This window comes from Sulfurimonas sp. RIFOXYD2_FULL_34_21, from assembly GCF_001830805.1.
In the GTDB taxonomy this organism is placed as follows: domain Bacteria; phylum Campylobacterota; class Campylobacteria; order Campylobacterales; family Sulfurimonadaceae; genus Sulfurimonas.
In genome coordinates, this window is the sequence record NZ_MICH01000002.1 from 1 (window position 1) to 57,671 (window position 57,671).

Annotated in this window: 61 protein-coding genes (1 of these 61 running past the window's edge); 29 read left to right on the forward strand and 32 right to left on the reverse strand. The window is 34.0% G+C overall.

The window, feature by feature from the left end:
- Nucleotides 1–1,116, forward strand: a 1,116-nt coding sequence (locus A2530_RS01300; protein ID WP_294884614.1) for a methyl-accepting chemotaxis protein, incomplete at its 5' end; no start/stop codon positions are given.
- Between the two features lie 20 nt (nucleotides 1,117–1,136).
- On the opposite strand, the gene murI is transcribed toward A2530_RS01300, so the two are convergent.
- The 3 genes from murI to A2530_RS01315 form a co-directional block, all read right to left on the reverse strand.
- Nucleotides 1,137–1,880, reverse strand: coding sequence for a glutamate racemase (gene murI, locus A2530_RS01305; RefSeq protein WP_294884612.1), 744 nt, complete (start codon nucleotides 1,878–1,880; stop codon nucleotides 1,137–1,139).
- Nucleotides 1,881–1,883: 3 nt separating this feature from the next.
- The gene (gene rho, locus A2530_RS01310) at nucleotides 1,884–3,233 is read right to left on the reverse strand and encodes a transcription termination factor Rho (protein ID WP_294884610.1); all 1,350 of its coding nucleotides are present in this window, start codon (nucleotides 3,231–3,233) and stop codon (nucleotides 1,884–1,886) included.
- Between the two features lie 138 nt (nucleotides 3,234–3,371).
- Nucleotides 3,372–4,526: a methyl-accepting chemotaxis protein gene (locus A2530_RS01315; RefSeq protein WP_294884608.1), complete on the reverse strand. Its 1,155-nt coding sequence runs from the start codon at nucleotides 4,524–4,526 to the stop codon at nucleotides 3,372–3,374.
- Between the two features lie 118 nt (nucleotides 4,527–4,644).
- On the opposite strand from A2530_RS01315, the gene A2530_RS01320 reads away from it, so the two are divergent.
- Complete coding sequence (locus A2530_RS01320) at nucleotides 4,645–5,436, forward strand: hypothetical protein (RefSeq protein ID WP_294884606.1); 792 nt, start codon at nucleotides 4,645–4,647, stop codon at nucleotides 5,434–5,436.
- A gap of 20 nt (nucleotides 5,437–5,456) precedes the next feature.
- Here A2530_RS01320 and A2530_RS01325 read toward each other — a convergent pair whose 3' ends face one another.
- Nucleotides 5,457–5,990, reverse strand: a complete 534-nt coding sequence (locus A2530_RS01325; RefSeq protein ID WP_294884605.1) for a hypothetical protein — start codon at nucleotides 5,988–5,990, stop codon at nucleotides 5,457–5,459.
- Between the two features lie 52 nt (nucleotides 5,991–6,042).
- Complete coding sequence (locus A2530_RS01330) at nucleotides 6,043–7,935, reverse strand: glycosyl hydrolase (protein WP_294884604.1); 1,893 nt, start codon at nucleotides 7,933–7,935, stop codon at nucleotides 6,043–6,045.
- Nucleotides 7,936–8,096: 161 nt separating this feature from the next.
- Between A2530_RS01330 and surE the strand changes: the two genes are divergently transcribed.
- From surE to A2530_RS01345, 3 genes are read left to right on the forward strand one after another with little or no spacing between them, the layout of a single operon-like run.
- Entirely contained in the window at nucleotides 8,097–8,891 is a 795-nt protein-coding gene (gene surE, locus A2530_RS01335) for a 5'/3'-nucleotidase SurE (RefSeq protein ID WP_294884602.1), read from the forward strand.
- Entirely contained in the window at nucleotides 8,888–9,526 is a 639-nt protein-coding gene (locus A2530_RS01340) for a ThiF family adenylyltransferase (RefSeq protein WP_294884600.1), read from the forward strand. The genes surE and A2530_RS01340 overlap by 4 nt, the downstream gene beginning before the upstream one ends.
- Nucleotides 9,527–9,535: 9 nt before the next feature.
- Entirely contained in the window at nucleotides 9,536–9,775 is a 240-nt protein-coding gene (locus tag A2530_RS01345; protein WP_294884599.1) for a thiamine biosynthesis protein ThiF, read from the forward strand.
- Nucleotides 9,776–9,781: 6 nt separating this feature from the next.
- Here A2530_RS01345 and A2530_RS01350 read toward each other — a convergent pair whose 3' ends face one another.
- Complete coding sequence (locus tag A2530_RS01350) at nucleotides 9,782–10,303, reverse strand: heme-binding domain-containing protein (protein ID WP_294884598.1); 522 nt, start codon at nucleotides 10,301–10,303, stop codon at nucleotides 9,782–9,784.
- 157 nt (nucleotides 10,304–10,460) lie between these two features.
- Here A2530_RS01350 and greA point away from each other — a divergent pair, with 157 nt between their 5' ends.
- The 11 genes from greA to A2530_RS01405 are packed head-to-tail and all read left to right on the forward strand — an operon-like array spanning nucleotide 10,461 to nucleotide 21,226.
- Entirely contained in the window at nucleotides 10,461–10,958 is a 498-nt protein-coding gene (gene greA / locus A2530_RS01355) for a transcription elongation factor GreA (RefSeq protein ID WP_294884596.1), read from the forward strand.
- Entirely contained in the window at nucleotides 10,945–11,949 is a 1,005-nt protein-coding gene (gene argC, locus A2530_RS01360) for an N-acetyl-gamma-glutamyl-phosphate reductase (RefSeq protein WP_294884594.1), read from the forward strand. Before greA ends, argC begins: the two co-directional genes overlap by 14 nt.
- On the forward strand, nucleotides 11,939–12,676 hold the full coding sequence (locus tag A2530_RS01365; RefSeq protein ID WP_294884592.1) for a metallophosphoesterase: 738 nt from the start codon (nucleotides 11,939–11,941) through the stop codon (nucleotides 12,674–12,676). The genes argC and A2530_RS01365 overlap by 11 nt, the downstream gene beginning before the upstream one ends.
- Before the next feature lie 3 nt (nucleotides 12,677–12,679).
- Nucleotides 12,680–13,621 carry a chemotaxis protein gene (locus tag A2530_RS01370; RefSeq protein ID WP_294884591.1) on the forward strand — a complete coding sequence of 314 codons (942 nt, stop codon included), beginning with the start codon at nucleotides 12,680–12,682 and terminating at the stop codon, nucleotides 13,619–13,621.
- A 10-nt stretch (nucleotides 13,622–13,631) separates the two neighbouring features.
- Nucleotides 13,632–16,004 carry a chemotaxis protein CheW gene (locus A2530_RS01375; RefSeq protein ID WP_294884590.1) on the forward strand — a complete coding sequence of 791 codons (2,373 nt, stop codon included), beginning with the start codon at nucleotides 13,632–13,634 and terminating at the stop codon, nucleotides 16,002–16,004.
- Complete coding sequence (locus A2530_RS01380; RefSeq protein ID WP_294884588.1) at nucleotides 16,001–16,495, forward strand: chemotaxis protein CheW; 495 nt, start codon at nucleotides 16,001–16,003, stop codon at nucleotides 16,493–16,495. Before A2530_RS01375 ends, A2530_RS01380 begins: the two co-directional genes overlap by 4 nt.
- A gap of 12 nt (nucleotides 16,496–16,507) precedes the next feature.
- Nucleotides 16,508–17,632 carry an MlaE family lipid ABC transporter permease subunit gene (locus A2530_RS01385; protein ID WP_294884587.1) on the forward strand — a complete coding sequence of 375 codons (1,125 nt, stop codon included), beginning with the start codon at nucleotides 16,508–16,510 and terminating at the stop codon, nucleotides 17,630–17,632.
- The gene (locus tag A2530_RS01390; protein WP_294884586.1) at nucleotides 17,632–18,369 is read left to right on the forward strand and encodes an ABC transporter ATP-binding protein; all 738 of its coding nucleotides are present in this window, start codon (nucleotides 17,632–17,634) and stop codon (nucleotides 18,367–18,369) included. The genes A2530_RS01385 and A2530_RS01390 overlap by 1 nt, the downstream gene beginning before the upstream one ends.
- A gap of 19 nt (nucleotides 18,370–18,388) precedes the next feature.
- Entirely contained in the window at nucleotides 18,389–19,351 is a 963-nt protein-coding gene (locus tag A2530_RS01395) for an MlaD family protein (protein ID WP_294884584.1), read from the forward strand.
- Nucleotide 19,352: 1 nt separating this feature from the next.
- Nucleotides 19,353–19,946 (forward strand): ABC-type transport auxiliary lipoprotein family protein, encoded by a 594-nt coding sequence (locus tag A2530_RS01400; RefSeq protein WP_294884583.1) that lies wholly within the window; start codon nucleotides 19,353–19,355, stop codon nucleotides 19,944–19,946.
- Entirely contained in the window at nucleotides 19,943–21,226 is a 1,284-nt protein-coding gene (locus A2530_RS01405) for an aminopeptidase P N-terminal domain-containing protein (RefSeq protein ID WP_294884581.1), read from the forward strand. Before A2530_RS01400 ends, A2530_RS01405 begins: the two co-directional genes overlap by 4 nt.
- Here A2530_RS01405 and A2530_RS01410 read toward each other — a convergent pair.
- The 11 genes from A2530_RS01410 to A2530_RS01460 all read right to left on the reverse strand — a co-directional run bounded on the left by A2530_RS01410 (nucleotide 21,223) and on the right by A2530_RS01460 (nucleotide 30,915).
- Entirely contained in the window at nucleotides 21,223–21,654 is a 432-nt protein-coding gene (locus A2530_RS01410; RefSeq protein WP_294884579.1) for a hypothetical protein, read from the reverse strand. The genes A2530_RS01405 and A2530_RS01410 overlap by 4 nt on opposite strands.
- Before the next feature lies 1 nt (nucleotide 21,655).
- Nucleotides 21,656–21,955, reverse strand: a complete 300-nt coding sequence (locus tag A2530_RS01415; RefSeq protein ID WP_294884577.1) for a hypothetical protein — start codon at nucleotides 21,953–21,955, stop codon at nucleotides 21,656–21,658.
- Nucleotides 21,956–21,958: 3 nt separating this feature from the next.
- Complete coding sequence (locus A2530_RS01420) at nucleotides 21,959–22,348, reverse strand: chaperone NapD (RefSeq protein ID WP_294884576.1); 390 nt, start codon at nucleotides 22,346–22,348, stop codon at nucleotides 21,959–21,961.
- A 19-nt stretch (nucleotides 22,349–22,367) separates the two neighbouring features.
- A complete protein-coding gene (locus A2530_RS01425) occupies nucleotides 22,368–23,318 on the reverse strand; it encodes a WD40 repeat domain-containing protein (protein WP_294884574.1) in 951 nt (316 codons plus the stop codon).
- A complete protein-coding gene (locus A2530_RS01430) occupies nucleotides 23,315–23,800 on the reverse strand; it encodes a ferredoxin-type protein NapF (RefSeq protein WP_294884572.1) in 486 nt (161 codons plus the stop codon). The genes A2530_RS01425 and A2530_RS01430 overlap by 4 nt, the downstream gene beginning before the upstream one ends.
- Nucleotides 23,800–24,507 carry a nitrate reductase cytochrome c-type subunit gene (locus tag A2530_RS01435; protein WP_294884571.1) on the reverse strand — a complete coding sequence of 236 codons (708 nt, stop codon included), beginning with the start codon at nucleotides 24,505–24,507 and terminating at the stop codon, nucleotides 23,800–23,802. Before A2530_RS01435 ends, A2530_RS01430 begins: the two co-directional genes overlap by 1 nt.
- 1 nt (nucleotide 24,508) lies before the next feature.
- Nucleotides 24,509–25,336 (reverse strand): quinol dehydrogenase ferredoxin subunit NapH, encoded by an 828-nt coding sequence (gene napH / locus A2530_RS01440; protein ID WP_294884569.1) that lies wholly within the window; start codon nucleotides 25,334–25,336, stop codon nucleotides 24,509–24,511.
- Complete coding sequence (gene napG / locus A2530_RS01445; protein WP_294884568.1) at nucleotides 25,336–26,127, reverse strand: ferredoxin-type protein NapG; 792 nt, start codon at nucleotides 26,125–26,127, stop codon at nucleotides 25,336–25,338. The genes napH and napG overlap by 1 nt, the downstream gene beginning before the upstream one ends.
- Nucleotides 26,128–26,184: 57 nt before the next feature.
- The gene (gene napA / locus A2530_RS01450; protein WP_294884566.1) at nucleotides 26,185–29,004 is read right to left on the reverse strand and encodes a nitrate reductase catalytic subunit NapA; all 2,820 of its coding nucleotides are present in this window, start codon (nucleotides 29,002–29,004) and stop codon (nucleotides 26,185–26,187) included.
- 235 nt (nucleotides 29,005–29,239) lie between these two features.
- The gene (locus tag A2530_RS01455; protein ID WP_294884565.1) at nucleotides 29,240–30,250 is read right to left on the reverse strand and encodes a type IV pili methyl-accepting chemotaxis transducer N-terminal domain-containing protein; all 1,011 of its coding nucleotides are present in this window, start codon (nucleotides 30,248–30,250) and stop codon (nucleotides 29,240–29,242) included.
- Complete coding sequence (locus A2530_RS01460; RefSeq protein ID WP_294884564.1) at nucleotides 30,247–30,915, reverse strand: Crp/Fnr family transcriptional regulator; 669 nt, start codon at nucleotides 30,913–30,915, stop codon at nucleotides 30,247–30,249. The genes A2530_RS01455 and A2530_RS01460 overlap by 4 nt, the downstream gene beginning before the upstream one ends.
- Before the next feature lie 151 nt (nucleotides 30,916–31,066).
- Here A2530_RS01460 and A2530_RS01465 point away from each other — a divergent pair, with 151 nt between their 5' ends.
- Nucleotides 31,067–32,320: a diguanylate cyclase gene (locus A2530_RS01465; protein WP_294884562.1), complete on the forward strand. Its 1,254-nt coding sequence runs from the start codon at nucleotides 31,067–31,069 to the stop codon at nucleotides 32,318–32,320.
- A 46-nt stretch (nucleotides 32,321–32,366) separates the two neighbouring features.
- On the opposite strand, the gene gdhA is transcribed toward A2530_RS01465, so the two are convergent.
- Nucleotides 32,367–33,719 (reverse strand): NADP-specific glutamate dehydrogenase, encoded by a 1,353-nt coding sequence (gene gdhA / locus A2530_RS01470; protein WP_294884561.1) that lies wholly within the window; start codon nucleotides 33,717–33,719, stop codon nucleotides 32,367–32,369.
- Between the two features lie 176 nt (nucleotides 33,720–33,895).
- On the opposite strand from gdhA, the gene A2530_RS01475 reads away from it, so the two are divergent.
- From A2530_RS01475 to dmeF, 7 genes are all read left to right on the forward strand, one after another.
- Nucleotides 33,896–37,360: a bifunctional proline dehydrogenase/L-glutamate gamma-semialdehyde dehydrogenase gene (locus tag A2530_RS01475; RefSeq protein ID WP_294884560.1), complete on the forward strand. Its 3,465-nt coding sequence runs from the start codon at nucleotides 33,896–33,898 to the stop codon at nucleotides 37,358–37,360.
- An 82-nt stretch (nucleotides 37,361–37,442) separates the two neighbouring features.
- Complete coding sequence (locus A2530_RS01480) at nucleotides 37,443–38,036, forward strand: DUF2202 domain-containing protein (protein WP_294884559.1); 594 nt, start codon at nucleotides 37,443–37,445, stop codon at nucleotides 38,034–38,036.
- 36 nt (nucleotides 38,037–38,072) lie between these two features.
- Complete coding sequence (locus tag A2530_RS01485) at nucleotides 38,073–38,705, forward strand: response regulator transcription factor (RefSeq protein WP_294884557.1); 633 nt, start codon at nucleotides 38,073–38,075, stop codon at nucleotides 38,703–38,705.
- Nucleotides 38,692–39,753 (forward strand): HAMP domain-containing sensor histidine kinase, encoded by a 1,062-nt coding sequence (locus A2530_RS01490; RefSeq protein ID WP_294884555.1) that lies wholly within the window; start codon nucleotides 38,692–38,694, stop codon nucleotides 39,751–39,753. The genes A2530_RS01485 and A2530_RS01490 overlap by 14 nt, the downstream gene beginning before the upstream one ends.
- An 11-nt stretch (nucleotides 39,754–39,764) precedes the next feature.
- Entirely contained in the window at nucleotides 39,765–40,097 is a 333-nt protein-coding gene (locus A2530_RS01495; protein ID WP_294884553.1) for a hypothetical protein, read from the forward strand.
- Entirely contained in the window at nucleotides 40,097–40,906 is an 810-nt protein-coding gene (locus A2530_RS01500) for a hypothetical protein (RefSeq protein WP_294884552.1), read from the forward strand. The genes A2530_RS01495 and A2530_RS01500 overlap by 1 nt, the downstream gene beginning before the upstream one ends.
- 79 nt (nucleotides 40,907–40,985) lie before the next feature.
- Nucleotides 40,986–41,915: a CDF family Co(II)/Ni(II) efflux transporter DmeF gene (gene dmeF, locus A2530_RS01505; RefSeq protein ID WP_294884550.1), complete on the forward strand. Its 930-nt coding sequence runs from the start codon at nucleotides 40,986–40,988 to the stop codon at nucleotides 41,913–41,915.
- Nucleotides 41,916–42,242: 327 nt separating this feature from the next.
- Here the strand turns inward: dmeF and A2530_RS01510 are convergent, their stop codons facing one another.
- The 3 genes from A2530_RS01510 to A2530_RS01520 form a co-directional block, all read right to left on the reverse strand.
- Nucleotides 42,243–42,476, reverse strand: coding sequence for a hypothetical protein (locus tag A2530_RS01510; RefSeq protein ID WP_294884548.1), 234 nt, complete (start codon nucleotides 42,474–42,476; stop codon nucleotides 42,243–42,245).
- Nucleotides 42,477–42,538: 62 nt separating this feature from the next.
- On the reverse strand, nucleotides 42,539–42,892 hold the full coding sequence (locus tag A2530_RS01515; RefSeq protein ID WP_294884546.1) for a DsrE/DsrF/TusD sulfur relay family protein: 354 nt from the start codon (nucleotides 42,890–42,892) through the stop codon (nucleotides 42,539–42,541).
- Nucleotides 42,889–43,359: a rhodanese-like domain-containing protein gene (locus A2530_RS01520; RefSeq protein WP_294884544.1), complete on the reverse strand. Its 471-nt coding sequence runs from the start codon at nucleotides 43,357–43,359 to the stop codon at nucleotides 42,889–42,891. Before A2530_RS01520 ends, A2530_RS01515 begins: the two co-directional genes overlap by 4 nt.
- 94 nt (nucleotides 43,360–43,453) lie before the next feature.
- On the opposite strand from A2530_RS01520, the gene A2530_RS01525 reads away from it, so the two are divergent.
- Nucleotides 43,454–43,819, forward strand: coding sequence for a helix-turn-helix transcriptional regulator (locus A2530_RS01525; protein WP_294884543.1), 366 nt, complete (start codon nucleotides 43,454–43,456; stop codon nucleotides 43,817–43,819).
- On the opposite strand, the gene A2530_RS01530 is transcribed toward A2530_RS01525, so the two are convergent.
- The 4 genes from A2530_RS01530 to A2530_RS01545 all read right to left on the reverse strand — a co-directional run bounded on the left by A2530_RS01530 (nucleotide 43,806) and on the right by A2530_RS01545 (nucleotide 48,183).
- Nucleotides 43,806–44,147, reverse strand: coding sequence for a translation initiation factor (locus tag A2530_RS01530; RefSeq protein ID WP_294884542.1), 342 nt, complete (start codon nucleotides 44,145–44,147; stop codon nucleotides 43,806–43,808). The genes A2530_RS01525 and A2530_RS01530 overlap by 14 nt on opposite strands.
- Complete coding sequence (locus tag A2530_RS01535; RefSeq protein WP_294884541.1) at nucleotides 44,144–44,983, reverse strand: DUF5718 family protein; 840 nt, start codon at nucleotides 44,981–44,983, stop codon at nucleotides 44,144–44,146. The genes A2530_RS01530 and A2530_RS01535 overlap by 4 nt, the downstream gene beginning before the upstream one ends.
- A complete protein-coding gene (locus tag A2530_RS01540; RefSeq protein WP_294884628.1) occupies nucleotides 44,970–46,574 on the reverse strand; it encodes an ABC-F family ATP-binding cassette domain-containing protein in 1,605 nt (534 codons plus the stop codon). The genes A2530_RS01535 and A2530_RS01540 overlap by 14 nt, the downstream gene beginning before the upstream one ends.
- 112 nt (nucleotides 46,575–46,686) lie before the next feature.
- Complete coding sequence (locus A2530_RS01545; RefSeq protein ID WP_294884540.1) at nucleotides 46,687–48,183, reverse strand: FAD-dependent oxidoreductase; 1,497 nt, start codon at nucleotides 48,181–48,183, stop codon at nucleotides 46,687–46,689.
- A gap of 85 nt (nucleotides 48,184–48,268) precedes the next feature.
- Here A2530_RS01545 and A2530_RS01550 point away from each other — a divergent pair, with 85 nt between their 5' ends.
- A complete protein-coding gene (locus tag A2530_RS01550; RefSeq protein WP_294884538.1) occupies nucleotides 48,269–48,685 on the forward strand; it encodes a GNAT family N-acetyltransferase in 417 nt (138 codons plus the stop codon).
- A gap of 49 nt (nucleotides 48,686–48,734) precedes the next feature.
- Here the strand turns inward: A2530_RS01550 and A2530_RS01555 are convergent, their stop codons facing one another.
- Nucleotides 48,735–48,953, reverse strand: coding sequence for a cold-shock protein (locus A2530_RS01555; protein WP_294878387.1), 219 nt, complete (start codon nucleotides 48,951–48,953; stop codon nucleotides 48,735–48,737).
- A gap of 223 nt (nucleotides 48,954–49,176) precedes the next feature.
- Here A2530_RS01555 and A2530_RS01560 point away from each other — a divergent pair, with 223 nt between their 5' ends.
- Nucleotides 49,177–49,719, forward strand: a complete 543-nt coding sequence (locus A2530_RS01560; protein ID WP_294884536.1) for a hypothetical protein — start codon at nucleotides 49,177–49,179, stop codon at nucleotides 49,717–49,719.
- Nucleotides 49,720–49,748: 29 nt separating this feature from the next.
- Here A2530_RS01560 and A2530_RS01565 read toward each other — a convergent pair whose 3' ends face one another.
- From A2530_RS01565 to A2530_RS01585, 5 genes are all read right to left on the reverse strand, one after another.
- On the reverse strand, nucleotides 49,749–50,372 hold the full coding sequence (locus A2530_RS01565; protein ID WP_294884534.1) for a hypothetical protein: 624 nt from the start codon (nucleotides 50,370–50,372) through the stop codon (nucleotides 49,749–49,751).
- Nucleotides 50,373–50,473: 101 nt separating this feature from the next.
- Nucleotides 50,474–51,478, reverse strand: a complete 1,005-nt coding sequence (locus A2530_RS01570) for an endonuclease/exonuclease/phosphatase family protein (RefSeq protein ID WP_294884532.1) — start codon at nucleotides 51,476–51,478, stop codon at nucleotides 50,474–50,476.
- Nucleotides 51,478–53,427, reverse strand: coding sequence for a M3 family metallopeptidase (locus A2530_RS01575; protein WP_294884530.1), 1,950 nt, complete (start codon nucleotides 53,425–53,427; stop codon nucleotides 51,478–51,480). The genes A2530_RS01570 and A2530_RS01575 overlap by 1 nt, the downstream gene beginning before the upstream one ends.
- 17 nt (nucleotides 53,428–53,444) lie before the next feature.
- Nucleotides 53,445–54,533 carry a trypsin-like peptidase domain-containing protein gene (locus tag A2530_RS01580; protein ID WP_294884528.1) on the reverse strand — a complete coding sequence of 363 codons (1,089 nt, stop codon included), beginning with the start codon at nucleotides 54,531–54,533 and terminating at the stop codon, nucleotides 53,445–53,447.
- A 2-nt stretch (nucleotides 54,534–54,535) separates the two neighbouring features.
- Nucleotides 54,536–55,849, reverse strand: coding sequence for a hypothetical protein (locus A2530_RS01585; RefSeq protein ID WP_294884526.1), 1,314 nt, complete (start codon nucleotides 55,847–55,849; stop codon nucleotides 54,536–54,538).
- Between the two features lie 198 nt (nucleotides 55,850–56,047).
- On the opposite strand from A2530_RS01585, the gene A2530_RS01590 reads away from it, so the two are divergent.
- Both A2530_RS01590 and A2530_RS01595 read left to right on the forward strand, forming a co-directional pair.
- A complete protein-coding gene (locus tag A2530_RS01590) occupies nucleotides 56,048–57,400 on the forward strand; it encodes a GGDEF domain-containing protein (protein WP_294884524.1) in 1,353 nt (450 codons plus the stop codon).
- Between the two features lie 44 nt (nucleotides 57,401–57,444).
- Complete coding sequence (locus A2530_RS01595; protein ID WP_294884627.1) at nucleotides 57,445–57,624, forward strand: GGDEF domain-containing protein; 180 nt, start codon at nucleotides 57,445–57,447, stop codon at nucleotides 57,622–57,624.
- Here A2530_RS01595 and A2530_RS01600 read toward each other — a convergent pair.
- On the reverse strand, nucleotides 57,570–57,671 hold the 3' end of the coding sequence (locus tag A2530_RS01600; RefSeq protein ID WP_294884522.1) for an ABC transporter ATP-binding protein. 753 nt of this gene lie beyond the right edge of the window; 102 of the gene's 855 nt are visible here — the last part of the coding sequence; the start codon falls outside the window, past its right edge — the gene reads right to left on this strand; it ends in the stop codon at nucleotides 57,570–57,572. The two genes, A2530_RS01595 and A2530_RS01600, sit on opposite strands and share 55 nt — an antisense overlap.

Here is a 57,671-nt window from a genome sequence, read left to right on the forward strand (position 1 = left end):
AAATCTTTAAATAGTAATATAGAATCCTTCGCAGACAAACTTTCAAAATATGAGTATCAGATAATATTTACTACGGGAATTACTTTTGTATTGTTAATAATAGTAAGTATGTTTTTAGTTGCAAATATTCACAACTCTATAAAAAAACTGCAACAGAGTTTAGAAAATATTGATAAAAATAGAGATTTTACTTTTAAGCAACAATCTTTGGGTAAAGATGAAATTTCAAATATTTTTTATAGTTTAAACAATCTTATATCATCTACAAGAGAAGCCATTGATGATTCAAAAAGTAGTGCGGAAGAGAATAAAAATATAGTACAGAAAATTGATAAATATTTTTTAGATATGTTACAAAATTTAGATGAAACATCAAATATAGTTATAGACACAACTAGTTTTGGTGAAAAAACTATGGATATGATTAGAGATACAATGAGTAGAACAGATACTTTAAAAAGTTCTATGTCTAAAGTAGAAGATGTATTGGATACGGCAACAAAAAATATAATAAGTATGATTGATGATGTACAAAAAAGTGCTGAAGTTGAGATGGAGATTGTCGAAGACTTGTCAAGACTAAGTAAAGAAGCCGTTCAAATAAAAGAAGTCTTAAATGTTATAAGCGAGATAGCGGAACAGACAAACCTTTTAGCTTTAAATGCAGCTATAGAAGCCGCACGTGCAGGAGAACACGGACGAGGTTTTGCAGTAGTTGCAGATGAAGTACGTAAACTTGCCGAGAGAACCCAAAATAGTCTTAGTGAGATTAATGCAACGATTAGTATTATTGTTCAATCTATTAATGATGTTAGTCAAAAAATGAATAATAATGCTGATAATATTCAAAACTTGACAAATGTTTCTTCAAATGCAAAAGAACAAATAGAGTTAACTGTTGAGACAATGAGTGAAACAACAAAAGCTATGAATACATCTCTTGGGGCACTCTATAAAACAGGAGAAGATACTAGCTATATTATAAGCAAGATTAATCAAATTAATCAAGAAGTAAAAAAGAATGTAGATAACAGTAATGCTATATCTTACGAAATGAAAGTATTAGAGAGTAATGCATCAGGTTTAAGTGAAAAACTTTCACGATTTAGAACGTAAAAATGATTAGTTAGTTAAGCTTATACCTGTAACCATTTTTTCCCTACTGCTTTTAATGCTTCTGGATTCTCCGAAGCAAAAAATTCAAGTTTTGTCTTATTGTATTTTATACTAAAATCAAAGCTTTTTTGCAAATGTTCTACTATCGCATCACCGGAGTGGATAAGAATTGTATCACTTGAGAAGTAGTTTTGGATTGCATCAGATATTAAAGGAAAGTGTGTACAGCCCAAAATAATTGCATTTGGATTTTTTATCTCTTTAAAGTAGTGTTTGAGCGTTGCTTCTAAAATTTCACCGTTGTAAATCTCCTCTTCGACCAGAGGAACAAATAGACCGGTTGCTTTTGCTTGCAAATTATGAAAACCTTCTTCATTTAAGCCAATTTCATAAGCTTTTGAGCTAATAGTAGCTTTTGTTCCTAGAATCAGTATATTTAAAGTTTTGTCTTTTAATGCATTTGCAGTTGCCAAAATTCCTGCCTCAACAACACCTATAACAGGGCATGTTGAAGCTTCTCTCATTTCAGTTAGTGCATGAGCGCTTACGGTATTACATGCAACTATAATGAGGTCTAGTTCAAAGTTTTTGAAAAATTCAACTGCTTCGATTGCATAGCGTATAATTGTTGTTTTATCTTTGATACCGTATGGAACGCGCGCAGTATCTCCAAAGTAGATAATCTCTTCAAATAGTTTATGTTCTAAAAGTGATTTAACAACAGTTAAACCGCCGATTCCGCTGTCAAATACTCCTACTTTCATAGTTTACTGATTTGTATTCATGCTTTCTAAAAATTCTGCATTTGTCGGTTTTTTACCCATTGTCGTATAGACAAATTTAAGAGCTTCAACTTCATCATCTTGCTTATGAATCATTTGACGCAGAATAAATACTTTTTGCAGTACTTCAGGCGGGATAAGAAGTTCATCTTTTCTGGTTCCTGATTTTAGAATGTCAATTGCCGGGAAAATCCTTCTATCGGCTATTTTTCTATCAAGTACGACTTCAGAGTTGCCTGTACCTTTAAATTCTTCAAAGATAACTTCATCCATTCTGCTACCTGTATCTATAAGTGCAGTAGCAATAATAGTTAAACTTCCGCCGTTTTCGATATTACGAGCCGCTCCGAAAAATCTTTTTGGTTTGTGAAGTGCATTTGCATCGACACCGCCTGAGAGAACTTTACCGCTTGAAGGAGTTACCGTATTGTATGCACGCGCAAGACGTGTGATAGAGTCAAGAAGGATAACTACGTCACGACCAAGTTCAACACGTCTTTTAGCTTTTTCAATTACCATCTCGGCAACTTTAACATGGTTTTTAGCAGGCATATCAAAAGTTGAACTGTAAACTTCACCTTTAACACTTCTCTCCATGTCGGTTACTTCTTCAGGTCTCTCATCAACAAGCAAAACCATCAAATCGATTTCAGCATGATTGTGTGTGATACCGTGAGCAATCTCTTTTAAAAGTTCAGTTTTACCACTTCTAGGAGGTGCAACGATAAGACCGCGTTGACCTTTTCCAATTGGTGCAAAAAGATCCATCATACGGCCGGTAAGCCCTCTTTCTCTGTACTCAAGTTTAATCTGGTCTGTTGCATAAAGAGGCGTGAGATTTTCAAATAGAGGTCTTTTTTTGCTCTCTTCAGGCGGAAGGGAGTTTACCGCTTCTATCTTTATAAGAGCATAATATCTCTCTTGCTCTTTTGGAGGTCTAACTTGTCCCGTTACCACGTCTCCGTTACGAAGAGCAAAACGTTTTATCTGAGTATTTGATACGTATGCATCGTTAATGCTCTCGTCAAAACTTTTATCGATTGAGCGAATAAAGCCGTAACCATCTTGCATAATCTCTAAAATACCGCTAAATAGGATAAAACCGCCTTGTTCAGTCTGAGCCTTTAAAATCTCAAATATAAGGTCTTGACGTTTAAGCTCGTTTGGATGCTCTATACAAAGCTCGGCGGCCATTGCCGTTAACTCTTCTATACTTTTAATACGTAAATCTTCTACGCTTGCACCTTTTACGGGTTTGTGTGTTCTTGTTTTTGTATTTGTGTTTGTTCTGTTAGTGCTTTTGCGAGGTGGTTGTTGTGGAGTGTTTTCGCTCATAAAGTAGCTGCCTTAATGTTTTTAGATTTTGTACCGCGGATATTCTAGTTTATGGTACATTGGGAAAGTGTAAGATTATCTCATACATTTTAATACCGCAATTTTACACTATTAGAACTTCTAATGTCAATACATAGCTTAACTTTTTAATGTTGAGATAGTATCAACAAGTGTAGAGATGTTTATTTTTGCGTCGTTTAATGTTTTTTGCGTATTTTCTGCAAGTTTACGTACTTCATCGGCGACAACTGCAAACCCTCGTCCGTGTTCTCCTGCACGTGCAGCCTCAATGGCAGCGTTTAGTGCTAAAAGGTTTGTTTGATCCGCAATATCCGAAATTGTATCAAGAACACTAAGAATCTCTTTGGATTGGCTTTGAAGCGAACTTAATTCATTATTAAATTTTAAATCATCCCTATTTTCTGCTTTACTCTCTTTTATTTGAAGTTTTTGTGCAGTTTTTTCTCTATCAAATATTTTTATTTTTTCATCTAACTCTTTGAGAGAGTCTTGGTGTAATCTTTTTAGGTGGGCTATCTCGTCATTTAGTTTTTGATTTTTATTTAAAAGAGTGTCATTTTCACTCTTTACATGTAGCAAATCAAGAGAGTTGTTTTTAGTTTCTACATGTAAGGATTCATTTTGCATATTTAGAGAGTTTAACTCATCGCTTAAATTCCATTTTTCATCCTGTAGTTTTTTTATAATTTGCTTATATTCCGCTATTTCACTCTCTTTTGCATGTGAAGACCTAAAGATAAAATAACCTATAAGCAAACCGATTATTAAAGAAAAAATTGCACTTAAAATATAGTACATGTAGGATGTTTTTTCAACTACATTATCTTTATAGACTACTTTGTCTTGATATATTATCTTATCTTTGTATATAACGTTATCTTTATATACAACCTTTTGAGTGTTTGGTTTTGTTTGTGCTTTTATAAGATAGAGTCCTTTTTTGCTCATATCTATATATAGATCTTCTAATTTATCAATATCATTGGATTTTAATTTTTTATTGCTTACATGTAACTCCTTAAAAGCTTTTAACGCTTCATCATTGAGTTTTTGTAAAGAGTCTGTTTTTGTATCATTTAATGAAATAGCTGTCGCTATTTTGTCATGAGTAGAGAGTATAATGAAGTAGAGTTTTATTTTATCTTCAGGAGTTAAATTTTGAGATATTTTTTCTATATGAGTGTTTAATTGTGAATAACTCATCTGAATTTCTAAGATTGATGATGCAAAAACGCCAACGGTGAGTAGAAGGGTTGTAATAAATATTTTCATTCAAAATAAAAGCATTTTTTATACCAAGTTTTTTACTTTTTTTGATAAATATTATTTTTTAAATATTATTTATGCATAATGCGAATATAATGGAACAGAATTCTTACGGAGAAGCATCATGAAATTTTTTATAGCGTTGTTGTATATTTTTTTGGCAAGCAGTTTACTGCATGGGTATTCAAAAAAAATTGTATTGGGTACGTTCTCAGATAAAGCAAATGCGGATAGACAGTATGAAAAACTAAGTATTGCCATTCCACAATATAAGTTACTTCAAGAGTTGTCGGAAGTTAACAATTTTGACATACATGTACGCCCGTTTGGCAAATATCATATTGTTGTAGTTGAGCCTATAAAAAACGCATCAGTACTTAATGAATCATTGCAAATAGTAAAAGGCGGCTTTAAACAAGCACTTGTAAGTGATGTAGAGAGCGCAAGCGAGAGTGTTGATAAAGTAAAAAAAGAGATAAAAATTGAACTTCCAAAAGCGGTTTTAGAACAAAAGAAAGAGCTTCCTAAAAAAGAACCTTCAAAGCCCGTTGCAGAGTTAAAGCAAGAATTTCCTATGCCGGTTCCGACACCGCAGATAAATGAGCAAGAAGTTGTTGTAGAAGTAAACAAAAATTTACCTGTTCAAACTGCTGATAAGAGTATAGAACAGCCGGAACAAAACCAACTGGCACAGAATAACTTAAAAGATGATATCAAAGAGTTGACAAAACAAAATGAAGCTTTAAGCACAGAGCAAAATACCTCACAATTAGCAGATGATAAAGTATGTCCGCCGCCGAGCGTATCTGATGTTTTCTCAGAGTATTTCAGCTGGACTTATCTACTAATCCTTCTTATTATAGGGATTCTTGCATATCTGTTTATGAAGTTTAAACATATATATGACCAATATTAAAACTGCTTAAACTCTCTGGTTTAAGCATATAAAATCTTATTGAATTCATCAAATGCTTTTAACGTTTTCTCCAAAAGATTTTCAACGTCTTTAAAAATTTTATCAATGTTGTTTTTATCTTTTAGTTTTGAAACAGAGTTGTCAAACATATCTACTATATTTGTTTTAACCTGATTTTTCTCATTATCGTCTCTTTGTCTATTTGGTTCAAAAATAGATGCTATTTTATTTGCTAGTTTTGAAACCGGAGACTTTTGCTCGTTGTCTTTTAGCTCTTTTAAAAAGTTGTCTATAAAAGGCTGCGCTATTTTCATAAAAGCGTCAATCTCTTTTTTGTCCTGTTCATCAATCCCGTTCGTATCAATAGAAAACTGAAACGACTGCATTGAAGCAAAACTCATCGTATCTTTACTGCCGTTAGAATTTTGGCTATGACTCATCGAGAATGAACTCTCATTTGCAAAATCCATTTTTATAATATCACCGCTAGATGTTCGCATGGCTATATTTAAATCGTGCGACTTGTAAGCGCTATAAGCGTATGAAGTGTCCATAACAACCTCCTTATTTTGCTCATAAATCGGTAAATATGGAGATTTTTTTAATTTAAGCTGCTTTTTTATTACTCTCTTTTAAAACTAAATATACCGACGCTATAAAGACAAATGAGCCTACGTAACTATTTAGCATAATAAGTGCTCCCATGCTAAGAAAAAGAGCTATATGTGAGACTAGTTGTCTGTTTAAAATGAGTGCCGTAATCGTGCTAAGCAATGCCGCAATACCAAAAAAGTTAAAATGTATCATCGCTCCAAGTTGTTCTCTTATAGTGCATAAAAGCATCTTTGAATCACTGCCGCATTCGCTTATTAGGTTGGCATTTCTCAAAATTGCGTATTTGATAAGAGAAAATATAACAATTGATAAAAGAGTGTAGAAAATAAAGTTCTTTAGCTCTAAAAAGCTTACTTGCTTACTCTCTTTATAGAGGATAAAAGCAAATCCAAGAGAGATTAAAATCCATATATTTGAAAAAATATTAAGATATGTTTCATTTATAAATATAGCGATAGAAGATAGAATTATAATCAAGAAAGATGCTTTTTCAAATTTTTCTGAGTTTACATGTAGCGCTTTTGCACTGTAAAAATATAAAAACGAGATAGCTGAAATTGCAAATATATAGACTTCAAAATTTCTATATCTTCCATCAAATGCAAGTGCCGTATTTGCTATTAGTAGTGATAAAAATGAGAGATAAAATAGAGTCCTAAGCCCATTTTTACCTAAAAGCTCACTCTGTTTTTCTTTGGCAATAAAATAGAGCATGTAGTAGTATATGAGCAGATGCACAACTAGGACAAAAATAGCCCAAATAAGTTCTTTATATGAGATGGTTGTAACACTGTACTGCTCGATTTGAAGCGTAAATAAAACTGCATATATAAGATTTAGCGCACTAAAAACAGATAGCTTTTTAGTTTCAATTTTTACACCTTTTAAGATAAAGGAAAAGGCAAAAATCAGCAAAATTGAACTAAGCGCCAAAAGATTGTAGTTTGGAAAGTTTGAAACATCTTTGTTAAATACGTTTTTATCGACTCTGTTTTTATCAAAAATTCCCCAAAAGCCGCCTACAGCTCCTTCGTTTATCCTTTTCCACGGTTGGTCAAAAGCTTCTATAATGTTGTAGTTCCACTTTTTTTCTTGTGCCAGTTTTACAAATTCTCTGAGATATATCGCCTGATTTATTTTGCTAGGATGTGCATCTTCTCTTGCTCTTCCCTCGGATGGCCAACCTGTTTCGCCAATTAGAATATTTTTGTCCCCTAAGATACGCTCAACTTCTACTCTTATATTCGCCAAATGCTTGATGGCTCTTTGAATATTCATCGGCTCATCTTCCCAGTATGGCAATATATGGATTGTTACAAAGTCGGTAGTTTCTCTTATTTTTGGATGTTTGAGCCAAAACTCCCAAACGTCGGCATAAGTTACTTGTGTATTTGGCAGAGCGGCTTTGACATACTTTATATATTCAAGAAGTTTTGCTTCAGTTGTATCGCCTCTTAATAATACCTCGTTTCCTACAATCACGGCTTTTACGATATCTTGATTTTCGCGTGCAAGTTTTATAAGTGTATTTAGCTCTTTTTGAGTTAAGACTCTATCACTGCTAACCCATGCTCCCATAAGCATCTTCATGTTAAACTCTCTTGCTATGTTAGGCAATTCTTCAAGTCCAATAGTAGAATATGTTCTAATGCAGTTTGTGTATTTTGAGAGCAGTGCTAAATCTTCTCTAACTCTCTCTTTTGAGGCTACAAAATTTTGAGATGAAAGCGGTGACTCATCTTTTGAAAAGGGTGCGTATGAGACGCATTGAAGTTTCGAGATATCATCGTTGCTGCCTTTTAAAACAAAAACAGCACCCGCTAAATACCAAAATAGTACGGCAATTGCAACGGAAGCTAAAACTGCCGAGATTTTTTTCATCATTTGATGTTTTCCTTATGTAAAAAACAGTAATTTTTTTAAGAACTATATAAAGCGGAATTATATCTCATAAGAGCTACTCTTTTTTTGTAAAACATTGGCTTTAAATGTTAAAATGTCAAATATAAAATAAATACGCTTAGAGCGTAAGCGAGGAAATAGTTTTGGCGTATAATATATTGGTTACAAACGATGACGGTTATGAGGCGAACGGTCTTCTTAGTCTTGTAGAAGCATTAAAAGAGCTTGAAGGAGTAAAAGTTACCGTTGTAGCACCTGCAAATGAGAAGTCTGCATGCGGCCACTCTCTTACTTTGGTGCGTCCTCTTCGTTTTATCGGAGTGGAGGATGATTTTTTTAAGCTTGATGACGGAACTCCTAGCGACTGTGTCTATCTTGCGCTCAGTACTATTTTTGTAGATAAAAAGCCGGACTTGCTTATAAGCGGAATAAACCGCGGTTCTAATATGGGAGAGGATATTACCTACTCGGGAACGGCGGCGGGAGCTATGGAGGGAGTTTTACATAACATTCCTTCTATAGCTATTTCGCAGGTAATGGACTTTACCGACCCGCAAGGTGATTTTACTTTGGCAAAAAAAACAATCAAAGAGCTTGTGCTAAAGATAAAAGAGGGCTCGTTTCCTCTGCCCCAGAGAGAGTTTTTAAACGTTAATATTCCTCCTGATATTGATTCTAGCGATAACAAAGATGCAAAAATGGTAATAACTTATGCAGGATATAGAATGTACGCAAACGATTCGCATGTGCATAGAAATCCAAGGGGAGAGGAGTTTTATTGGCTGGGGCTTCATCCGTTAAACTTTTCTGCTCGCAACGGAGTAGAGGGCATAAGTGATTATGAAGCGATAGCAGCTGGAAATATATCCATAACACCGATACATCTTGATATGAGCGCATACAAAAGCATAGATAGACTAAAAGAGTGGATAGAGTGAGATATGAGCGTATAAAATCTCTTTTAGGGGATGATTTTTCTAAACTTCATAATGCGAAAGTTCTGCTTTTGGGAGTAGGCGGTGTAGGCGGACACTGTCTTGATTGTCTAATGCGCAGCGGTTTAGTACATGTAACTATCGTTGATTTTGACACTTATGATGAAAGTAACCAAAATCGTCAACTCTGGTCTGAACTTCATGAGGGCGAGGCTAAAGTAGAAGCGCTTAAAAAACATTATTCACATGTAGAAATTATAAATGTTCGTGTTGATGAGCAGTGGGTTTGGGATTTTGATTTTGATAAGTATGATTTGATTCTTGATGCGATTGATGATACAAAAGCAAAACTCGCACTTGCCCAAAAGTGTTACAAAAAACTCATCTCCTCTTTTGGCTCGGCAAAGCGTCTTGACCCTACAAAAGTGCAAGTCGGCGATATCTGGAAGAGTTACGGAGACAAATTCGGCTCAAAAATCCGATATGAACTTAAAAAACGCGGATTTAAAAAAAAGTATAAAGTCATATTTAGCGCAGAAGAGGCTAAAGTAAAAGAAAAAGGTAGTTTTGTCGGCGTAACTGCAACTTTCGGGCTTGTTATGTGCAGTGAAGCAATTAAGACGATAATATCAAAATAGGAGAAATTTTTGTTTGATTTAGATAATCCGCTCGTGTGTGAAGGTATAATAGGTGATGGCTGCGGCGGTGGAAGATTGTTCTTTATAGAAGACGAAACGCTAAAAGCTTACGACCCTCAAAGCAAAGAGGTTATAAATCTTTTAAGCGATATTAAAGATGCAAAAAAAATAAGTAAAAAAGGGTGCATTATTACTATCGAATGCCAAAAAGAGAGTATAAAACTAGATTTGTCACAGATAAAAAGCTAGTAAATATTATTGATAGCGAATCTCTCTTAATTTAGACATAGACTCTTCGCTCCATTTAACTATGGCTTCTCTTTCGCTTTTTGTCAATCTAGCATCCCAATGAGCAATAATATAACGAAGCGGCGGCATATCATTTTCTATTACAACATCTCTTAAACTCTCTAAATCTTTTAGCGGAGTATTGTGAGATATAAAAGGAAAATCTTTGCTCATGTCTATATGTTTTTTAGCTTTTTTAATATCGTAATCAATCATCTGTTTAAATCCGGGTATTTTATAATACCAAGGGAATTTTGTCGCATCGCTATGACAATCGAAACATTTTTTTTCTAAAATAGGTTTGATCTTTGCAATATATGAGCTGTTTATTACTTCATATAAAGGCAAATTTTTATCAACATTTATATCTTTTTTTACAACATTTGCATTGTTCTCTTCATGTGCTAACAATATAATCGGCAACGAAAGCAAAATAGAGAACAAAGAAACGGTTGAGAGTTTAAAAGTTAAAGAGTTTATGACTTGCATGATATCCTCCAAAAAAAGAATTTAGTTTCAATAATTGCACATATTTCATTAAACTGAGCATAATCGATTTCTTATTCAAATATTTTTAAACTACTTTGTACTCAGACAATTTAATTTGATATAATGACAAAAAGATTAACAATAAAGAGAATATTTTATGGAAAAAATTGAGCCTATGACTCTGTTTGGATACAACAAACTCCAAGCAGAAGTGAAAAATTTAAAAGAAGTTAAAAGACCTCGAACGATAAAAGATATTGAAGAGGCACTAGAGCATGGAGATTTAAAAGAAAATGCTGAATATCATGCGGCAAAAGAACAACAAAAACTTATAGACTTAAGACTTGCAGAACTTGCAGAACTTATAGGCTCGGCAAAGATAGTAAATCCTAGTGACCTTGAGCATACTAAAGTCAGCTTTGGCTCAACTGTTGTTGTTTGTGATGTAAATAGCGAAGAGGAGTTTACATATACTATTGTAGGCGGATGCGAATCAAATCCTGATATGGGGCTTATCTCATTTAACTCTCCTTTGGCGAAGCAACTTTTAGGAAGAGAAGAGGGAGACGATGTAAAAGTACAGCTTCCTAACGGACAAAAAGAGTTTGAGGTAGTCGAGATAAGATATCAGGAGATAGTTTTTGAGTGCAATTAATGTCGGAGTAATAGGTGCAAGCGGATATACCGGGCTTGAACTTGTAAAAATTCTTATCAAACACCCTAAATTTAACCTCTCTTATGTAGCAAATTCAGAGGGCGGAACTACTCTAAGTGAGTTGCATCCATCGCTAAATGGGGTTTTTGAGTGCAATGTTTTAAAGGTAGATATAGATGAGTTGGCACAGGAGTGTGAGCTTGTTTTTCTAGCAGTGCCTCATCAAACGGCTATGGCGTATGTTAAACCTCTCATAGAAAAGGGTATCAAAGTAGTTGATTTGTCGGCTGATTATAGACTTCCTAAAGATGTTTATGAGGAGTTTTACTGCCCTCATACGGATATAGATAACCTATCACATGCGGTTTACGGTTTGCCAGAACTGTTTGCTAAAGAGCTCAGAGACGCAAAACTTGTAGCAAATCCGGGTTGTTTTCCTACTTCTGCAATACTAGGTGTCTTGCCTTTTATGGATAAAAGAGTAAAAAATACTCCCATTATCATAGATGCAAAAACAGGCGTTAGCGGAGCTGGAAAAAAATTAAGCGACAACACTCATTTTGTAAACGTAAACGACAATCTTTTTGCTTATAATCCTCTCCTTCACAGACATGCACCTGAAATTGCCCAAAAACTCGGTGTTGACTTTGATGAAGTTCATTTTGTACCGCATTTAGTTCCTGTTACCCGCGGAATGATAAGCTCAATATATATACATGTAAGCGGAGATTTTGACGCATATAAAGTACTAGAAGAGTTTTACAAAGAGTCTATACATGTAAGAATTAGCAAAAACCCGGTCGATATGAAGAATGTTGCCGGAACAAATTTTTGCGATATTTTTGTAAAACAAAAAGGAGATATTCTTTTTATCTCTAGCGCAATAGACAATCTTCTAAGAGGTGCATCGTCTGCCGCTGTTGTCAATGCAAACTTGATGATGGGTCTTGATGAAGATTTAGGAATACCAAACATAGCTTATGTTCCATAATTTAGAGATAAAAGAGGGTGCTTTTTTTGTGGCTGATGCACACTACTCGCATAAGCGCCCCGAGTTTTTAGAGTTTATAAGAGATATAGACTCTAAAATTCTTAAACCTACGCAACTAATCCTTTTTGGAGATATATTTGATGCTCTTTTTGGAGAGGTTTCATATACACACAAAGCAAATCAAGAGGCAATTGAACTAATAAATACAATATCTTTGCATATAGAAGTTGTATATTTAGAGGGAAATCATGATTTTAATTTAAAAAAAATATTCCCAAAAGTAAAAGTATTCCCTATCTCCTCTCAGCCTCTTACATGTAGATTCGAGAATAAAACAGTTTTGCTCTCTCACGGTGATATAAAGAGTGATTTAAACTATAAAATTTATACAAAAATAATAAGAAACAGATACTTATTATATTTTTTGTCAACGATAGATTACATGTTAAATCACTATATTTTAAAAAAACTGGATGATTATCTAGGTAAAAAAGATGATTGTAAAGATATTGTGGGGTTTGAAAAGTTTATATCAAGCAGATTGGATGAGCAATATGAGTGCGATTATTTTATAGAGGGGCATTTTCATCAGAACAAGACGATAAAATTAAAAAATTTTATTTATGTTAATTTAGGCGCTTTTGCTTGCAATCAAAGATATTTTACTGTAAAATCAACACAAGACATAACATTTTTGCAAGAAAATATTTTCTCAAAAGGGATTTAAAATATGACTATAGATAGTTCATTAAAGGTTGGCTCGAATGAGATGGAGCTAGTTGATTTTCGTATATTTAAGCAGGAAAACGATGAAGTTTACGAGGGTATTTACGGTGTAAACGTATCTAAAGTTCGTGAAATTATTAAATTGCCTAAATTGACGGAACTCCCTGGGACGCCTAAATTTATAGAGGGTATATTTGATTTAAGAAACATTGTAATACCCGTGGTTAATTTGGCAAAGTGGATGGGAATAGAAGAACCAGTCGGTATTGCAAAAAACTCAAGAGTAGTAATTACTGAGTTTAACAACGTACTTATAGGTTTTATAGTTCATGAAGCAAAAAGAATAAGAAGAATAAACTGGTCGGATATTGAACCTGCATCTTTTATGAGAGACAGCGCATCTGTTGAAGGAAGTAAAATAACGGGTGTAACAAAAATCGAAGGCGATAATGTACTTCTGATTTTAGATTTAGAGAGTGTTGTACAAGATTTGGGTCTTTATGAGCCTGATACCCAAAATGTTCCTAATCAGATTGAAAGTTTTTCAGGGATGGCACTTGTTCTTGATGATAGCTCAACAGCTAGAAAAATTGTAAAAGAAGCGTTGATAAAGATGGGATTTAATGTATTGGAAGCTATAGACGGAGAAGAGGGCTTAACTAAGCTTGATGAGCTATATGAACTCTACGGCAAAGATTTGGCAAAAAATCTTAAGATAATTATTTCCGATGTTGAAATGCCTAGAATGGACGGTTTCCATTTTGCAGCTAATGTTAAAGAAGACGGAAGATTCAGTAATATACCGATTGTATTTAACTCTTCAATTAGTGACCATTTTAGCGAGTTAAGAGGTGTTGAAGCAGGCGGAGAGGCTTATTTGGTTAAATTTCAAGCAAGCTTATTTTACAATGAAGTAGCGCGAGTAGTTCGTGCACATATGAAATAGGAGTATAAATATGGATGAATTTCAAGAGATATTGCAAGATTTTTTGGTTGAATCTTTTGAGCTTATTGAACAGCTCGACCAAGATTTAGTAGAGTTAGAAAATAGACCTGAAGATTTAGAGCTATTAAACAGAATATTTCGTGTTGCACATACCGTTAAAGGTGCTTCTTCCTTTTTGAACTTTGATGTACTAACACATTTGACACATCATATGGAAGATGTATTAAATAGAGCTAGACATGGAGAGTTAATAATATCTGCGGATATTATGGATGTTATTTTAGAATCTATTGATTTAATGAAAGCTCTTTTAAATACTATCCGCGATACTAGCTCTGATAGCGGTATTGATGTAGCAGCTTGTGTTTCAAGACTTGACAAATGTGTAGGCGGCAGCGGAAAAGTAGAAACTCCTGTTGCTCAGCCTGCTGTTGTAATTGAAGATAAGCCGCTTGAAGAAGTTTCAAAAGATGAGCCTGATTATGACAACATGAATCCTGACGAATTGGAAGCCGAGATTGAGAGATTATTAAAAGTAAGACAATCAGAAGATCAGGCGAAAAGAGAAGCTAAATCAAAATCAGCTGATGATGAAGATGATTTTGAAGATGAGGAGATAAAGCCTGTATCAAAAGCTCCTGTCATGGTCGCTCCTAAAAGAGCAACAGCATCGGCTAATCATGACTCGGATTCATCAGATGATGCACGTGCAGCGGCACCTGCAAAAAAGCAGACTACGGTTGAGCAAACTATTAGAGTAGATGTAAAACGACTTGATCACTTAATGAATTTAATAGGAGAACTAGTTCTTGCTAAAAACAGATTGATTAAAATTAATGATGATGTTGAAGAGCGTTATGAAGGGGAGAGTTTTCTTGAAGAGTTAAATCAGGTTGTATCAATCGTCTCTTTAGTTACTACGGATTTGCAAATTGCAGTTATGAAAACAAGAATGCTACCGATTGGCAAAGTGTTTAATAAATTTCCTAGAATGATTCGTGATTTAAGCCGTGAGTTAAATAAAAAAATAGAGCTTGAGATATACGGAGAAGAGACTGAACTTGACAAATCTATTGTCGAAGAAGTAGGTGATCCTTTAGTACATATTATCAGAAATTCATGTGATCATGGAATCGAGATACCTCAAATACGCCTTGAACAAGGAAAAAGTGAGACAGGAACAATAAAATTAAAAGCTTACAATGAGGGCAATCAAATTGTAATTCAGATTGATGATGACGGAAAGGGACTTGATGTAGATATGTTAAAAAACAAGTCTCTTGAAAAAGGCATTATTACTGAAAAAGAAGCGGATAATATGAGCGACAAAGAGGCGTTCAATCTGATATTTAAACCAGGTTTCTCAACGGCTACTAGTGTAACAAACGTATCAGGACGCGGTGTCGGTATGGATGTTGTTAAGACAAATATTGAGAAATTAAACGGAATTATCGACATTGACAGTGAAATTGGTGTCGGTACATCAATGAAGCTAAAGATACCTCTAACGTTAGCTATTATTCAAGCACTTTTAGTAGGGGTTCAAGAAGAGCATTATGCAATTCCTCTTGCGTCTGTTTTAGAAACCGTTAGAATATCAAAAGATGAGGTTTATACAGTCGAAGGTCGTTCGGTTATGAGACTGCGTGAAGATGTTCTTTCTCTTGTACATATCGGAGATATTTTTGAAGTGGAGCGTATTTTAGACTCAAGTGAGTATGCTTATGTTGTTGTTCTTGGTTTGGGAACAAGTAAACTTGGACTTATCGTTGATACGTTAGTAGGACAGGAGGAGATTGTTATCAAATCTCTAGGAGAGTTCCTCAAAGGTATTAATGGAATTGCAGGAGCTACTATTCGCGGTGATGGCGGTGTAACATTAATTGTAGATGTTATAGCTATTATGGATATGGCAAAACATGTTAAAGCTACTAAGTTGGCAGATAGCAGCTCAGATGCTGCAATGCTTACAAATGAGAAGAAAAAAGCAAGTGATTATACTGTTATGATAGTCGATGATTCAAAAACTGATAGAACAATTATGAGAAAAGCACTTGAGCCGTTAGGAGTGACGCTGGTTGAAGCAGGTGATGGTCAAGAAGCACTTAGTATTTTAAAACAGGGCGATCATAATTTTGATGCGATGTTAGTAGATATTGAGATGCCTAGAATGGATGGCTACTCATTAGCAACCGAGATAAAAAAATATAATCGTTACAAAAATCTACCTTTAATTGCGGTAACTTCTCGTACCGGTAAGTCTGATCGTATGAGAGGAGTTGAGTCTGGAATGGTAGAATATATTACTAAACCATATTCTGCGGATTACTTGTCAAGTGTAGTTCAAAGAAACGTTAACTTTAAATCGGAGTTTTTAAAATGAGTGATAAATTAAAAGAGATAATGAGTAAACAAAATAAAAAACATGATGAAAAAGTAGGTCACTCCGATGACGTAGTCCAGTTAGTAGGATTTATAATAGGGGATGAAGAATATGCTGTTCCGATTTTGGCTATTCAGGAGATTATTAAACCGTTTCCATGGACAAGAGTTCCTCAGGTACCAAAATATGTTGTGGGTGTTTTTAATATGCGTGGAGCCGTTATACCTCTTATTGACCTTCGCTTAAAATTTGGATTAAGTCCTAAAAAGCATGGCGAAGAGACAAGATTTATTGTTATGAGACATGGTGATGATGTTGCGGGATTTGTAATCGACAGATTGACAATGGCGCTTAGGATTAAAAAAAGTGATATCGGACCGGCTCCTGATACTACAAACGGCGATGAAACTGCGATTGACGGTGTTGGTAAACAAGCGGACAGAATTATAACTATCTTAAAGGTAAACAGACTTTTACAGAGAGATTTTTAATATTTCCTTTACATGTCTAATTCATCATTTGATATTATTTTTGCTAATAACAAGCTCTCTTTAAAATTTAAAGGAGAGCTTTCCCTCTACAATCTTACAAAATATAAAAAAAAAATAGACCTATTAGATTTAAACGAAGTTGATAATGTTGTTTTAGATTTCTCAGAACTAAACTTTTTAGATAGTGCCGGATCAATTTTTATAGACAATCTACAAAGAGAGTTCTCTTTAAACAGTATTGTACATGTAGAGACTATTTGCGATAATATAGAAGTTTTAGATATGTTTAATCTTGTAAAAGAACAGAGGTTAAAGTCTAAAAAAATAGTAAAACCTAAAAAGAGAAAATTTTTAGAAAGAATAGGTGAAAAAACATATGAAAATTATCTTGTTTTTTTATCGTTTCTGGCTTTTATGGGCGAACTTTTTGCGAATAAAATATATTACTTAATATCCTATAAAAGTATCAGATTTAAAGAGATAGCATTTGAGATTAATGAGAGTGCCGTAAAAGCAATCGGAATTGTCTCCTTAACAAGTTTTTTAATAGGGCTTGTTATAGCATATCAATCTGCATTTCAGTTAAAAATATACGGTGCCAATATATTTATAGTAGATATGTTGGGTATTTCTATTTTTAGGGAGTTGTCGCCTTTAATCACTGCAATAGTTATCGCAGGAAGAAGCGGTTCTGCGTTTACCGCTCAAATAGGTGCAATGAAGATTACTCAAGAGCTTGATGCAATGCAGACAATGGGTTTTGACCCATATAGGTTTTTAGTTCTTCCAAAAATTATAGCACTTATGATTACTATGCCTATACTTATTTTTATATCTGATTTAATGGCTATTGTCGGCGGAATGGTTGTTGCAAATATTGATTTAGGTATTACTATTGAGTTGTTTATAAATAGGTTCAACGAAGTTATTGCTATTAAACATTTTATCATCGGTATTATAAAAGGGCCGTTCTTTGCTTTTTTAATTGCTACTATCGGCATATATAGAGGTTTGCAAGTTAAAGATGATACTCAAAGCATAGGATTCAATACGACAAAAAGTGTTGTAGAATCAATTTTTGCGGTTATCGTATGTGATGCTATTTTCTCAATTATTTTTACAAATTTGGGTATATGATGAGCAATATTATAGAAGTAAAGAATATAAAAACCGTTTTTGGCGATAGAATAATCCATGACGGGATTAACTTGAGTGTTCCAAAAGGTTCTATATATGGGCTGCTTGGTCCTAGCGGATGCGGGAAAACAACTCTTTTAAGAGAGATGGTTATGTTACAAAAATTTAGCGGCGGTGATATAACTATATTTTCACATAAGCTAAATAATATTAGATATAAAGAGGCAATAAGTCTTAGAATGAAATGGGGTGTACTGTTTCAGTCCGGAGCGCTATTTTCATCGCTTACTTTAAAAGAAAATATAGAACTTCCTCTTATAGAGTATAGTGATTTGTCTCAAGAGATGATTGATGATATAGTAGAGTTTAAAATAAATATTGTAGGATTACGTTCAGATGATGCAAATCTATACCCGTCACAAATTAGCGGCGGTATGAAAAAAAAAGCAGCTCTTGCGCGTTCACTTGCACTTGACCCTAAACTTCTTTTTTTGGATGAGCCTACTAGCGGATTAGACCCTATATCCGCTAGGGACTTTGATGCTTTAATATTAAAACTTCGTGACTTATTGGATTTGACTATTGTTATGGTTTCTCATGATTTACAATCCATACATGATACTCTTGATAAAGTTGCTATAATTGACAATAAAAAAATTGTATATGAGGGTAATTTAAAAAATATATTTAGTGTTGAGAACGAGTTTATAAAAACTTTTTTTCAAATGGGAAAATAGATTATGAGGGTAATATTTTATGAATAACAAAGTTAATTACAGTTTAATAGGTTTTCTTGTACTTCTTGGCTTAACAATGATGTCAGTATTTGGTTATTGGCTTTTAAAGCCTTCAGAGGAGGCTGAAGTACAGATGTATGCTATATACTTTGATGAATCGGTTTTAGGATTAAATCTTGATGCTCCGGTAAAATATAGAGGAATAAATGTAGGCAAAGTTACAACTCTAAAAATTAATTCAAATAACTCTGAGCAGGTTGAAGTTTTAGTTACGGTTTTAAAATCTACTCCTATTAACTCATCTACTCTAGCACAACTTACTTCTCAAGGAATTACCGGTCTTAGTTATATTAATTTAAGTTTTGGTAATGATAATGCTGCTCCTCTTGAAATAAAAAAGAATGAAAAATATCCGGTTATAAAAACTATCCCCTCTTTGTTGATAAAACTTGAAAACAGTTTTGGAGATATATCTTTAAACCTATCTGAAACTCTTGAGAGAACACGCCAGCTTTTAAGAGAAGAGAATCAAGAACAGTTTACTCAGCTTCTTAAAAATAGCTCGCTTTTTTTCTCAAAAATAAATGAAATACTAGATAATGAGACAATAAATAACTTTCAAGAGAGTATAAAAAACTTAAATAGTGCATCAAAAAAGCTTGACGAGATGATACCTCGTGTCGAAAAATTTATGGAGACAAGCAGTGCATGGGAAAATAATATATCCGTATCGTTTAGTTCTATTATGAATAGTTATCTGGGTATAAAGGGTTCCATGGATATGTTTAAAAAATCATTAGAAAGCGGTGATTTTAATCTTAAAGAGATAACAAGCGATTTGCTTCCTAGTATAAACAATACCTTTTTAGAGATGCAAAATTTAATCATTAAAATAGAAGAGACTCTAAATAAATATGATAGAAGTCCAAATGATATTATATTTATGAAAGAAGAGATTAAAAAAGGACCGGGGGAGAGTTGATATGAGAACTGTTTTAATTATTTTAGTAGTGTTTTTATCGGGTTGCGCAACAATAAAACCTGCTGTAGCTGAGTATAGAGTAGTTACTCAAGTTCAAAAAAAAGATATCCTTGCCAAAGGGTGTAAAAACAAATCATTAAAAATTTTAGAGGCATTTAGCACTAATTCTCTAAAGTCGCTTAGCATGGATTATACAGAGTCAGGCAATAGAGTATTTTCATATTCCGAGTCTCAATGGCAAGAGTCGCCAAATAACTTTGTTATTTCACATCTAATAAGCAATATAAGAGCGCAAGAACTTTTTAGCAGTGTAAATTTATCAAAATCAAGAAGTAAAAATAGTCTGCTTTTAGAGACGGCAATAGAGGAATTTATGCAGTTTTACAGCAGTGACTTGAAAAGCTCTTATGTAGATATTGTAATAACTTTTACTTTGGTAGATTCTAGCACAAACGCGGTAATGGCAACCAAAACGTTTTACTCAAAAGTTAATGCAAAAACTCCGGATGCACAAGGAGGCGTTGATGCCATAAATAGTGCATTGAGCGAAATAATTTCTCAAAATATCAATTGGCTTGAAGAGGTATGCAAATGATAAAAGAGAGCGAATATAAAAAAAGAAGAGACTCTTTAGTAAAAAAGATGTCTGATAATTCTATCGGTGTTATTTTTAGCGCAAAATATACTACCCGTTCGCATGATACACAGCATCCATACAGACAAGATAGCAATTTTTACTATCTGAGCGGTTTTAAAGAAGATAATGCCGTTTTAATTTTTTTAAAAGAGAAAAATAGAATAAAAACAGTTTTGTTTGTTCAAAAAAAAGATAAGTTATTGGAGCTATGGAGTGGAGAGAGGCTAGGAGAGAAAAAAGCAAAGAAGAGATTTTTGGTTGATAAAGTCTATTCTAGGGATGACTTTAAAAGAAAGTTCAAAGAGTATATAAGAGGCAAAAAAACTATCTATTGCGAGTTAAGTTCAAAAAAAAGCGATGTTAAAAAAGTTTTAGAGTTGACAAAAGATTTTAACGCTAAAGAAAATATCGCGTTAATGGTTCAAAAAATGAGACTTATTAAGTCGGTATCAGAGATTGAATTAATTAAAGAGTCAATTGCAATAACCGCAAAAGCTCATCACAGAGCTATGATTGTAAACAAAAAAGATAAATACGAGTATGATTTACAAGCGGAGATAGAGCATGAGTTTAAAACAAACGGTGCATATAGTGATGCTTATACATCAATAGTAGCATGTGGAAACAGTGCTAATACACTTCATTATATACAAAACAACAAACCACTTTTAGAGGGCGAACTTATATTGATTGATGCGGGTTGTGAACATAACTACTATGCAAGTGACATTACTAGAACAATACCTGTAAGCGGACAATACACCCAGCCTCAACGTGAGCTTTATAATCTTGTCTTAGAGACACAACTAAAAATAATAAGTATGATAAAACCAAAGGTAAAGAGAAGTGCTTTGCAAACTTCGGCAGAGGAGATGCTTACAAAGGGGATGATTGAACTTGGTATTTTAAAAGGGGAGTATAAAAAGCTTATCAGGCTTCAAATGCATAAAAAATATTATCCTCACGGAATAGGTCACTGGATGGGCATAGATGTTCATGATATGGCACCGTATAAAGATGCTAAGGACAGAGAGATACCGTTAAAAAAAGGTATGGTTTTGACTATCGAACCGGGACTTTATATCGATAAGAGTGATAAAAGTGTACCAAAAAAATATCGCGGTATCGGTATAAGAATAGAAGATAATATTTTAGTAACCAAAGACGGTTATGAAAACTTATCTTCAGCGATTGCAAAGAGTATAGATAAAATAGAGGCTATATCTTTTAAGTTTTAGTTGCTATAGCTATAACTCCAACCTGTTAAGCTTTTATCTTTTGCTTCGCTAAAATTATCGGAATCTGCTAAAAAATCAAAAACAAACATCGCAAAATTAGGTATGTCTCTCATGTCTTCTTGTTTGACTAACAGAAGAGGCATTAGCGTCTCTTGCTGACTTTGTGAAAAACCGACAGGCATAATTTGGCTCATAACTTCGATTGGATTTTTTATACTATTTTCATCTAAAAATTTCTCAAAAACTGCTTCTTGAATCTCTTTGGGTAGCTCCTCACAAGTGTTTAAAAAAATCGTAAAGTGAATCGGAGTATCTTTAAAGTACTCAGGTGATGGAGCTGCCATAATAATATATTCAACATTTTCTAAATGCTCTTTAATTTCATTTACACTTAGATAATTAAGTGTTTTTATAGCCTCAGCTTTCAAACTATTTTGTTTCCTCGCCTATAAGCGGTTCGCCAATTTCATCTTCAATCTCTTTTTGAAGTTTTGACATCTCAAATCTAACAGCATCTATTATATAAGGAGGAACATTGTCATCTTTTCCCCATCTTACTTCATCTATGTTGCCGCCATACAAAGCACCTAGTTCTTCAACTTTTTTTGAATATTCTAAGAGATCTTTGCAAGTTTCTACTCTGCCGTCCATCGTATCTTTTAATTCTATATACCAATCTTCACGACTGTCTTGTGCCATTTTAATAGTTGATTCAAATATTACTGACAAAACTTACCTCTTTGTTTCATCAAATTTTTTAGTAAATGTTGACAAATCATCTTTTTTCTTTAAGTCGCCGTTATATGTCATAGTCGTAAAATCTACACTATCGTCATTTAATATTTTTGGTACAGCATCACCGTTTGCTATAATTTCCATATGGGCATCTAGCTCATCTTCGCTGTATGCCATCTGCATATCAGCAGTAATTACATGTGGAATCGCTTCTATTACTCTTAATTTCTCAAGCTCCTCGGCAACTCCATTACCCTCTATAGTGATTATAACTCTTCCTTTTTCATCATGCATGTGATAATCACACACTTCACAATCCTTAAGACTCTGTACTACTTCAGCCAAATATTTTGGTACCGTTTGAACTACTATACTAGATATATTCATTTTATTTCCTTTTGTTATTTTATTTTACACTATATAAATTAATAATTTTACTGTCACTTGAAACTAAAAACTCATCTTCGCTTATAAAAACTATTTTTGTAAGCGTCACATTGTTACCGCCGAATTTAGCAATTTCAGATTTTGATATAGTATTTAAAAGTAGCACATTGTTGTGCTCATCGCATCCATAACCGACAATTTTACCGCTTGGAGATAAACCGACACTGTAAATTAAAAAATCTGATTTTATATGATAAGACGAGTTGAATTTCGGGACATAAATTACCATTCTTCTGTCTTGTCCTGCTGTCGCAATAACCCCTTTTTTATAATCTACCTGAAAGACATTATCCAAATTTTCTCCGGAGAGTGTTTTAAGATGTTTTCCGTCTTTGGTGTTATGTATCTTTAAATTACCGCTTTCATCGGCAACGACAACCTCACTTTTTTGTTCATTCAATGCAAAGTCTGAAAACTTTGCACCGGCAACTTGAATTATCCAGTTTTGGCGGCGATTTTTTATGTCATATGAAATTAACTCATTACTAAGCAGTGCTAATAGAATCGTATTGCTGTCTAAGAACTTTGCTTTTGCTATTGTAAGAGATTTTGAAGAATCAAGCAAAAGGTCAGTTTTTAAGTTCTGGTAAATATGAACTCTTCTAAAACCCTGTTTATCTTGTGAAAGTATTAATACTTTATCATCAATAACATCTACTGAATAAACTTTTGAATCTACTTCATCACCGATAAAATCTTTAATTTTAGGTAACTCAATTTTTTCAATAAGCTTTTTTGTTTTAAAATCAAAAATATCAACGCAACTAGCATCCGTAGCTACATAAATTTTATCATTTTTAAAAACAACGTCCACGACAAATCCGCTTGCATTGAATTGCAAAACAGGTTGTTTTAAATTTAAAGAAAACAAAGAAGAGATAAAAAACGTTAAAAATATCATTAATTTCATTGTGTTACCTTTATATTTATAGCATCAACGGGGCATCTACTGATACAAAAACCGCATGATGTACATTTGTCGTTTATGCTAGGCATAAACATAGCTTTAAAGTCTATAGCATAATCCAAGCAGGGATCCTTACACGAAAAACACATAGTATGACTCCAACTTAGGCATCTACTCTTATCTATAATTATATCCGCATTAACAAGTTTTTTATCTTCAACTTTTAAAACGCCAAATTCACATGCAATTGCGCATCTATCGCAATATGTACAACCGCTTTTTGTAAAATCTAAATACGGAGTACTATCATTTGCTATTTTTATTATATCTTCTTCACAAACAGTGGCGCATTTGGCATCACATTTACTACACTCATTATGAAAAAGAGATTCGTCTCCAAAGTAAGGGGGTCTTAACAATTTCTCTTGCTTCTTTGCTCTATTTAAAGATGAAGCAAGAGAGCTAAAAAGCTCTCTTCTTTGCATTAATGACCTGAACCGCCTAAGCTTCCAGCTGCAGAATGTTTGTTTGCAACGTCTTCAGGAGTTACATAACTCTCTTTTCCTACAGTATCTAGTGATTCAGTTAGTTTCCCACCGCTCCAGCTAGATCTGTTAGCACCGTCTTTGCTTGTATAAACAGGCTCAAATGTATTTTCAACAGCTAAGTTACCTTGAGACTGCGGAGCATGACATTGTGAACAGTTAAATCTAGCACCTTGAAGTTTATCTTCATGCACGATAGAGACTTCATTTTTATAGTTATTAACTGCACTTTGGAAAGTACCGTTTACAACTTTATTACGCTCTCTAAAGTTTGTGAAGTGAGAAACAGGAATCGGTGTAGCACCCATTGCTCCCGCGATATCCGGCATATGGCAACTTACACATCTGTTGTCTTCTACTTTAATCGGCAACATACCGATAGTATCATGTGGAATCATCGGCGGAGCATCTTGAAATGCTCTTTTAATTTTGCTACTTGTAGTAGCTTGTGCAGTTCTGTACTCAGTTTTGTCTGCTATTGTACTATCTTCCGTATATAAATCAGTCTTTCTTAAACCTAAAGACTCTTCAGTTATAGTTGTTGATACAACTTTTTTAGGCGAAGATTTAGCACCTTCACCACCACAACCAACCATTAGTAGTGCAGCAGCAACTAAACCAATCGTTATCTTACTCATTGCTTTCATTTTACTCTCCCGATTTTTTGTTTTTTGCTAGTTTTTTAATTGAAAAACTAAGAGCATCATCATCACACACTTCAATGCATCTGGCACAATTTGTGCATTCACCTGAAAGAACAGGTAAACTCTCCTTACCTATCATGTGTAAAACTTGCTGCTCAGGACAAACAACTTTACATTTCATACACCCAGTACAATTCTCTTGTGTATGTTGCACCCTTATTAGACTAAAACTACCCAAAAGTGAATAAAATCCACCAAGCGGGCATATATGTCCACACCATCCGTTTTTTAGAACAAATAGGTCAAAAAGAAAAATTACGAGCATTGCTGCCCATCCAAAACCTAAACCAAATATAATACCCCTATGTAACATAGATATAGGCGATATAAACTCAAAAGCGGTAACCCCCATCATAAATGATATGATTAAGCTTAGTACTAAAACCCAGTAACGCATATTACGCGAAGCAGGTTGTCTCTTAGAAATGCCGTCAATATTTAACTTTCTTCTTAATAGTGCCGCAGCATCTGTAATTATATTTACAGGGCAAACCCAACTACAAAAAGCGCGACCACCTATAAGTAGGTAAAATATAGTTACGATAAAAACGCCTATAAGTAAATCCGTAGCCAATACAGCACCAGCCGCTAGCATTTGTAGTGCAGCGTAAGGATCGCTTAAAGGAACAACATCTAAAAAAATTGAAGAGCTAAGGTTACCCATTAAAAGAGTCCATCCCCAAACATTTGCTCCAAAATATAGCAATAATAGACCTATCTGCGTAGTTCTTCTAAACATTAGGTATCGGTATTTATTCCAAAGAGTTCTCATTAGTATAAATCCCCCTTTCCGCTATTTAGAGAATTAACAGCACTGTCTTTACTTATATCAGTCGTTGTTTTGATTTCTTTAGCGTTCTCTAAACGCTTTTCATCATTTTTATCCCAACCTTTTATATAGTAATTACCGGCCTTGCCCATTGCAACTTCTCTAGGAAGTACAAAGATTGACGCTTTTTCCGTAACACAAGCTTTTTCGCATAATCCGCATCCAGTACATGCATCGGCATGAACTACCGGAGATAGGTATGCATGTTTTCCTGTTCTCTCATTTCTTTGATACTCAACTGTTATCGCTTCGCCTAGAATAGGACAAGCTCTATAACATGCATCGCACTGAATTCCCCAAAACGCTATACAAGTTTCTCTGTCTATAACCGCAAGACCCATATCAGCTACATTTATATCAAGTACTCCATTTGTCGTAACACTAGATTCATCAAGTGCGCCTGTAGGGCATACAGGCACACAAGGAATATCAGGACACATATAACAAGGTATTTCTCTAGGGATAAAATACGGAGTACCCAGAGGTTTATGATCACCCGGTTTAGCAAGTGATAACGTATCATACGGACAAGCTTCAACACAAAGTCCGCATTTAATACATGTTTTCAAAAATTCATTTTCTTTAATGGCTCCAGGTGGACGAAGCAGTAGTTGTGAAGCCGTAACTTCATCAACATAAGCACTCCATACAAATCCTCCAAGTGCGGCAATACCGGCACTTCTTGCCATATTTAAAATAAACTTTCTTCTATCACTCGTTGTTTTATTTTTCATTTTATTTAGGTACGTTTAGCAAATGCAAAACTTTCCTTATCCTTTTAGATATTTAAATTATGCTTTGTAAATTTTTACTGCACATTTTTTAAAGTCTGTTTGTTTTGACATTGGACATGTAGCATCCAAACATACTTTATTGATAAATACTTTTTCATCGAACCAAGGTACAAATACTAGCCCTCTAGGAGGTCTATTTCTACCACGAGTCTCAACTCTAGCTTTTACTTTACCACGACGTGATTCTACCCAGCATAAGCCGCCTTGTTTAAGGTCTTTAGCTTCTGCGTCTTTTGGATGCATATAACATAATGCTTCAGGAACCGCACGATATAGTTCAGGTACACGCATAGTCATAGTTCCTGAATGCCAGTGTTCTAGTACACGACCTGTACATAACCAAACATCGTAGTTTGCATCCGGCATTTCCGGTGGATCCATGTACGGACGAGCAAATATTTTAGCTTTGTTTGCTAAAGATTTCTTATCTTTAACTTTAACACCGCTTAAGTCACCGGAAGGAAGTGCTTTTGCAATTGACCCGTAGAACGCATGTGAATTACCTGTGTCTTTAGTAGCTTTTGCCGCATAAGGATCGTATTTAGCATTAAATCTCCATGCTGTCTCTTTTCCATCAACAACAGGCCATTTAAGACCACGTACTTTGTGATAAACATCAAACGGTGCAAGGTCATGACCATGTCCGCGAGTAAATGCAGCATACTCTTCCCAAAGGTATTTTTGAAGGAAGAAACCATACCCTTTAAATATTTTTCCGTCACTTCCGACAACATTTCTGCTATCTCCGTAACATTCAGTATTGTCGTATCCTTTTTGAATAGGATCGCTTTGGTCAAGTGCATAAGTTTTAGCAATTTTATTAGCAAAAAGTATCTCAAAAAGAGTTGTATCTTCATTGTATCCCATTGCTTTTGCTTTGTCGATAACGCTTGGAAGTGCCTCTTTTCTTGGACCTGACGGTGCATATTCGCCCCATACTTCTTTAACTGTAAATCTTTTTGAAAGCTCAACCCATTGCCATGTATCACTCATCGCATCTCCAACAGGAAGAACTTGTTGTCTCCAGTGTTGAGTTCTGCGCTCAGCATTACCGTAAGCTCCCCACTTCTCATAAATCATAGCAGATGGTAAGATAAGGTCTGATACTTTAGCTGAAATACCAGGGTATCCATCAGAAGTAACGATAAAGTTATCCATTTCACGAGCTGCTTTAATCCAGTGATGAGCAGATGCAGAGTCTTGGTAAGGATTACAAACATTTACCCATGCAAATTTGATTAAGCCATCTTCGATGTCACGGTGAATTTTCATAATGTGTTGTACACCCACACCGTTTAGTGTTCCTTCAGGAACCATCCATTTGTTCTCAGCAATTTTTCTGTGTGCAGGGTTTGCAACCATCATATCTGCAGGAAGTCTATGTGTAAATGTACCAACTTCACGAGCAGTACCACAAGCAGAAGGTTGACCAGTTAAAGAGAACGCTCCAGAACCAGGAACAGCTTGTTTGTTTAACATAAAGTGAACATTGTATGAAAGAGTATTACACCATGTACCGCGTGTATGTTGATTCATACCCATTGTCCAGAAAGATACTACTTTTCTACCTTTTTCAATATAAAGATTTGCTAATGCTTGAAGTTTAGCTTTAAAATCTTCAATATTTTCATCAGGATTACCTTTTACGATATTCGCAGTATAATCAAGTGTATAAGGCTCTAAAGATTTTTTATAATCTTCAAATGATATTTCCCAGTGAGCTAAAGTACCGGCAGTATGTTTCATAGTGTCGCCGGCTTTATATCCGTACGGCTCTAATGCAGGTCCCTCTTTATGAGATACGACTTTACTCATCTCTTTAGAAATCGTTTCCATTTCTAAAGCACTGTATTTACCTGCTTTAAGAGACTTTTCGCCCTCTCTTCTCATACCGTAACCAATATTTACAGGACCGGTTGCAAAAATCATATGTTTCTTAACGAAATCCCAGTCAATAATTTTTTCAGCATCATCTCTCATTACGATTTCTCTAGCAACATAGTTCCATAGAGCAGTATCCGTATTTGGAGAGAAGATAATTTCAATATCAGCTAAGTCAGAAGTTCTGTGTGTATATGTTTGAATTGATACGACTTTTACTCTGTCTGGATCAGAAAGTTTTCTATCTGTTACACGAGACCAAAGAATAGGGTGCATCTCTGCCATGTTTGAACCCCAAGATACGATTGTATCAGTAAGCTCGATATCATCATAACATCCTGAAGGCTCATCAACACCGAAAGTTTGGTAAAAACCAACAACAGCAGATGCCATACAGTGACGAGCATTCGGGTCGATTGCATTTGAACGTAATCCAGCTTTCATCATTTTTTGAGCTGCATAACCTTCCATAATCGTGTATTGACCAGATGCAAAAATACCAACAGCCTCAGGTCCGCCTGATTTAAGTGCTTTTTTAATGTTGACTTCCATCTCATCAAAAGCTCTTTCCCATGATACCGGAACAAATTTACCTTTTTTGTCAAATTTGCCGTTAGCATCAACTCTTAGTAACGGTTGAGTAAGTCTATCCGCACCGTACATAATCTTAGCATTAAAGTAACCTTTAATACAGTTAAGACCTCTGTTTACCGGTGCAGCAGGGTCTCCTTTAACAGCAACGATTTTACCGTTTTTTGTTGCCATCATAATACCACAACCCGTACCGCAGAAACGACAAGCTGCCTTGTCCCATCTCCAGTCGCCTTCAGCTTCGTTTGCTGCTGCACTTAGCTCTGCCGGTACACTCATACCGATTGCTGCTGCTGCAGATGCCGCCGCTGAACTTTTAAGAAATTCTCTTCTTGAAAGTGACATATTTTCTCCTGTTTAATAATTTTTTAAGACACTATAGTACGAAACCACTGCATCTCACTATTTTTTGTTAAGGTGTCCATTAACGAGGTTTATATTAGCACTTTGAAGGTTTTAAAATCTTTGACCTAAGTCAAAACAATTAGTTTTCAAGATTAAGATTATTTTTATTTATAAAAGTGTGAATATAAGTAGCATTAAAAATAAGAATAAGATTTTGAAATTATAATTACTGCTGTTAAGACTTAAGCTCTTGACAGCTTTTAATTAAATTATCCAACTCTTTTTTTAAATTTGAGAGTTTTTTTGTCGAATTTATTAGCTCTTCAGTTGACTCTATTACCATGTCTTCGCTGTTATTTAGGTGTTTTGAAGCGAGTGATTTGTCTTTTAACTCATCTAAGATAGTATCGAACTCATCCGTTAGCTCTTCTAGTTTTGATGAAGCTTTTTGAGATTGAAGAAGTGCTTCGTTTGAGTACTCCATAGCAGAGTTGATTTTTTTGATAAAACAGTTGATAGTGTCGCTTACTTCTACGATTTCACTCTCACTTTCAGCTTCAAGCTTAAGAGGAATAAGGCTTGATATATCTTCATTGTTTACCAGCATTTTTGAGTACTGCATAAATGAATCTACATGTGATTCGATAGACTTTAATTGCAAAAGCGAATAGATAAAAAGTAAAAAGAGTATAGCTCCAGAAGAGTATTGAAATGTTTTTATAAAATTTGTTTTATCTTCACTGTGATTAGTGTACATGGTAACCAATTTATCGACGTTGTTTAGAAGGATAGTATTATGTTTGTATATAGAAACGACAATTTTTTCAAGCTCTTCTTTTTTTTCAGGAGTCACATTTGTTATGAGTTTAAAATTTTGAACGTCTTCATAAAATTTTTCCCATAATTTGCCTACTTCCATAAGCTGATTTGATATTTGATATGTCGGAACAACCAATATTCCTTTGTCATGGTTGCCGTGTCTTAAAGTATTTAAACCCTCTATAAACTCATCACAAGCCAAATTTAATTCATAAAAATCATGTGTATTGTTGTAGTAAACATAAAAGATATTTTTTGCAATCTTTTGCGTTAACATTCTTTGTTTGCCGGCGATATTAATCAGTAGAGCATCTTTGATATTTTGTTGATTTAGATATATTGTAGTTCCAATTACGCTTGCCATTAAAAATATTAATATAGCACCGATAAATTTTATTTTTGTACTGATTTTATTTGTTTTAATCACGATGCTTCGCCTTTATATATATTTTGGAGTAATTGTTTGTTTAGAATTACTACATTTGAGTTTTCAATATCTATAATTGAACTTCTTTTGAGCTTTTTAAGAACTCTTGATAGAGTCTCAGGCTGAATATGAAGCATAAAAGAGACCTCATGTCTCTTTAAAGAGTTAAACATCTCTAAATCATCACACAAAGTAAAAGCAACTTTTGCAGTTGCATCAAAAACCAGCTCTCTGTTAACTACACAGTGAAGTTGTTGAGTTTTTAGCAGTATCTCATTAATGAATTCGTTGTTAAGTATGTTTTTTGATAAAAAGTGTGTTTTAAGTTCTAAAAAATCAACCTCTAACACAATACTCTCTTCCATAAATTCGGCATTAGAGAAGCAGTGTATAGTGTCATTTTCTAAAGTAGTAAGTTCAGAAATAAGCGAGTTTTTATGTATATAATATAAAAAAATTTCATTTTCAAATTTATCAATTTTATATACTTTTAAAAGTCCCGATACTAAAAAAAATATTTTGTTATTTGTGTCGTTTTCATAAAAAAGTATGGAGTTTTTGGGATAAGTAATTATTTTTGACATGTTATCGATAAGAGTTAGTTTTTTACTATCTAAAGAACTAAAAAAAGATAGCCGTTTAATATAATTTAGTTTTTCATTCATTACTGTTTTTTACTTTTTTAAAAAAATTATCGATATAAAATTTTATGCGGCATGTATTTTATCATAAAAGATATTTTTTTAAAAACAATTTCTTATATTTGGTATAGTGTTTGCTCCTAAATAAATTAAAGGTATTCTCTAGGAAGATGTCGTGAATTTTATAAAAACTTTAAAATTAAAAAGTAAGCTTGTTTTTGTTTTTATAATAATTATAATAGGGCTAATAATTATCGGTCTTATGGGTGGTCTAAATCTTAATTTGATGAAAAAAAATTTAGATTCACTTTATTTTGGCTCACTGGTTCCTGTTGTAGAACTTAACCGTATTCTTCAAACTTATCACAGTAAATTAAATATTGTTATGTACAAAGCTAAAAATTCACAGATGGATAAAGATAAGGTTAAATCACAAATAAAAAGTGCAATAGATATAATTGAAAAAGAGTGGAAAAACTATGAATCTCATTTTAAAAGAGATGATGAATTAAAGTACATACAATACACCGCAACAGAGATAAAAAATGTGAATAGATATTTTTTAGATACCGTAAATTTAGATAAAAATATAGTACAAGATATATCGTTAGAGAGTATTGAGAGACAAATTACTCATATTGACAAAGTTATAAAAAAACTTATAGATTATGAGGTAGAAGTTGCAAAGTACGATAGAAAAAATTTCTTAAAACTTTATGACTCTATTTTATTTCAAGTAGGCTCTATTTTGGTAATGGTTATTTTTGGCATCGTAGTAATTTCTTACTATGTGTTTAAAAGTATTCAAAATGACCAAACCGCTCTTGAACTAACTACAAAAAAATTAAAAAGAGCGAATAAAAGACTTGAGAATGCATCATATACCGACTCTTTGACAGGGTTATACAATAGAAGATATTTTAATATTGTTTATGACAGAGAGCTAAAACGTGCCAAAAGAACCAATAGTTATATAGCATTTATGATGCTTGATATTGACTATTTTAAACAGTATAACGATACGTACGGTCACATAGAGGGAGATTTCGCTCTTAAGAGCGTTGCAAAAGTTTTACAAGATACTCTTAAACGCCCAGGTGATTTTGTATTTAGATTAGGTGGAGAGGAGTTTGGAATATTACTTACAGATACTTCAGAATCTAATTGTAAGCTTATGGCTAACGAGGTTTGCGACTTAATTAGAGCTAGAGAAATTAGGCATGAAAGCTCTAAGGTAAATCAATTTGTTACTATATCAATAGGAGTGGCAGGTTGTGAGGCAGATGAGTCTCTAAATGAAGATGCGTTAATCACACGTGCAGATGAGATGCTTTATGAAGCAAAAGAGAGCGGAAGAGATAGGTACTGTATGAGTACTTATGTAAGTAAGGCAAGTATTAAAGAGATAAATCAAGAAGATAATATATAGGCTTTATCTATCTTTGACTCTTCAAAGATAGATAAAAAGATATGGATTAAACTAATCCTTGCTCTATCATAGCGTCTGCTACTTTTCTAAATCCTGCGATATTTGCACCTAATACTAGGTTTGTAGGCTCGCCAAATTCAGCTGCAGTTGTACTTGCACTTGTATATATATTTTTCATAATTTGAGCAAGTTTTGTATCAACTTCTTCAAAAGTCCAGTTAACCATAGAAGCATTTTGTGCCATCTCAAGCTGACTTGTAGCAACACCGCCGGCATTTGCAGCTTTACCTGGACCGTAAGAGATTTTTGACTCTACAAAAAGATCAACAGCCTCTGGAGTTGAAGGCATATTTGCACCCTCGCTTATACAAACACAACCGTTTGCTAGAAGATTTTTCGCATCATTTAGATTTAACTCATTTTGCGTAGCACTTGGAAATGCTGCATAGCAAGGAATTGTATAAACACCGTTACAATCCTCTGGATACTCTTCAATAGGAGTGTATTTTGCATTTGGTCTATGTTTTACATACTCCGTAAGTCTCTCACGTCTAACCTCTTTTAAATCTTTTAAAAGTTCTAAATCAATTCCATCTTCATCATGAATCATACCGTTAGAATCACTACATGTAATAGGGATAGCTCCTAGATGGTAAAGTTTTTCAATAGTGTAGATAGATACATTTCCGCTTCCTGAAACTACACATTTTTTACCCTCTAATGTCTCGCCTCTATCTTCAAGCATATATTTTGCAAAGTAAACAGCGCCATATCCCGTAGCTTCTGTACGTGCCAGTGAACCACCCCATTTAAGTGATTTACCTGTTAAAACACCCTCATATTTGTTGGCAAGTTTTTTATACATACCAAACATATAGCCGATTTCTCTACCTCCAACACCGATATCGCCCGCAGGAACATCCGTATTTGCACCGATATGTCTAAATAGTTCGCTCATAAAAGCTTGACAAAATCTCATAATTTCATTGTTAGATTTGCCTTTAGGATTAAAATCACTTCCGCCTTTTCCGCCTCCGATTTGAAGACCTGTTAAAGAGTTTTTAAATATCTGCTCAAAACCTAAAAATTTGATAACACCAGCATTTACGCTAGGATGGAATCTAAGACCCCCTTTATATGGTCCAAGTGCCGAGTTAAACTCTATCCTATAACCTTTGTTTACTTGAATAACACCATTGTCATCAACCCAGTTTACACGAAAGAGTATCTGTCTCTCAGGCTCTACAATTCTCTCTATAATCTTATGTTCTCTATACTTTGGGTATTTTTCCATCAATGGACGAAGAGATTCAAGTACCTCTTCGGCAGCTTGGTAAAACTCTTTTTGAGACGGGCTTGATCTCTTTAGGTATTCAAAAACTTCTTTTACATACGGCATATATTTTCCTTAATTTTAAAATAGGAAAAGATACTACTCTAAAAAAAGTTAAAAAAGTGTAAATATAGGTAAAATTTAATGAATTTTTTAAAAAATCGCTTAAAATTTAATCAATTTTCACTTGACTACTTCACTATTTTTTGATAGGCTGATATTGAAGTGATAAGGAGCAGAGTATGAAAATAGAACAAAATCTTTTTGATGAAGCAAAAAATATAGCAAAAAATTGGCAGTTATATATAGATGAGCATAGAGAAAAAAGTGAGAAGAAATTTCACGACACAATGCGAAGGATGTTAAAAGATGAGCAAAACAAGATATTTTTAATTGAGCTTTTAGACCAGAGTTTTCGCTCAAACAATCCCCATAGAGTAGCTAATCAGCTCGAATATATATTTAACAAATATAAAGATACCACTTTTTTTAGTAATTTAGAGGAGTTGCTTGTACTCTCTTTTTTAAAAGTAGGTGTACATGTACCGGATATCTCCATACCTATTTTTATAAAGTATCTTAGACGTGATGTAAAAGATATAGTTCTTTACGGCGAAGAAGAGCCTCTTATAGAGCATATAAAAAAGAGAAAAGAGGAGAAAACTCGCGTAAATATAAACATAATCGGCGAGATAGTTTTAGGCGAAAAAGAGGCTAATGAAAGAGTAGAAAAATATATAAAAACACTCCAAAATCCCAATATTGACTATATCTCTATAAAAATCTCTACACTGTTTTCGCAGATAAACCCTTTGGCTCATGAGTGGAGTGTTGAGCAAATATCAAATAAACTGCAAAAAATATATGAGATTGCATTAGAGAAAAACAAGTTTGTAAATCTTGATATGGAAGAGTATAAAGATGTCAGCCTGACAATAGATGTCTTGAAAAATACGCTCTCATTAGAGAGATTTAAAAATCTTTATGCGGGAATTGTTCTTCAAACTTATCTGCCCGATACTCTTGAACTTGCAAAAGATTTGGTCTATTGGGCAAAAAGTAGAGTAGAAAACGGCGGAGCACCCGTAAAAGTTCGTCTGGTTAAAGGTGCAAATCAGGAGATGGAGTTAACAGAGGCTAGTCTAAGAGGCTGGGAGTGTGTGACTTACACAAAAAAATCTCAAAGTGATGCTAATTACAAAGTAGTGATGGAGTATCTTTTAAGTAGCGAAGTTGCTTCTTTTGTACATGTAGGAGTCGCTTCACACAATCTTTTTGATCATGCTCTTGGAATGCTCCTCTCACGTGAGAGAAAAGTTGAGGAGTTTTATACTGCGGAAATGTTAGAAGGAATGAGTGAGACTGCTTACAGAGTTTTGAAAAAAGAGGGATTAAATGTCATACTTTATGCTCCTACCGCTACACAAAAAACTTTTACAAATGCAATAGCTTATCTTGTTAGAAGATTTGATGAAAATACCGCAAAACAAAACTTTTTAAGACACAGTTTCGGACTTAAAGTGGATTCTTCTTCATGGCAGACTCTTATAAAGAGTTATGATGACTCACTAGAGGAGATAAAAGATTTAAAGCTTACTCCGTACCGTATTCAAGATAGAAACAAAGAGATACAAAAAACTGATATTGATTTAGATAACTACATGTATAAAAGTGAGGCAGATACCGATTTTGTGCTTCCTCAAAATAGAAAATGGGCAGAGTCTATAGCTTATAAGTGGAAAAATATCTCAAAAAGTGGCGGATACCATGCAAGAGCAGTTGTCGGGTCAATTGAGATACAGAATGATGATATTGTAGAAGTAATAGATAAGTCACAATATCATCAAAATATTATCGTAGGTTCTTACGCAAGAGCAAATAAAACAGATATGCAAAAGGCAGTTGAAGTCGCTAAAGCCGACCCTGACGGATGGAGAGCGCTTAGTTCAAAAGAGCGGCAAAAGATACTTATGCATGTGGCAGATGAGTTTAGAAAAAAAAGAGGCGATTTAATAGGCATAGCCGCTGCCGAGGTAGGAAAAGTTTTTAGCGAGAGTGATGTTGAGGTTTCAGAAGCGATAGACTTTTTAAACTTTTATCCATATAGTGTTAGAGAGATTGAGAAATTGGATAACTTACATGTAACGCCAAAAGGGGTTGGACTTGTCATTAGTCCATGGAATTTTCCAATAGCGATTCCCACAGGCGGCATTGCGGCATCTCTTGCTACAGGAAATACCGTAATTCTAAAACCGGCATCTGATGCAGTTTTATGTGCAAAGATGGTTTGTGAGTGTTTTTGGAGTGCAGGGGTTAGTAAAAATACACTTCAGTTTCTTCCATCAAGCGGAGCTTTGGCGGGAGATGAACTTATCACTAACAAAGATATAGATTTTACTATATTTACGGGTGGCGAGCAGACCGCTTATAGCATGATAAAACAGCGTCCTGATATACATCTTAGTGCAGAGACGGGCGGAAAAGATGCAACTATCGTTACGGCCATGAGTGATCATGAACAGGCTGTAAAAAATGTAGTTGCTTCCGCATTTAACAACTCAGGACAGAAGTGTTCTGCTACCTCTTTGCTTGTCTTAGAAGATGAACTTTACAGTGATGAGAATTTTAAAAGAGTTTTAATAGACGCGGTATCGTCTGTTGAGGTTGGTTCAGTTTGGGATTTAAAAAATAGAATCGGAGCATTATCTTCAAAGCCATCGGGTAACCTTAAAAAAGCACTTGAATATCTTGATGATGGTGAAGAGTGGCTTATAAAGCCAAGTTATGCAGACAGTAACAACCCTTACATGTTAAAACCATCCATCAGATGGGGAACTAAAAAAGGTGATTTTTGCCACATGAACGAGCTTTTTGGACCTGTTCTTAGCGTAATGCATGCAAAAGATTTGGATGATGCCATAGAAATCGTAAACTCTACAGGTTATGGTTTGACATCAGGGTTAGAGAGTTTGGATGAGAGAGAACAAGATATTTGGAAAAACAGGCTTAAAGCAGGAAACCTATATATAAACAGAGGTACAACAGGTGCAATTGTTATCCGCCAACCTTTTGGCGGTATGGGAAAATCGGCAATCGGAAGCGGAAAAAAAGCTGGCGGATTTAACTATGTAACACAGTTTATGAATATAAAATCAACCAAAATTGATGAAGTACAAATGATAGAGGAAAATTTTGATTGTTGGTACGAGAGCGAATTTAGCAAAGAGCATGACTATGCAAATATTAGAGGCGAGAGCAATGTTATAAGATATTTAAGTGTTGAGAGTGTTTTTTTCAGATTTGAGCAGAGTGATGTTTTGAGTGAGATAGTAGCATCCATAAAAGCGGCAAATCTAGCAGGTGCAAAGATACATGTCTCACTCCCTAAAAAGATAGATAGTGAAGCGTTGGTATGGCTTATAAACAGCTCAAAAGAGATACTCAAAGATAGGGATGTGTTGAAGCTAGAAGATGAAGACGAGATGATAGAATCTATGAAAAAAGCTAAAAGAATCAGGTTTTTAAATCCTTTACATGTAAGCAAAAAAATATATTATGCTCTTAAAAATGAGGCAAAACATATATCAAGCGAGCCTTTTGTAGCTAACGGCAGGATAGAACTTCTTCACTACTTTATAGAACAGAGCGTTACAAACTCATATCATAGATACGGAAATCTAGGAGCTAGAGGTTTAAGTAAAGAGTAGTTTAGCACTAACACTTCGCTAATGCTCTTTTGCAATACTTTTACTCTTCTAATAGAAGAATAATGAGTAAAAGGAGTCAATTATGGGTAGAGGTTTTGGTCAAAGTGGATTCGGCGGTGGTTTTTCAGGCTATAGCGGTAATTCAATAAGTAGTTTTGGCGGATTTGGATATGGCGGCGGTTTTTCAGGTAACGGAGGCGGATTCGGATATGGACGTAGCCCCTATTTTAGCAATGAAGCTCTTTCTGTTTCAGAAAGCGAAGCGCAATCTCTGCTTTATGTTATTGAAAAAGAGAAGATGATGCATGAAATATATGTAGAACTTTCTGAACAAACCGAATTAGACGAGTTTGATTTTGCATCATTTTTAGAGGGAAGACAATACGATAAACTTCTTTTTACAGCTGATAGGTTAGATGTAGATACAAGCTCTTTATCAACTGAAACCGGAGTGTTTAGCAATGCAGAGATTCAGAATATTTATGATACGCTTATGTTAGAAGCATCTGTTTCTACGGAGGCAGCAGTAAATGTAGCTATTTATATGGAAGAGAGTGCTATTGCAGAATTAGAGGTTATAACAGATAACACAGAATCTATTTTATTGGAACGGGTTTATTTTGGTTTAGAAAATTCATCTCTAAACCAAATAAATATTTTTGAATCTATCGCTTAATTAAATGACAAAAGTATAATTCGTAAGGAAGAGGAATTGAAAATTTTATTTTTAGAAGATGACTCTATACTAGGCGAAACGATATATGAGATGCTTACAGAAGCCGGATATAAAACTACATGGGTTATTGACGGTGATGAGGCATCCGAAGCTGCTTATAACGAGGATTATGATTTATATATTTTTGATATAAATGTTCCTAAAATTGATGGATTTGATTTAGTCGAGTATCTGCGTGGTGCAGAGGATAAGACACCTGTTATTTTCATAAGCGCTATGAGTGATATTGCTGCTATTTCAAAGGGTTTCTCTGTCGGTGCAGAGGATTATATAAAAAAACCGTTTTATCCTCAAGAGCTTTTGCTCAGAATTGAAGCACGGTTTTTGCATCAAGATAAAGTCTTGGAGTTTAAAAACATTACCTACTCTTTTTTAGAAAACGAGGTAAAAATAGAAGGTAAAGTTTTATCACTAGGCGATGTTCAAGGGGCATTTTTAAGACTTTTTATCTCAAATATAGGCAGAACTATAAGTAAAGAGAGTCTCTTTGATTTGATGGAACATCCAAGTCATAGTGCTCTTCGAGTTGCTATAAACAAACTAAAGCAGACTACGGGATGGGAGATACAAAACATCAGAGGAGTAGGGTACCGCCTTGAGAAGAGCTGAGAAAGAGTCGTTTTTAAAAAGTTTCGGTGTTTTTTTTCTATCACTTGCTTTTTTAAGCGGTGTGCTTGCATACTTAGAGTACAAACAATTGACTCATGATTTACAAGAGAAAATATATAACGAGATGCGTATATGCGGTTATGATTTAAAATGTAATAAATATGAATTTGATTTCGTATTTATTGATTCAAAAGAGTTATATCGCCTCAATATTACTTCTAAAGAGCTTTTTGCACTATTCCCTATACCAAAAAATGATTCACATGTTTTAAAACTTGCTCTATCACAAAAAGATTATAAAAAAGAACTACAATATGAACAAAAAAAAGTTTTTATCCTCTTTATGTGGGCACTTTTTGTTATAGCTATTATTTCCGTTTTATTTTCGGTATATGCTCTTTATCCTCTTCGCAGGGCACTTCATTTAACAGAGGAGTTTAGCAGGGATATTTTACATGATTTAAACACTCCTCTGTCTGCTTTGCGCTTAAATGTAAGCCGCTTAGAGGTAATGCCAAAAGATGAGCGAAAATTGCAAAGAATCTCTCAAAGTATAGACACCATAGTTTCACTCGGAGATAACTTGCGCAGTTATCTTGAAAAACATGAGTATCATAGAGAGCTGTTTGATTTAAGGGAGCTTGTAAAAGAGAGATTATCGGTATATATGAAACTCTATCCAAATATCAATTTTGAGTTTAAAGATGAGCCACTATTTTTAAACACAAATTACAGTGCGATAAAACGAATCGTCGATAATCTTATAGATAATGCCGCAAAATATAACCGTAATAAAGGTTTTGTAAAAATTTATATAGACTCTTTAGCATCTCTTTTACATGTAGAAGATAACGGCAAAGGGATAGAGCATCCTGATAAAATATTTGAGCGTTTTTATAAAGAGAGCAAGGATGGAGCAGGTATCGGGCTAAATATAGTAAAAAAATTTTGTGATGAACTTAAAATAGATATAAAAGTTAAAAGTGAAATAAATAGTGGAACAATTTTTACTCTTGATTTAAAAGAACTTAATTCAAAGAGTGTATAAAAGGATATATTATGAGTTATAAAATATATATAATTTTGTTAATTATGGGCATGATAAATCTCGTAAATGCCGAGTCAATAAATGAGCAGATAGAAGCAGTAAAAAATGCAAACCCAAAAGAGAGAGTTGAGATGATGAACCGTCTTAAAGTTCAGATTGCCAAAATGAATGAGCAGGAACGTTTTAATACTCTTGAGATGATTCAAAAAAATATGAATTTTCAAAATAAAGGTTTTCAAAACAGTATAAGAAATAAAAATATAAATGATAGAAATAACAAATCGCATCAGTTTCGTTTTAAAAGTGGAGCTTCAATGGGAGTTAAGCAGCAAGGAAATCATTAATGTTGAGGGTGATCTTTTTATTGCTGTTTATCGTCACTTTTGCATTTGGTTATGATGATAGTGATTTGGACGGAGTTGAAGATATGCTTGACAAGTGTCCGCAAACACCTTTTAGTGAGTTGGTAGATTTGAGTGGATGTAGCGTAAAAAAGATAGATAAGAAAATCTCTTTAGATATAATTACAGGTATAAGATACTCTCAAGTTAACTATTCGTCGCAGCAACGCGGGGATACCGTTACCTTTTCATTTCAAAGTGATATTTATATAGATAGTTGGAATATAGAACTATTTACTTCAAAATACTATTCAAAGATAGGTGCAAAAAACAAAAGCGGTTTTGATGATACGGTAATTACTCTTTTTTACAAATATCCCATTAGCGAAAAACTTTCGTTAAACAGCGGTGTAGGAGTAATTTTACCAACTTATGAAAGCGGCTATGATAACGAAAAAACAGATTATTCGATTTATGGCGGATTTGAGTACTTGCTGGATATTCCGGCGTATTTGTTTGGAAATTTAGGTTACACATCGGTAAAAGATTCCGACACCTCATTGGTTAAATATCAGAATATTTCAAACTACTCTATAGGTATCGGATATATGATTAACTTTAAAAATTCACTCTCTTTGTCATACAATCAAAATAGCAGTATTTACAAAGATATCGAGGATATTAAAACCGTAAGAGCAGGGTACTCTTATAGAGTTGATTTACATTGGTTTTTTTGTGCAGATTATGATTATGGATTAAATGAACAATCTAGCAACCATTCTTTGTTATTGAGAATAGGATACGGCTTTTAATAAGGGTAAAATATATTTATGAAAACTATTTTTTTAATTTTAAAATAAGAGCAAACAGCTTTATTAATAGGAAAATGAAATGAACACAATAAAAACATTAAAAGAGATTAGTCATTCGCATAGTTTTGATACGGTTAATCCAATTGCAAAGAAAAATACACTTTATGCTACGTTTTTAACTTTTGCGACAATGATAGTAGAAATCATCGGTGGATATTACTACAACTCTATGGCGCTTTTAGCCGATGGTTGGCATATGAGTTCACATGCACTTGCTCTTGGTATGGCATATATGGCATATGTTATGGCACACAAGTACGCAAATGATACAAGATTTAATTTTGGAACTTACAAAATTGAAGTTTTAGGAGGCTATACGAGTGCAATTTTGCTTGTCGTTGTCGCTTTTTTTATGTTTTATCATTCAGTTGAGAGAATAATAAATCCAACTCAAATTGCATATAAAGAGGCGATTATTATTGCCATCGTAGGACTTATTGTAAATCTTATTTGTGCTTGGCTTTTAAAAAACGACCACCACCATCACGATCACGACCACAATCACAATCCCAATCACTCTCATGAACATCATCATGACGTCAATCTAAAAGCCGCCTATATTCATGTACTAACAGATGCACTTACTTCTATTTTGGCAATTACGGCTCTAATCGGCGGAATATTATGGGGAGCTTCTTGGCTTGATCCGGTTATGGGAATAGTAGGGTCAGTTTTAGTAACAATCTGGGCGATAGGACTTATAAAACAATCGGGAAAAATTTTACTTGATGCAACCATGGATGAGCCGATTGTTAAAGAAATTATGGACGTCATAAACTCTTTGGAAGATAAAATTATTATAGAAGATTTACATGTTTGGAGAGTCGGCAAAGGTAAATATGGGTGTATTCTTACTTTAAGTTCAAAAAATGAAATAAATATAAAAAATATAAAACAAGAACTTTCAATTCATGAAGAGTTAGTGCATATTAACGTGGAGATAATTTAAGCTGTAGCGGCCTCTTTTATTTCACTAGAGCCTCTATATCTTTTTTAACTCTCTCAAACTCTAAACCATAACTAAAACAACTCTCTAAAGTACAAGCCAAAAACATCTCCTCTTTTTCAAAATGTTTATAAACAAAAGGATACTTTATCTCTTCATTTTTAAAAGTTGCAAGAGCTGCCGTTGGGTAGTTTGACGGGTAATCCTATAATTATAGGCAAATAAAAGTGCTTCCAAAGTGTCAAAGGATTATAAATATGAAAATACTACTTTTAGAAGACGATGAATTTATCTGCAAAGAGATTAAATTACGATTAATAAAAGCCGTCTCTAAAATATATAAGAAGCGAGTATGCTTATATTGTTCATCTTTTTTTCTGTGTATTCTCTATAAATATCCGCTTCGTATTTTAGCTTCAAAAGATATGCACTGCCGTCTTGCGGGGCATACATGTTGGCTCTGTCGCTTATTACATGTATAATTTTTGCCTCTGCGCTAACTTCATCTGCACCTAAATTTTGCAAAAGCAGACAAAAAAATATAAGTAGAGTCGTTTTTTTCATAATTTTCCTTAAAATAAAGTGCAAACAATACAATAACGAGATATTTGTGTCAATTTTTATATTTAAAAAGTAAGTACCTTATCACTTGCGATAACCCAATCGGCAAGAATTTGCATAGTAGAAGATACCTTTTCATCAAAGTAGGGTTCATTTTTAAACAATCCGCAACGAGCGTTACATGTACCGCATACCTGAAGTTTTGTACCTTTTTCATAAAGTTCTTTTAGCATAGCAACCAAATCATAATCGTAGCTATCGGGCTTAGAAGTTTTATCGCGAGCCAAATCAACGGCATCATTCATTAAAAATATATTTACCTCTTCGCCGCTTTTAACAAGTGTTTTTGCCAAACGAAGTGCATTCCATGTCACATCTGTTCCGTCATACGGTTGATGATTTAAAATAATAGTCGTCATCTTTTTTCCTTTAATATTGTTATACCTAAGCCTGTTTGAATAGGATAGCCGGCTTGTGCCCAACCTTTTAAACCGCTTTGCAGAGTTGTTGCATTTTTGTATCCCATTTTTCTTAGTACTTGAGCAGCAAGTGCGCCGCGACCGCCTTTACGACAAAATGTTACGATAATCGCATCTTTGTCGGTAATCTTTTGGGCTACATCCCATTCCAAATTTCCGCGAGTGATTGCGATAAACTGGTCTTGATTTAACTCACTTGAGGGGATATTTCCTTCGGCTCTTTGTTCGCTCTCTCTTACATCAAGAACAATCACATCCTCGCCCTCATCAAGCATAGATTTTAGTTTCTGCGGGATAATTTCGCCAACCTCTTTTTTTGCATTGTTGATTAAATCCATTTTACTCATAGAGTCTGCCATCAATGCAGTTGTTGCTAATAATGCAAGTGCTAAGAGTATTTTTTTCATAAGATTCCTTTGTGTTAATATTTAGCTAATTAGGCATTTAGCTAAATAGTTAAAACATGGTATAATAATAGAAATAAAATGTCAAGGGTGACAAATGTTAGATATGCAGCAAAAAATCAAAATCTTTAAGGCGTTGGGGAATGAGACTCGTTTTTTGATTTTTAAAAATGTTTTTACGGGAGGTTATACCTGTTCAATTGACAAAAAAGACCCGAAGGTAAAAGTCAGTCCTCATGCGACATGTGTAAGCACCATCGCAGAACATTTTGATTTTGCACTTCCTACTATTTCAAAACATCTTAAAGAGCTGCGTGAGGCAAACATAATAACGATGGAAAAAAAGGGTAATAAGATATATATTGAGCCAAATATTGAAACAATCCGTGAATTAGGAGGATGTTTTGATACTCTAGTTGAAAATTTTGAATCAAATAGAGAACTGTTCTTTATCCCCTCTTAAACCTAAAACCTTCATTTATTAGAAGCTCCCGCAGCTTCTCTTGTAACTCGCCTTGAAACTCCATCCATCCATCTTTAAGAGTTCCGCCGCAGCCTAGTTTTTTCTTTAAATTTTTTAGTATAGTTTCCAATTGGCTTACATGTAGATGAAATTCGCCGACAAGAGTTACCGTTTTACCGCGTCTTTTCTCTTTTTTAAAAACCAAAAAGTGTTTGGAAGGTTCTAAAATCTCATCTGCAATAACTGTTTTTCTAGGCGATTTAATTTCAGCCCAGCCATCTTCAATCTCTGCGCCGATAAAAATATCTAGTTTTTTTCCTCTGCTCATTGAATGACTTTTTGCTCTAGTATGCTCATATTTGCCAAATCATAATTACCATTTTTTATACTCTCTAAAATGTCATGTGATGATAAAGCAGAGTGATTGTAAAGCATTACAAACAGTTCATCATCTTTTTTCAAAAAGGTACTTTCTCCATAAGGAGTGTATCTTGTCGCGCCGATACTTATTACGGCATTAGCGGGATAGTTACATGTAGATATATATTCACTCAAAGGTTCAAGCGGACCGAAGTCTTGTTGAGTGTTTATCTGATTAACCATCCAATCAAGCAGTTTTTCATAAAAGTAGCTGTAACCGCCAAGCTCAACATCTTCTCCGTAAGCATAAACTTTACCGTCTCTTTTTAAAAAAGAGCAGATTGAGTAGTTATCCATCACTCCGCCGCTCTCAAATTTGTCGATAACGATTAGATTGTCACTTATACCTTTAGAGTTCTCTCCCCAGTTTTTTTTATCGCTAATTTTACTAGCACCGGCAACTCTAATTGAACAGTCGTTGTATGCGCCAAAATGAGTAGGAGTTATTTTATATAGTTTGTTATTTTTGTATTCAAGAGCGCAAATAAGAGCGACTTCGGGTTCCGCTTGAATATTTACATGTAAGTCTGGAAGTCTGATAGTAGAACTAGATATAGGATAGGTATTTAAAATCTCTTTTGCCTCTTTTACATGTAGAGGCAGATAAAAGGGGAACATCCCTTTAGGAGCAGCTTCATCGGCCGTGATGATATTTTTAAAATCTTCAAGCTCGCCGGCTTGGGCTAAGTGCAGCGCAAAGTTGCCTGCAATTCCCAGCCCTAAAAAATCTCTATATTTGTCCATTTTGTTTCGCTTCTGCGAACTCTTCGTATGAACCTTTAAAGTCAACATAGCTTCCGTCTTCTCTAAGTTCTATAACACGGTTTGCAAAAGCGTCAAGAAGCTCACGGTCATGTGAAACACAGATAACATTTCCTTTGAAGTTGTAAAGAGCTTCACCTAGTGCAACGATAGCTTCAAGGTCAAGGTGATTCGAAGGCTCATCCAGAACTAAAAAGTTTCCGCCTTCTAGCATCATTTTACTAAGCATCATTCTGTGCTTTTCACCGCCTGAAATACTTACAACCGATTTTTCTTGTTGCTCTCCATTAAAAAGCATACGACCTAAACAGTTTCTAACCTCTGCCATATCGCCTTTTGGGTTAAAAGATTTCAACCAATCATAAAGAGTTCCATCACCTTTGATGATATCTGCCGTATCTTGAGGAAAGTAGCTGTTCTCAATAGTAGCACCCCAGTGAATCTCTCCGCTAGATGGCTTCATCTCTTCCATTATTATTTTTAAAAGAGTTGTTTTACCTGCACCGTTTGGACCGATAAGTGCAACTTTTTCGCCCGGTTCAAATTTTAAAGTTATATTTTTTAAAACTTCATTATCGCCGTAAGAGTGATTTATACCGATTATATGTAGAGCTTCGTCACCCATTGTTCTTTTTGCTTTAAATACGATGCTTGGGTCTCTTCTTGAAGATGGTTTTATATCATCGATTACTAACTTATCAAGCTGTTTTTGTCTTGATGTTGCCTGTTTTGCTTTTGAAGCATTTGCGCTGAAACGACGTACGAAAGCCTCAAGCTGCTCTTTTTCTTTCTCTTTTTTAGCATTGTTTAGCTCTTGTTGTTTAGCTATAACGTTTGCAGCTATATACCAGTCATCATAGTTACCCGTAAACTCACGGATTTTTTGATAATCAACGTCTAATATATTTGTAACGACTGCATTTAAGAAGTGTCTATCATGTGAGATTACAACCATTGTTCCTTCATGGCGTTGAAGTTCATGCTCTAGCCAACTGATTGTTTGAATATCAAGGTTATTTGTAGGCTCATCAAGAAACAGTACATCAGGTTTCGGGTATAAAACTTGAGCTAAAAGAACTTTAAATTTATCCGCGCTGTCAAGTGTACTCATAAGCTCTCCATGCTCGCTTGCAGGAATACCGACATTTTCTAAAATTTTTGCAATATTTACATCATACTCGTAAGTAGGGTCTTCTTCGACACAGATAGTCTCAAGCTCTGCAAGACGGTTATTTACTGCATCATCTTCAAAATCGCCCGTTGCATAAATAACTTCTTTTTCTTTGATTGCATCATAGAGCCTTTTGTTTCCGTATAAAACGGCATCGGCAATAGTATAGTCTTCAAACGCATACTGATTTTGTCCTAAAACACCTACTTTGTTTGTTTTTGGGATTATTATTTCGCCCTCATACTCTTTAATTTGACCGCTGAGTATTTTTAAAAATGTTGTTTTTCCTGCACCGTTAGCACCTATTAGACCATATCTTTTATGACGGTCAAGTTTAAGGTTTATATCTTGAAACAGGACTCTGTTTCCGTAACGCATAACTAAATTTTGTACTGTTACCATTGTGATTTCTCTCATTTTGGCACATCATAGTAGTGTGCCAATTATTTTTCGCGATTATATCTAAGAGTTGTTTAAAGCCTATTTAATAATTGAGTTCTGTGAATATTATAACTTAGATTTTGCTATGCGGTTTATCCCAAAAATCATCAGTTGGTTTGTTTACATGTAAATCTTGATGATATTTTTCCTCTGTTCTTTGTATCTCTGCCCTGATTAGATTTAGAATCGCTTTTTGTGATATAACAGGCTCCGGAAGTACGCAGTAATCGCCGTCAGTAAGTTCATCGTTGAATTTTTTTTCATTGAAGTTTTTTCCTAAATATTTGGCAATATACTTCATATCCCGTTCTGCATTGCCAAGACAAGAAGTTGCCCCCGGAGATGGCGTCATGTTAAAAATAAGACCCTCTCCCGTATAGATGGAAGCTTCGCCAAGCAGAAGTTTTTGTTCATCTTTGTTTAGTACTTGAGGACGAACGCCGCCAAAACCTTTGGCATATCTAAATTCGCTAAGTTTAAGAGAGGGAACAATTTTTCTAGCATCTTTTAAAAACAGATACTTATTTATAAAAGGGATTTCAAATAGAAAGTTTCTAAATATATAGTTTCTAATATCACTCTCTTTTAGAAGTTTCCAAAGAGCAATAGCTATGTTTTTATCAAATCTAAGAGTTTTCCAAAAGTCCATGTAAGTGCCTTTTTTATAGCGCTCAAGTTTTGGCAACATCAATGCAGTCGGGCCAAAGCGAGTGTTTCCGTTTGCCAAAACGTCAGGGTCGCCGTGAAGAGCGGCAAAGGGGAGCTTTGGATTTTGAATCATATAAACTTTGCCTTTAAGCATTTTTTCATTTGTCATGTAAAAACTTCCTGCAACAGGAAGACATCCTAGATTTAGACCAAATCCCATCTGATGTGCTAAAAACAAAGAGTGTGCTCCTGCATCAACCACTACAAAATCCGCATAAAATTTATCTTTTTTAGTCTCAACTATATATCCGCGTTTTTTACTTTTTTTAATATTTAAAACTTGAGTGTTTAAAAAAAGTTCTACGTCAGTATTGCTCTCTTTTTTAGCATTTTCTAAAAATGATTTTGATAATTTTCCAAAATCAACGGTAGTCCATTGATCTTTTGTTCCTATTCCTACTATATCATCTTTTCTCTCATTGCCGTCTTCATCAAAAACGACGCGTGGTTCCAACTCTTTTAGTCTCTCTTTATTCCAGACTTCCAAGTATGGAAAAAGTTCAAAAAACTCTTCGTAACGATGCAGCAGAAACTCAACCTCTTTTTTGCCCACACCCAAAGCCATCTTTTGATGTGAAAAAAGTATCTCATTTTGATAATGGTGTTGCAGACAATATTTCTCAACCATTTTTGCGGTACGTTTTGTAATTGCAGCTTTTTGAAGTGTATAGTTGGTCTCAATATCTCCTACATGTATTGTTTGAGAATTGCTTGTGGCACATGAATTTAAAGTGGCAATATCTTCGTATTTCTCGATAATGCCGATTGATTTGATATCGGTATATCTTGCAAGTTCATATGCTAACGCAGTACCTGAAATACCGGCTCCGACTATGATTACTTCAAAATTTTTATTAGCCATTTTAAATTTCCTTGATAGAGTCTCTTTTAGTTATATTGTAGCTAATTTATTATACTATCTTACAATTTTTTAAAACGGTGTTTATATGCAAATTAGAGAGTTAAGTTTAAGAGAGCTTGTAATGGCTTATGAAATAGTGTCTCAGCTGCGTACTTCGCTTAGCTATAAAGAGTTTGAAGATTTAATATATGAGATGAGAAGTATGGAGTATAAGATGCTCGGCATTATGGAGCGTGAGAAGCTTGTAACTTATGCCGGTGTTGCAGTCCAAACAAATCTTTATCACAAGAGACATTTATTCGTTTTTGATTTGGTTACGGATGAAAAATACAGAAGCAAAGACTACGGCAAGATGATGCTTGAGTATTTGAATGATTATGCAAAAATGGCGATGTGTGAAAATATAGTTCTATCTTCTGGATTACAAAGAGAAGATGCACACAGATTCTATGAAAAAAACGGTTTTGTAAAAAAGAGTTTTGTATTTTTAAAGAGTATTTGATTGAAAAGAGTGTAAAAGTCTGCAGACAAAGAGTCTGCAGAGTAAAACCTTATAAAGGAGTTACGTTCTCAGCTTGAGGACCTTTTTGACCTTCGCCTAGTTCAAAAGTTACTTTTTGACCTTCAGCTAAAGAAACACGACCTGGTCCCGTTCTGTTTACTTGGCGAAAGTGTACGAATACATCTTTACCGCCGTTTTCTTGTTGAATGAAACCATAACCTTTTTCTTCATTGAACCATTTAACTGATCCGTCTAGCAATTCTGCCATGAGTAGTACCTCTGTTGTAAAAATTCACTTCTTTTGGAAGTGGAGTCAAAATATAGGGAGAGTCGTTTGTCTAGCAGAATATACTATAGATGAACTCGCACGCAAAATCTTTCATCGAAAAGAATTATAACCTAAGTTTTAAATTTTTGTATATAAAAATAAAAACTTTAAATAACTCATTTTAGGTCGATATGTATGTAATACTAATCTAAAAGGATTTATCATGCAAGTAACGTCAAGTACAGGAACTTTGAATCCGGCAAAAAATATACAGCCTATTAAAACTCTTTTTACCGAGAAGATTTCAAAAGATGAGGCTATGGAGATAAGAGAACAGATTAAGCAAAATTCTAATGCAATGGCTTTTAATTCTACTTCGATTCAAGGCGGCATAAAAAGTGCAGATGATATTTTTGCAAAGCAGTATGATGATTTTCAAAGTTTTCTAAAAAATATAGGGTATGAAGGCAAACCTATAGCTGAACTATCAAAAGAGGAAGCTGCAGAACTTGTTAGTGAAGACGGTTTTTTCGGGATAGAGCAAACTTCTACCAGAATAGCTGAATTTGTTATCAACGGCGGCGGCAATGATGAGAGCAGACTTCGTGCGGGAAGAGAGGGGATGATTCAAGGATTTAAAGAGGCTGAGGCTATGTGGGGAGGAGAGCTTCCTGAAATCTCTCAAAAAACCATGCAAAAAGCTATAGAGATGGTTGATAAAGCTATGTATGATTTGGGATTTTCTATATTAGATAAAGAGGCTTAATATCTTTTTCATTGAAGAGATGTGTTTGGCTACTTTGTAGCTTTATACCATCTCTGTAAAAACTCGCTTCTGTTATATATCTCGCATCCGAGTTTTTGTTTGTACTGCATGTGTGGGTGTCCCAAATTCCAAAATTCAAAATTATTGTTTTGCAGATATTTTGAGAGTAACACAAGTTGTAGAGTTCCGTAGTTTGTATATTTTTTCTCTTTGGAGCTAAAACCGCTTAGGCTGGTATATGTTTTTCCTATAATGTACCCGACTTCACCTGCAATCAACTCGCCTGAGTTTTTACAAACCAGTTCAACCGAGATAATTTTAAAATTATTGTTCTTATCATTATGTAAGTTTTTTAAGAGTTGGGCATACTCATCTTTTAACCAATTATATTTATGTTGAAGAGAAATTTCTTGAAGTACCTCATTGAATCTGCTATTAATTAAAAACTCGTAACTATTTTTACACATAAGTTTTTTGACTTTACTCGAGATATGAAGATTTTGAAAATCCAATACCGCATAATTGTATTGAAGTTCAGGAAGTAAAACCAAACCCTCTTTTGTGTCATATGTCGTGCTGATAAATCCGGCTTTTGCTAAATCTATATAAAACTCTTTGCTCCAATCATCACTCCAGTAATAATTGTTTTTCATATTTAAGCGTATATGCTCTTGAAAATAACTAGTATCTTTTAAATTTGCAGATGTTATGTAGTATGTTTTTGATAATCCGCTAATAACAGTTCCTTATGAAATTATTTAATTCCAAACTTTGCCACAATAGGCAAGTGGTCGGAATAACCGCTTCCCTTGTGCGTTTTAACCCTTGTATGCGACATCTCCCATCTAAAAATTTTTCTCTTTTTAAATAGGTACTTTTTGTCAAAATTTGTAACACTGCCGTTTAAATAATAAATCTCTTTGTTATTTAAAAGTGATTGAGATATTAAAATATTATCAAGAGCCTCTTTTTTATTTTTGAATATATACGTGTATCTATTTTCTTCATTAGTGTCGTACCAAAGGTTATAAAAGCTATCTTTAGCATATTTTACATGTATAGCACTCTCTCTTTGATTTATGCTCCCAAGAACATGATTGATTCCCGTTATCCCATCGGTGTCGTTATGCTCTCTTTTTCTTTTAAACTTTAAAAACTCTTCATAATCGGAGTTGAAATCTCCAAGCAGTATTACATTTTTATCAAACCCGATTTCCGATATTCTACTTTTTAAAGCTTTTGCAGAGATTATCCTCATGCTCTCGGCTCCGCCTTTTGATTTCCAGTGGTTGACAAAAACATATAGCTCTTTATCGTTAATTTTAAATTTTGTCTCTAGGATATTTCTATACTGATACGTTGATGTTACGCTAATCTCTTTTGAATAGACAAAGGGTATTTTGCTAAGGAGAGCGACTTTTACGGTTGTGTTTTTTTTATCTGCAATGGAGTAATATTGATAATATAGCCCGTTTTGTTTTAGCGCAAATCTTAAATCTATAAGTGCTTGAAGCGATTCTATCTCTTGCAAAGCGATAATATCAGCGTCGATATCTTTTATTACCTGTGCAATGTTTTTTAGTTTTATTTTATAGGTTCTTTGATTCCAGTTTGAAGAACTGTTTGGAATATACTCTTCGTACTCATATCCGCTTTTATCTAAGTCAAAAAGGTTTTCTACATTATAGGTTGCAATTTTCAAAACCGTATCTCCAAAAAGTGTCGTAAATAGTACTACAATTAAAAAGAGGTATTTCACTATTTAATTCCATTTAGTCTTAGCAAGTACTCAGGATTTGCTTCTCTGCCCATTAGTTCTTTAAACAAAACTCCCATACTTTGCGACCCGCCGCCTTGAAGTACTACATGTAGATATCTTTTTGCCGTTTCTGAGCCAAATATTCCCTCGTCAACAACACTGAAAAAAGCATCGGCACTTAGTACTTCTGCCCATTTATAGCTGTAATAACCTGCCGCATATCCGCCTGAAAATATATGGGAGAAACCGTTTTGAAACTTATTGTAAGATGGCGGTTTTATTAGTGCGGTCTCTTCTCTTATAGAATCAAGCAGACTTTGAACTTCATCTTTTTGATAAACTTTTGTATGGAGTTTAAAATCAAAAATAGAAAATTCAAGCTGTCTTAACATACCCGAAGCAGATAAAAAGTTTTTACTTCTAACAAGTTTTTCTATCATCTCATCTGGTATTATCTCAGCCGTTTCATAGTGTGATGCAAAAAGTTTTAGAACATGAGGTTCATAAGCAAAATTTTCTAAAAATTGTGACGGAAACTCAACTGCATCCCACTCAACTCCGTTTACGCCGCTTACTTCATTTTCATTTACATTGCTTAACATGTGATGGATTGCATGTCCCATTTCATGAAAAAGAGTTACAACGTCGTCATGTCTTAAAAGTGACGGGTTTTTATCGGTTGATGGCGGAAAATTGCATACTATTACGGCAGAGGAAAGCTGCTCATCTGCTTTTTCATCTTTGCAGTGAGTCTGAAAGTTGTTCATCCACGCTCCGCCTTGCTTGCCTTTTCTTGTCTCCAAATCCAAATATAGCCTAGACTTTAACATGTCGTCAATATACAAATCACAAGAATAAGCTTTTTCATGCCAAAGTTTTTCATCTGTTCTTTTAAACTTTACCCCAAATAGTTTGTTTAAAAATTCAAACATACCCTCTACTACTTTTTTTTGTTCAAAGTATGGACGGTAAATCTCTTCATCAATCTCATATTTCTCTTTTTTGAGAAGTTCGCCGTAGTAGGCACTGTCAAAACTTTGCAGGGATTTTGAAGATAGTTTTTGTACTTCTTGAAGCTCCTCTTTAGCTTGTTCTTTAGAATTAATCAGCAGTTTTTCTAAAAAATCAAGAACGCTTTTTTCATCTTTTGCCATTTTGCTTGCAAGTGAATATGAAGCGTAATTGTCAAAGCCTAAAAGATTGCTCATCTCATTTTTAAGTAGTAAAAGCTCATCAATGATTTGTGCATTTTGCGGTGCTCTTGTAACGTAGGCACGATAAAGCTCTTCTCTGATTTTTTCATTTTTACCGTAAGTCATATAGGCTATATATGAAGGCATTTGAAGTGTAAATCTATATTTTGTAGTGCCGTTTTCTTCAAATTTTGCGTTTAAAATATCGCTTTGGGGAATACCCTCTATGTCCTTTTCATCGGTAATAATATATTCATATTCGTTTGTAGCGTTTAAGACATTTTGAGAGAAATTGTTTGAGAGTTCACTTTTTTTAATATTTATCTCTTGAAGCCTTGCTTTGGTTTTTTCATCAAGATGAGCGCCGCTTAGTTCAAAATGAAGGATGTTTAGTTCTAAAACTCTTTTTTGCTCTTGATTTAAATTTTTTTCTTCACTTTTTTGTATCTCTTTATACGCTTTATATATCTCTATGTTTTGCGATAATTTTGTAGAGTATTCTGTTATGATAGGCAAAGATTCGGCATAAATTTCTTGCGTTTTATCACTGTTGTTTACCGAGTTTAGGTGTGAGAGCGGAGTAAAAAACTGGTTTAAATGCTCATCCATCATCTCTAGCTGTTTTACAAAATTTGCAAATGTTTTATTCTCTATCTCTAAAAGAGTATCAACTTTTGCGTTGTTTTGCTCTATCTTACTCTTTAACTCTTCTATAAAACCATCTAAATCTACTCTAAACTTTAAAAATTTTGACATGTATATAAATTCCTTTTTTAATCTTCTTCGTCGCGTCTTTGCTTTATAGCATTAAATTTGTTAATCAAAATATCATCATACTCATCCGCACCTTTTAAAAGCCTCTCAAATGCAACTCTTCCCTCTTTAAAGGTTAGCGAAGAGTCAACTATTAGATGAGACAAATATATAAAGTTCTCATTTATAGAGAAGTGTAAATATGAGAATTTATTGTTTTCATCAAGCAGATAGTCATAAATTTCCGATATGTTTTCTTGAGGAATTACACACAGTTTAGAGTCTCCTATAATTATCCCGTTTTCATAGTAGTTTATATCTATGCGGGCAGTTCCGTAGTCGATTCTCCATGATGCTTGAGACCTTCTGGCCAGTGTCACATTTACATCCAAAGAGCTTAATATCTCTTCAAGAAGTTTTGTACTGCCTGTCGGGTTATAACCTTTTGTTCTTAACTTGGCAATTTCAAGTTTAATGCCACACTGGGGACAATAGTCGTTTTTTATATCTTTTTCGTCAATTAGATTTTTACATGATTGACATTTGATTATATTTTTCAAGTTAAGACTCTTGTACGCTTTTATAGCTTCGTCCACATAAAAGTAGGGAAGGGCAAACCCCAGATTATTTGAGTTTTGTATGATAAAAGTATTTACGCCTATGACTTCGCCGCTTGTGTTTAAAAGAGGACCGCCGCTGTTTCCGGGATTTATGGCAGCATCTATTTGTATGTACTCTAGTTCTGCATAAAGTCTTGAAGCTTTTGAAACAATTCCTTCCGTTGCACTGTAGTTTAGTCCGTAAGGATGACCTATCGCTATCGTAGTGTCTCCGTCTTCAATAATACTGCTAGATAAAACAAGAGGATTTTTTGGTTTTTCAAAATCAAAGCTTATAAATGCCAAATCAAAATAGGCATCATCATACACAACCTCTGCAATGCTTCTTTTAATTTTTTTTGCACTAATTACCACCTCTTTTAGTCCTGCAACTACATGTGAGTTTGTAATAATTAAATCATCGATTATAAATCCTGTACCGCTACCGTAAGGCGTCATAATCTGTATGATATTTTCTATATAAGTTTCAAGTATTAATTGCGTATTCACGGCTATATCTCTTCAAAATTAAGATTTTTTAGTTGCAGATAAAAGCTATTGCTAAACTCATTTAGCGAAGTGAAATTAAGTTTATCGCCAAAAGGTTTTAAAAGCTTATAACGGTTCTGATACGGAGCTATAATTTCTTCTATTTTTGATACAATCGCTCTTTTTGAAAATGTAGAACTCTCTTTGGTATAGAGTGTATCGTAACCTAGAGTTTTAAAAAAATCAGGATTTTGAATCTCGATTAATGTATGCAATAATCTTTTTGTAACGGGATGCAGACCGTAGTTATAAAGAAGATAGAGCGCTATATATTTATACATTGTAGGAATTATCTGATTGTATCTGTTGTTTTTATACCATCTTGTTTTTGAAAGCGACTCCGTGATAAAAATCTCTATCTCTTCATGTGAAGCTTTTTCCGTGGGGTTAAATGTATATTTCGCATCATAAAAGTTTGTTTTAAACTCTTCAAAATCAATTTTGCCTAGTTCATCTATATAGTTGCTTAACTCCTCATTCTTTGACTCTACGCTAAGGTTTTCGTCGCTAAAATACTCTTGAACTTTTTTACTGGATTGTTGAAATATTTTGTACTTAGGCGCAATTAGATAATCCATCTTGAAGATTAAATATAGAAGTATAAATGACTGCATTCCCGCATTGTCATTTGATGGCAGAGATGCTATTTTAGCTCTTATCTCATCAATCCAGCTATGTAAAAAATCATATTTTATACGTATTTCATCATCATTTATAGGTTTTAAATGCTCAATGTCTTCAATCGGTATCTCTAAAAACTCGCTTTTTATATACTCTTTGTCAAAGTCGGCATTTAAAACGATTTCTCTTATGGGGAAAAAAACTTTTTGCGTATTCATAGTAATATTGTCGTGAAAGAGTTTTAATTTTATATGCTCATCATCACTAAAATAGTAGGAGTATGTCAGTTGATAGTTTCTCTCCAAAAGCAGTCTCTTGAGTGCCACGTTTGCAGATGATTTTTTTGTGATTATAGCTTCTGCTTGAAGGTTCTCTTTTGTAATCACTCCTGTAATTCTGGCACTTCCTTGAAATATCTCAAAATTTAGTTTATCGATTTCTCTTGAAAGTATAATATTTTTATTTGAGGTGCTGTTTGAAAAATTTTCAAGAGATTTGAAAAAATACTCATAAGCATTTAATATATCTTTTGCCTCAAATGCTTCATAGGATTTGTTAAATAAATTCTCTTCATCTTTTGAAAGATTTGCATTTATCCCTCTTCCAAATGAGTGTTTTAATTCTGTTTTCGTATCAAAAAAATTGAGCCAATTCACTTACTATTTTTCCAGTTATTTATGAAATATTTTAAAGACATTATATTGAAATAGTACTTATATAGAGCAAAGCTTCTTTTGTTATAATTTCTTTTATTTTTATTAAAATTTAAAAGTATAAAGATTAATAAAAATATACTTAATAAATTTGATATACAATCGTAATGTTTTGTTGTAGCTAAAGAGGAAATAATAGTTATGAAAAATCTAAATATCGAGAAAAAAGCAAAGAGCTTATACTTTTTTATCTTTATAACTTTAGTGCCTGTTATAGGCGTCATAATTATTTTTTCCAATGTTTTTTTACATGTTCAAGACGATATAGAATTTGTCACTCATGAACTAAAAGGGTTAAAAGCTATATCGCAGATAGAAAAAACTATCTTTAATATACAAAAACTACGCGGTTTAAGCTGTATAAAAACCCCAAATGAAGAATCAACACAAAACCTAAAAATATTCAAAGATAATATCTTAAAAGATTTAATGGCGCTAAAGAGAAATTTACTTACGATAGAAAAGAACACTCCTCTAAGAAGCGAGTTGTTGCAGTATATAGATAAGGTAAAAGATATACCGCTAGAGAGTGTAGGTTATGAGTATTTGACCAATATTATAAAAGAGTTTATGCTGTTTTCAAATCATATTGCTTATAACTGCAAACTTATTTTGGACTCAGATTTGAGTTCCTATGTTTTGATTGACAATGTAGTCTATCTGTTGCCGGAACTTATTGAGTATAGTGGAGAGATAAGAGCATTAGCGTCAAGTATTGATGGAGATGCTTTAACAACAGAGCAAAAAGAGCAGATACTTATACAGCAGGATAAAATCAAAGAGAAACTAAGCAAGTTGAACTACAATAAGCTTTTTATCATGAATGAAAACGAAGATAAAGTATTATTTGAGCAATCTTATAAAAATATTATAGAGACACAAAACAAAGTTATAGAATTTACAAAAGAGAAGTTGTTAAAAGATGATAAAATTAATCTTGAATCAAATGATATTTATACTTTAATTACAAACGATATTGATTCTATAATAAGTTTATATAACTCAAATTTAAAACGGCTAAATAGTAATTTAGAAAAAAAATTAGAAAAAAGCAAGGAGAACTCTGTTGTTGTTTTCTTTGTCGGCTTAATATCTGTTTTATTTATAATTTTTATAAATAAAATGTTTTACTATAAAAATAGAGAGTATATCGACAAAATAGAAGAGTTAACCATAACTGACAGCATGACCTCTTTATACAACAGAAGATATTTTGATGAAGTTTTTGATATTTTTTTGAAAATTCAGCAAAGAACAAAGCAAACGGCTGTTTTTATCATAATTGATATTGACTATTTTAAGCAGTATAACGATACTTACGGGCATCAAGCAGGTGATGTGGCTATAAAAACGGTTGCAAAGCATTTGAAAAACTCTCTAAAAAGAGCAGGGGATATGGCTTTTAGACTAGGTGGCGAAGAGTTTGGCATCTTGTGTACGGAAGAGAGTAAATCTCAAGTTCTCTCTTTTGCCGATAGTATAATAAAAAAATAGAAGATGAAAAAATAGAGCATATAAAAAGTTATATAAGCAGATATCTGAGTGTATCTATGGGAATTATTATAATTGAACCTGAAATGGCAAATAATATAACGGATATATACAGATACGCAGATGATGCACTTTATAGAGCCAAAGAGGATGGACGAAATAGGGTTGTTGTTTATGATGCAAAAATATTCGGCGCAAAAGCTTTTGTGCCTACGTTTACTATTTGACCTATTTGCAGGTTTTTAGTTTCTGCTTCGCTGATAACGACCTCGAC

Coding starts and splice junctions, on each gene's coding strand:
- murI (WP_294884612.1), bottom strand. CDS start 1,880: ATGAAAGTAGGAGTATTTGACAGCGGAATCGGCGGTTTAACTGTTGTT.
- rho (WP_294884610.1), bottom strand. CDS start 3,233: ATGAGCGAAAACACTCCACAACAACCACCTCGCAAAAGCACTAACAGA.
- A2530_RS01315 (WP_294884608.1), bottom strand. CDS start 4,526: ATGAAAATATTTATTACAACCCTTCTACTCACCGTTGGCGTTTTTGCA.
- A2530_RS01320 (WP_294884606.1), top strand. CDS start 4,645: ATGAAATTTTTTATAGCGTTGTTGTATATTTTTTTGGCAAGCAGTTTA.
- A2530_RS01325 (WP_294884605.1), bottom strand. CDS start 5,990: ATGGACACTTCATACGCTTATAGCGCTTACAAGTCGCACGATTTAAAT.
- A2530_RS01330 (WP_294884604.1), bottom strand. CDS start 7,935: ATGATGAAAAAAATCTCGGCAGTTTTAGCTTCCGTTGCAATTGCCGTA.
- A2530_RS01350 (WP_294884598.1), bottom strand. CDS start 10,303: ATGCAAGTCATAAACTCTTTAACTTTTAAACTCTCAACCGTTTCTTTG.
- greA (WP_294884596.1), top strand. CDS start 10,461: ATGGAAAAAATTGAGCCTATGACTCTGTTTGGATACAACAAACTCCAA.
- A2530_RS01365 (WP_294884592.1), top strand. CDS start 11,939: ATGTTCCATAATTTAGAGATAAAAGAGGGTGCTTTTTTTGTGGCTGAT.
- A2530_RS01370 (WP_294884591.1), top strand. CDS start 12,680: ATGACTATAGATAGTTCATTAAAGGTTGGCTCGAATGAGATGGAGCTA.
- A2530_RS01375 (WP_294884590.1), top strand. CDS start 13,632: ATGGATGAATTTCAAGAGATATTGCAAGATTTTTTGGTTGAATCTTTT.
- A2530_RS01380 (WP_294884588.1), top strand. CDS start 16,001: ATGAGTGATAAATTAAAAGAGATAATGAGTAAACAAAATAAAAAACAT.
- A2530_RS01385 (WP_294884587.1), top strand. CDS start 16,508: ATGTCTAATTCATCATTTGATATTATTTTTGCTAATAACAAGCTCTCT.
- A2530_RS01390 (WP_294884586.1), top strand. CDS start 17,632: ATGAGCAATATTATAGAAGTAAAGAATATAAAAACCGTTTTTGGCGAT.
- A2530_RS01395 (WP_294884584.1), top strand. CDS start 18,389: ATGAATAACAAAGTTAATTACAGTTTAATAGGTTTTCTTGTACTTCTT.
- A2530_RS01400 (WP_294884583.1), top strand. CDS start 19,353: ATGAGAACTGTTTTAATTATTTTAGTAGTGTTTTTATCGGGTTGCGCA.
- A2530_RS01405 (WP_294884581.1), top strand. CDS start 19,943: ATGATAAAAGAGAGCGAATATAAAAAAAGAAGAGACTCTTTAGTAAAA.
- A2530_RS01420 (WP_294884576.1), bottom strand. CDS start 22,348: ATGAATATATCTAGTATAGTAGTTCAAACGGTACCAAAATATTTGGCT.
- A2530_RS01425 (WP_294884574.1), bottom strand. CDS start 23,318: ATGAAATTAATGATATTTTTAACGTTTTTTATCTCTTCTTTGTTTTCT.
- A2530_RS01430 (WP_294884572.1), bottom strand. CDS start 23,800: ATGCAAAGAAGAGAGCTTTTTAGCTCTCTTGCTTCATCTTTAAATAGA.
- A2530_RS01435 (WP_294884571.1), bottom strand. CDS start 24,507: ATGAAAGCAATGAGTAAGATAACGATTGGTTTAGTTGCTGCTGCACTA.
- napH (WP_294884569.1), bottom strand. CDS start 25,336: ATGAGAACTCTTTGGAATAAATACCGATACCTAATGTTTAGAAGAACT.
- napG (WP_294884568.1), bottom strand. CDS start 26,127: ATGAAAAATAAAACAACGAGTGATAGAAGAAAGTTTATTTTAAATATG.
- napA (WP_294884566.1), bottom strand. CDS start 29,004: ATGTCACTTTCAAGAAGAGAATTTCTTAAAAGTTCAGCGGCGGCATCT.
- A2530_RS01460 (WP_294884564.1), bottom strand. CDS start 30,915: ATGAATGAAAAACTAAATTATATTAAACGGCTATCTTTTTTTAGTTCT.
- gdhA (WP_294884561.1), bottom strand. CDS start 33,719: ATGCCGTATGTAAAAGAAGTTTTTGAATACCTAAAGAGATCAAGCCCG.
- A2530_RS01475 (WP_294884560.1), top strand. CDS start 33,896: ATGAAAATAGAACAAAATCTTTTTGATGAAGCAAAAAATATAGCAAAA.
- A2530_RS01480 (WP_294884559.1), top strand. CDS start 37,443: ATGGGTAGAGGTTTTGGTCAAAGTGGATTCGGCGGTGGTTTTTCAGGC.
- A2530_RS01495 (WP_294884553.1), top strand. CDS start 39,765: ATGAGTTATAAAATATATATAATTTTGTTAATTATGGGCATGATAAAT.
- A2530_RS01500 (WP_294884552.1), top strand. CDS start 40,097: ATGTTGAGGGTGATCTTTTTATTGCTGTTTATCGTCACTTTTGCATTT.
- dmeF (WP_294884550.1), top strand. CDS start 40,986: ATGAACACAATAAAAACATTAAAAGAGATTAGTCATTCGCATAGTTTT.
- A2530_RS01510 (WP_294884548.1), bottom strand. CDS start 42,476: ATGAAAAAAACGACTCTACTTATATTTTTTTGTCTGCTTTTGCAAAAT.
- A2530_RS01515 (WP_294884546.1), bottom strand. CDS start 42,892: ATGACGACTATTATTTTAAATCATCAACCGTATGACGGAACAGATGTG.
- A2530_RS01520 (WP_294884544.1), bottom strand. CDS start 43,359: ATGAAAAAAATACTCTTAGCACTTGCATTATTAGCAACAACTGCATTG.
- A2530_RS01525 (WP_294884543.1), top strand. CDS start 43,454: ATGTTAGATATGCAGCAAAAAATCAAAATCTTTAAGGCGTTGGGGAAT.
- A2530_RS01530 (WP_294884542.1), bottom strand. CDS start 44,147: ATGAGCAGAGGAAAAAAACTAGATATTTTTATCGGCGCAGAGATTGAA.
- A2530_RS01535 (WP_294884541.1), bottom strand. CDS start 44,983: ATGGACAAATATAGAGATTTTTTAGGGCTGGGAATTGCAGGCAACTTT.
- A2530_RS01540 (WP_294884628.1), bottom strand. CDS start 46,574: ATGGTAACAGTACAAAATTTAGTTATGCGTTACGGAAACAGAGTCCTG.
- A2530_RS01545 (WP_294884540.1), bottom strand. CDS start 48,183: ATGGCTAATAAAAATTTTGAAGTAATCATAGTCGGAGCCGGTATTTCA.
- A2530_RS01550 (WP_294884538.1), top strand. CDS start 48,269: ATGCAAATTAGAGAGTTAAGTTTAAGAGAGCTTGTAATGGCTTATGAA.
- A2530_RS01555 (WP_294878387.1), bottom strand. CDS start 48,953: ATGGCAGAATTGCTAGACGGATCAGTTAAATGGTTCAATGAAGAAAAA.
- A2530_RS01560 (WP_294884536.1), top strand. CDS start 49,177: ATGCAAGTAACGTCAAGTACAGGAACTTTGAATCCGGCAAAAAATATA.
- A2530_RS01565 (WP_294884534.1), bottom strand. CDS start 50,372: ATGAAAAACAATTATTACTGGAGTGATGATTGGAGCAAAGAGTTTTAT.
- A2530_RS01575 (WP_294884530.1), bottom strand. CDS start 53,427: ATGTCAAAATTTTTAAAGTTTAGAGTAGATTTAGATGGTTTTATAGAA.
- A2530_RS01590 (WP_294884524.1), top strand. CDS start 56,048: ATGAAAAATCTAAATATCGAGAAAAAAGCAAAGAGCTTATACTTTTTT.